Origin of the sequence: Actinoplanes oryzae, assembly GCF_030757795.1 — a bacterium.
Lineage (GTDB): Bacteria > Actinomycetota > Actinomycetes > Mycobacteriales > Micromonosporaceae > Actinoplanes.
This window is the reverse complement of record NZ_JAUQWH010000062.1, coordinates 1-44,972: the sequence shown is the minus strand read 5'-3', so window position 1 is coordinate 44,972 and position 44,972 is coordinate 1. Positions and strand designations below refer to the sequence as shown.

At 73.4% G+C, this 44,972-nt stretch carries 40 protein-coding genes; 20 read left to right on the top strand and 20 right to left on the bottom strand.

What is annotated here, in order from left to right; all coding sequences use genetic code 11:
- Positions 1–184, top strand: a 184-nt coding sequence (locus RBH18_RS21010) for a hypothetical protein (RefSeq protein ID WP_306210342.1), incomplete at its 5' end; no start/stop codon positions are given.
- Here the strand turns inward: RBH18_RS21010 and RBH18_RS21005 are convergent.
- Positions 162–1,088, bottom strand: coding sequence for a sigma-70 family RNA polymerase sigma factor (locus RBH18_RS21005; protein WP_306210340.1), 927 nt, complete (start codon positions 1,086–1,088; stop codon positions 162–164). The two genes, RBH18_RS21010 and RBH18_RS21005, sit on opposite strands and share 23 nt — an antisense overlap.
- Before the next feature lie 81 nt (positions 1,089–1,169).
- On the opposite strand from RBH18_RS21005, the gene RBH18_RS21000 reads away from it, so the two are divergent.
- On the top strand, positions 1,170–1,955 hold the full coding sequence (locus RBH18_RS21000; protein ID WP_306210338.1) for an alpha/beta fold hydrolase: 786 nt from the start codon (positions 1,170–1,172) through the stop codon (positions 1,953–1,955).
- Positions 1,956–2,009: 54 nt separating this feature from the next.
- The gene (locus RBH18_RS20995) at positions 2,010–3,653 is read left to right on the top strand and encodes a serine/threonine-protein kinase (RefSeq protein WP_306210336.1); all 1,644 of its coding nucleotides are present in this window, start codon (positions 2,010–2,012) and stop codon (positions 3,651–3,653) included.
- Between the two features lie 64 nt (positions 3,654–3,717).
- Here the strand turns inward: RBH18_RS20995 and RBH18_RS20990 are convergent, their stop codons facing one another.
- Positions 3,718–6,579 carry a glycoside hydrolase gene (locus RBH18_RS20990; protein ID WP_306210334.1) on the bottom strand — a complete coding sequence of 954 codons (2,862 nt, stop codon included), beginning with the start codon at positions 6,577–6,579 and terminating at the stop codon, positions 3,718–3,720.
- A gap of 159 nt (positions 6,580–6,738) precedes the next feature.
- On the bottom strand, positions 6,739–8,085 hold the full coding sequence (locus RBH18_RS20985; protein WP_306210332.1) for an APC family permease: 1,347 nt from the start codon (positions 8,083–8,085) through the stop codon (positions 6,739–6,741).
- 72 nt (positions 8,086–8,157) lie between these two features.
- Here RBH18_RS20985 and RBH18_RS20980 point away from each other — a divergent pair, with 72 nt between their 5' ends.
- Complete coding sequence (locus RBH18_RS20980) at positions 8,158–8,583, top strand: universal stress protein (RefSeq protein ID WP_306210330.1); 426 nt, start codon at positions 8,158–8,160, stop codon at positions 8,581–8,583.
- On the opposite strand, the gene RBH18_RS20975 is transcribed toward RBH18_RS20980, so the two are convergent.
- Positions 8,584–9,291 (bottom strand): carbonic anhydrase, encoded by a 708-nt coding sequence (locus RBH18_RS20975; RefSeq protein ID WP_306210327.1) that lies wholly within the window; start codon positions 9,289–9,291, stop codon positions 8,584–8,586.
- 109 nt (positions 9,292–9,400) lie between these two features.
- On the opposite strand from RBH18_RS20975, the gene RBH18_RS20970 reads away from it, so the two are divergent.
- A complete protein-coding gene (locus tag RBH18_RS20970) occupies positions 9,401–9,889 on the top strand; it encodes a SigE family RNA polymerase sigma factor (RefSeq protein ID WP_306210325.1) in 489 nt (162 codons plus the stop codon).
- An 8-nt stretch (positions 9,890–9,897) separates the two neighbouring features.
- Positions 9,898–10,731, top strand: coding sequence for a hypothetical protein (locus tag RBH18_RS20965; RefSeq protein ID WP_306210323.1), 834 nt, complete (start codon positions 9,898–9,900; stop codon positions 10,729–10,731).
- A gap of 21 nt (positions 10,732–10,752) precedes the next feature.
- Here the strand turns inward: RBH18_RS20965 and RBH18_RS20960 are convergent, their stop codons facing one another.
- Positions 10,753–12,291 carry a GGDEF domain-containing protein gene (locus RBH18_RS20960; RefSeq protein WP_306210322.1) on the bottom strand — a complete coding sequence of 513 codons (1,539 nt, stop codon included), beginning with the start codon at positions 12,289–12,291 and terminating at the stop codon, positions 10,753–10,755.
- Positions 12,292–12,375: 84 nt separating this feature from the next.
- Here RBH18_RS20960 and RBH18_RS20955 point away from each other — a divergent pair, with 84 nt between their 5' ends.
- Positions 12,376–12,747: a PRC-barrel domain-containing protein gene (locus tag RBH18_RS20955; protein ID WP_306210320.1), complete on the top strand. Its 372-nt coding sequence runs from the start codon at positions 12,376–12,378 to the stop codon at positions 12,745–12,747.
- Positions 12,748–12,920: 173 nt separating this feature from the next.
- On the opposite strand, the gene RBH18_RS20950 is transcribed toward RBH18_RS20955, so the two are convergent.
- Positions 12,921–14,447 (bottom strand): M6 family metalloprotease domain-containing protein, encoded by a 1,527-nt coding sequence (locus RBH18_RS20950; protein ID WP_306210318.1) that lies wholly within the window; start codon positions 14,445–14,447, stop codon positions 12,921–12,923.
- On the bottom strand, positions 14,417–14,884 hold the full coding sequence (locus RBH18_RS20945) for a hypothetical protein (RefSeq protein WP_306210316.1): 468 nt from the start codon (positions 14,882–14,884) through the stop codon (positions 14,417–14,419). Before RBH18_RS20945 ends, RBH18_RS20950 begins: the two co-directional genes overlap by 31 nt.
- A 92-nt stretch (positions 14,885–14,976) precedes the next feature.
- On the opposite strand from RBH18_RS20945, the gene RBH18_RS20940 reads away from it, so the two are divergent.
- From RBH18_RS20940 to RBH18_RS20930, 3 genes are all read left to right on the top strand, one after another.
- Positions 14,977–15,618: a DedA family protein gene (locus RBH18_RS20940; protein WP_306210314.1), complete on the top strand. Its 642-nt coding sequence runs from the start codon at positions 14,977–14,979 to the stop codon at positions 15,616–15,618.
- 69 nt (positions 15,619–15,687) lie between these two features.
- Positions 15,688–15,945 (top strand): hypothetical protein, encoded by a 258-nt coding sequence (locus tag RBH18_RS20935; RefSeq protein ID WP_306210312.1) that lies wholly within the window; start codon positions 15,688–15,690, stop codon positions 15,943–15,945.
- A gap of 26 nt (positions 15,946–15,971) precedes the next feature.
- Positions 15,972–17,699, top strand: coding sequence for a DEAD/DEAH box helicase (locus RBH18_RS20930; protein WP_306210310.1), 1,728 nt, complete (start codon positions 15,972–15,974; stop codon positions 17,697–17,699).
- Between the two features lie 177 nt (positions 17,700–17,876).
- Here the strand turns inward: RBH18_RS20930 and RBH18_RS20925 are convergent, their stop codons facing one another.
- Entirely contained in the window at positions 17,877–18,683 is an 807-nt protein-coding gene (locus RBH18_RS20925; protein ID WP_306210308.1) for a helix-turn-helix domain-containing protein, read from the bottom strand.
- Between the two features lie 101 nt (positions 18,684–18,784).
- On the opposite strand from RBH18_RS20925, the gene RBH18_RS20920 reads away from it, so the two are divergent.
- Positions 18,785–19,612: an oxidoreductase gene (locus RBH18_RS20920; RefSeq protein ID WP_306210307.1), complete on the top strand. Its 828-nt coding sequence runs from the start codon at positions 18,785–18,787 to the stop codon at positions 19,610–19,612.
- 131 nt (positions 19,613–19,743) lie between these two features.
- Here the strand turns inward: RBH18_RS20920 and RBH18_RS20915 are convergent, their stop codons facing one another.
- The gene (locus RBH18_RS20915) at positions 19,744–20,433 is read right to left on the bottom strand and encodes a lytic polysaccharide monooxygenase auxiliary activity family 9 protein (protein WP_306210306.1); all 690 of its coding nucleotides are present in this window, start codon (positions 20,431–20,433) and stop codon (positions 19,744–19,746) included.
- 168 nt (positions 20,434–20,601) lie between these two features.
- On the opposite strand from RBH18_RS20915, the gene RBH18_RS20910 reads away from it, so the two are divergent.
- The 3 genes from RBH18_RS20910 to RBH18_RS20900 all read left to right on the top strand — a co-directional run bounded on the left by RBH18_RS20910 (position 20,602) and on the right by RBH18_RS20900 (position 23,014).
- Positions 20,602–21,837 (top strand): alpha-hydroxy-acid oxidizing protein, encoded by a 1,236-nt coding sequence (locus RBH18_RS20910; protein WP_306210305.1) that lies wholly within the window; start codon positions 20,602–20,604, stop codon positions 21,835–21,837.
- Between the two features lie 10 nt (positions 21,838–21,847).
- Positions 21,848–22,150, top strand: coding sequence for a hypothetical protein (locus tag RBH18_RS20905; RefSeq protein WP_306210304.1), 303 nt, complete (start codon positions 21,848–21,850; stop codon positions 22,148–22,150).
- A 66-nt stretch (positions 22,151–22,216) separates the two neighbouring features.
- On the top strand, positions 22,217–23,014 hold the full coding sequence (locus RBH18_RS20900; protein ID WP_306210303.1) for a hypothetical protein: 798 nt from the start codon (positions 22,217–22,219) through the stop codon (positions 23,012–23,014).
- A 203-nt stretch (positions 23,015–23,217) separates the two neighbouring features.
- Here RBH18_RS20900 and RBH18_RS20895 read toward each other — a convergent pair whose 3' ends face one another.
- Together RBH18_RS20895 and RBH18_RS20890 are read right to left on the bottom strand one after the other, a co-directional pair.
- On the bottom strand, positions 23,218–23,613 hold the full coding sequence (locus RBH18_RS20895; RefSeq protein ID WP_306210301.1) for a hypothetical protein: 396 nt from the start codon (positions 23,611–23,613) through the stop codon (positions 23,218–23,220).
- Between the two features lie 313 nt (positions 23,614–23,926).
- Positions 23,927–25,486, bottom strand: a complete 1,560-nt coding sequence (locus RBH18_RS20890) for a dolichyl-phosphate-mannose--protein mannosyltransferase (protein ID WP_306210299.1) — start codon at positions 25,484–25,486, stop codon at positions 23,927–23,929.
- 273 nt (positions 25,487–25,759) lie between these two features.
- On the opposite strand from RBH18_RS20890, the gene RBH18_RS20885 reads away from it, so the two are divergent.
- Positions 25,760–26,776: a polysaccharide deacetylase family protein gene (locus RBH18_RS20885; RefSeq protein WP_306210297.1), complete on the top strand. Its 1,017-nt coding sequence runs from the start codon at positions 25,760–25,762 to the stop codon at positions 26,774–26,776.
- A 149-nt stretch (positions 26,777–26,925) separates the two neighbouring features.
- Here RBH18_RS20885 and RBH18_RS20880 read toward each other — a convergent pair whose 3' ends face one another.
- The 3 genes from RBH18_RS20880 to RBH18_RS20870 all read right to left on the bottom strand — a co-directional run bounded on the left by RBH18_RS20880 (position 26,926) and on the right by RBH18_RS20870 (position 28,993).
- Positions 26,926–27,465: a sigma-70 family RNA polymerase sigma factor gene (locus RBH18_RS20880; RefSeq protein ID WP_306210344.1), complete on the bottom strand. Its 540-nt coding sequence runs from the start codon at positions 27,463–27,465 to the stop codon at positions 26,926–26,928.
- A gap of 61 nt (positions 27,466–27,526) precedes the next feature.
- Complete coding sequence (locus tag RBH18_RS20875) at positions 27,527–28,561, bottom strand: aminoglycoside phosphotransferase (RefSeq protein ID WP_306210295.1); 1,035 nt, start codon at positions 28,559–28,561, stop codon at positions 27,527–27,529.
- 9 nt (positions 28,562–28,570) lie between these two features.
- Positions 28,571–28,993, bottom strand: coding sequence for a serine hydrolase family protein (locus tag RBH18_RS20870; protein WP_306210293.1), 423 nt, complete (start codon positions 28,991–28,993; stop codon positions 28,571–28,573).
- Positions 28,994–29,164: 171 nt separating this feature from the next.
- Between RBH18_RS20870 and RBH18_RS20865 the strand changes: the two genes are divergently transcribed.
- From RBH18_RS20865 to RBH18_RS20855, 3 genes are read left to right on the top strand one after another with little or no spacing between them, the layout of a single operon-like run.
- Positions 29,165–31,141, top strand: a complete 1,977-nt coding sequence (locus tag RBH18_RS20865; RefSeq protein ID WP_306210291.1) for a cytochrome c oxidase assembly protein — start codon at positions 29,165–29,167, stop codon at positions 31,139–31,141.
- A 43-nt stretch (positions 31,142–31,184) separates the two neighbouring features.
- Positions 31,185–31,721 carry a copper chaperone PCu(A)C gene (locus RBH18_RS20860; protein ID WP_306210289.1) on the top strand — a complete coding sequence of 179 codons (537 nt, stop codon included), beginning with the start codon at positions 31,185–31,187 and terminating at the stop codon, positions 31,719–31,721.
- Entirely contained in the window at positions 31,718–32,887 is a 1,170-nt protein-coding gene (locus RBH18_RS20855) for a Dyp-type peroxidase (protein WP_306210287.1), read from the top strand. The genes RBH18_RS20860 and RBH18_RS20855 overlap by 4 nt, the downstream gene beginning before the upstream one ends.
- A gap of 42 nt (positions 32,888–32,929) precedes the next feature.
- Here RBH18_RS20855 and RBH18_RS20850 read toward each other — a convergent pair whose 3' ends face one another.
- From RBH18_RS20850 to RBH18_RS20830, 5 genes are all read right to left on the bottom strand, one after another.
- The gene (locus tag RBH18_RS20850; RefSeq protein ID WP_306210285.1) at positions 32,930–34,378 is read right to left on the bottom strand and encodes a PepSY-associated TM helix domain-containing protein; all 1,449 of its coding nucleotides are present in this window, start codon (positions 34,376–34,378) and stop codon (positions 32,930–32,932) included.
- A 63-nt stretch (positions 34,379–34,441) separates the two neighbouring features.
- Positions 34,442–35,704 (bottom strand): Nramp family divalent metal transporter, encoded by a 1,263-nt coding sequence (locus RBH18_RS20845; RefSeq protein ID WP_306210283.1) that lies wholly within the window; start codon positions 35,702–35,704, stop codon positions 34,442–34,444.
- Positions 35,705–35,777: 73 nt separating this feature from the next.
- The gene (locus RBH18_RS20840) at positions 35,778–36,710 is read right to left on the bottom strand and encodes a ferritin-like domain-containing protein (protein WP_306210281.1); all 933 of its coding nucleotides are present in this window, start codon (positions 36,708–36,710) and stop codon (positions 35,778–35,780) included.
- 297 nt (positions 36,711–37,007) lie between these two features.
- Positions 37,008–38,021, bottom strand: a complete 1,014-nt coding sequence (locus RBH18_RS20835) for a S1 family peptidase (RefSeq protein WP_306210279.1) — start codon at positions 38,019–38,021, stop codon at positions 37,008–37,010.
- Positions 38,022–38,183: 162 nt separating this feature from the next.
- Positions 38,184–38,723 (bottom strand): DUF4232 domain-containing protein, encoded by a 540-nt coding sequence (locus RBH18_RS20830; RefSeq protein WP_306210277.1) that lies wholly within the window; start codon positions 38,721–38,723, stop codon positions 38,184–38,186.
- 264 nt (positions 38,724–38,987) lie between these two features.
- Here RBH18_RS20830 and RBH18_RS20825 point away from each other — a divergent pair, with 264 nt between their 5' ends.
- Both RBH18_RS20825 and RBH18_RS20820 read left to right on the top strand, forming a co-directional pair.
- Positions 38,988–41,225 carry a glycosyl hydrolase gene (locus RBH18_RS20825; RefSeq protein WP_306210274.1) on the top strand — a complete coding sequence of 746 codons (2,238 nt, stop codon included), beginning with the start codon at positions 38,988–38,990 and terminating at the stop codon, positions 41,223–41,225.
- A gap of 97 nt (positions 41,226–41,322) precedes the next feature.
- Complete coding sequence (locus tag RBH18_RS20820) at positions 41,323–41,898, top strand: GNAT family N-acetyltransferase (RefSeq protein ID WP_306210272.1); 576 nt, start codon at positions 41,323–41,325, stop codon at positions 41,896–41,898.
- Here the strand turns inward: RBH18_RS20820 and uca are convergent.
- A partial coding sequence (gene uca, locus RBH18_RS20815) for an urea carboxylase (protein ID WP_306210270.1) occupies positions 41,882–44,972 on the bottom strand: 3,091 nt, incomplete at its 5' end. The genes RBH18_RS20820 and uca overlap by 17 nt on opposite strands.

Here is a 44,972-nt window from a genome sequence, read left to right as displayed (position 1 = left end):
CAAGTCGGTCATCGTCATCGAGCACCACCAGGCCGTCATGGCCCACGCCGACTGGATCATCGACCTCGGCCCCGGCGCCGGCCACGACGGCGGCAAGGTCGTCTTCGAGGGCACCCCGGCCGCGCTCGTCAAGTCGGCGAAGACGCTGACCGGGCGGCACCTCAAGGCGTACGTGGCAGGCTGAACAGCGGGAACAGCCGCTCGGTGTCGAGGAAGTTGGTCACGCCGGTGATGCGGTTGCCGGTGAGTTCCAGGACGATGAGCGCCCACGGTTGCCCGCCCGGCCGGTACTGGCCGAAGGCGGGCAGCCCCGACGCGCTCGCCGGGATCAGGCGCGACCCCTCGCAGCCGCTGCCCGTGCCCGACATCCACGCGAGGATGTCGTCGTGGCCGCGCAGCCACAGGGGCAGCGGCGGCATGGACAGCGTCGCCTCCTCGTGCAGCAGGGCCACGAGCGCCTTGAGGTCGTACGCCTCGAAGGCCGTCACGTAGCGTCCCAGCAGCTCGCGCTGCGCGGCATCGGCTGGTCGCAGCACGTCGCCGGCCGGCGCGGTCGCCAGGGTCGCCCGGGAACGTTGCAGGGCGCTGTTGACGCTCGCCACCGACATGTCGAGCAGCTCGGCGACCTCGGCGGCGGACCAGGCGAGGACCTCGCGGAGGATGAGCACGGCCCGCTGCCGGGGTGGCAGCAGCTGCAGGGCGGCCACGAAGGCCAGCCGTACGGACTCCCGCACGGCCACCACCTCCGCCGGGTCGGCCCCGTCGCGGATCACCCGGCTGTCCGGGATCGGGCCCACCCACACCTCGTCGGGCCGCGGCTCGCCCGGGTCGGCGGCGGTGCCCGAGCCGGCGGGGCCGAGGTCCATCGGCCGCGCCCGGCGTTGCGCCCCGTCGAGCATCGTGAGGCAGACGTTGGTGGCGATCCGGTAGAGCCAGGTCCGCAGCGCGGATCGTCCCTCGAAGGTCTCCATGCCCCGCCACGCGCGCACCATGGTGTCCTGCACCGCGTCCTCGGCCTCGAACGCCGAGCCGAGCATGCGGTAGCAGTAGCCGGTCAGCTCCGGCCGGTACTCCTCGAGGACGGTCACGGAAAAATTCTGCCTCAGGACCGATGAGTTCCCGGCACCCGCCCGGTCTACCCCTCGTAAGCCACTGACGAAGGAGCGGGCATGTACGCCGAGATCAACGGACTCAACCTCTACTACGAGACGCACGGCACCGGCCGGCCGCTCGTCCTGCTGCACGGCGGCCTGGGCTCGGGGGAGATGTTCGCCCCGGTGCTGCCCGCCTTCGCCGCCGGTCACCAGGTGATCCTGCCCGACCTGCAGGGCCACGGCCGGACGGCGGACATCGACCGGCCCCTGGACATCGCCACGATGGCCGACGACATCGCCGCGCTGATCGACCACCTGGGCCTCGACCGTCCGGACGTCGTCGGCTACTCGCTCGGCGGCGGGGTGGGCTGGCAGCTCGGCTTCCGGCACCCCGGCAAGGTGCGGCGCCTGGTCGCCGCCTCGGCGGGCATCCGGCGCGACGCCACGTACCCGGAGATCCTCGACCAGCAGGCCCAGGTCGGCGCCGCGGCGGCGGAGTTCATGAAGGACACCCCGATGTACGAGTCGTACGCCCGCGTCGCCCCGCGCCCCGGGGACTTCCCCCGGCTGCTCGACAAGATCGGGCGAGCCATGGCGAAGGACTACGACTTCACCGAGCAGGTCCGCGGCATCCAGGTGCCCACGCTCGTGGCCGGTGCCGACGCCGACCTGACGCCGCCGAGCCACTTCGTCGAGGTCTTCGCCCTGCTCGACGGCGGGCTGCGCGACGGCGGCTGGGGCGGGGAGAACAGGCCCAAGGGCGGGCACGCGCTGGCGATCCTGCCGGGGCTGACGCACTACGACCTGTTCCTGTCCCCGGCGTTCGCCACGGTCGCACTGGACTTCGTGGACAAAGATTGACAGCGGTCCCCGCCGCCCGGAATCGTGGGGCCCGCTGTGTCGGGAGGGGAGTCCGTGGAGACCGAGACGAGGACGTCGCTGCGTCCGGGCGATCCGGCCCGCATCGGGGAGTACGAGGTGCTCGCCCGGCTGGGGTCCGGCGGCATGGGCGTGGTCTACCTGGCGCGTGACCCGGGCGGGCGGCGGGTGGCGGTCAAGGTGGTGCACGCCCACCTCGCGGACGGCGACGAGTTCCGCGGCCGGTTCCGCTCCGAGGTGCGGCGCGCCCGGCAGGTGCCGTCCTTCTGCACCGCCGCGGTGCTCGACGCGGACCCGGAGGCGCCGCAGCCGTGGCTGGTCGTGGAGTTCGTCGAGGGACCGTCGCTGGCCGAGGAGGTGCGGCGAGGCGGGCCGCTGCCGCCCTCCCAGCTGTACGCGGTCGCGGTCGGCGTCGCCACGGCCCTGGCGGCGATCCACGGGGCGGGCGTCGTCCACCGGGACCTCAAGCCGCAGAACGTGCTGCTGGCCCCGGGCAGCCCCAAGGTGATCGACTTCGGCATCGCCCGGGCGCTGGAGTCGGCCACGCAGCACACCCGCACCGGCGAGATCGTCGGCACGGTGAGCTACATGGCGCCCGAGCGCTTCGACGAGCCGTCGACCCCGCTGACCCCGGCCGCCGACGTGTTCGCCTGGGCGTGCGTGGTCACGTACGCCGCGACCGGCCGGGCGCCGTTCGACGCGGAGACGCCGATGGCGACCTTCGCCCGGATCCTCACCAAGCCGCCCGAGCTGGGCAGCCTCGACGGGCCGCTGCGCACGCTCGTGGAGCGGGCGCTGGCCGCCGACCCGGCCGCCCGGCCCACCGCCCGGGAGCTGCTCGACCAGCTGCTGGGCGCCGAGCCGGCCCCGCCGGTGGCCGCCGCGCTGGACCGGCAGCCCGAGCTGCGCACGGCGGCCCGCGAGGTCCAGGCGCCCCCGGCGGCGAAACCCCGGCGGGGCGGCCTGATCGCCCTGGTCGCCGCCCTCGGGCTCACGCTGACAGCCGGCATCGGCGTCGTCGCCGTCCGGACCGTCGACCCGCTCTTCTCCTTGCTGGACGCCGCGGCCGCCAGTGACGAGAGCGGCACCACGACCGACACCGTCGCGCTCGACGTGCCGCCGGGCGACCCGTTGATCTCCGACCCGCTCACCACCGCCGGATCCTGGTCCGCCGCGACCGCGAGCGCGGGGAGCTGCGTGAACACCGGCGTCGCCCTGGAGGTCACGCGCGCCACTCCGGGAACCGTCCTCTGCAGCGGCCCCAAGACGCCACTGACCAATCAATACACGCTGCAGGTCACGGGGACGATCCAGCTGCCCGGCACCTGCCTGGCCGTCTGGCTCTCGTGGACGCCGGCCGGCGGCCACCGGCTGCTGGCCTGCGAGGGCAGCTTCACGCTCAGCCGGGAGCGGGCCGGTCACGCCAGCGAGGTGCTGCGCGTCTTCCCGCTCGGCTGGGACGAGCTGCCCGCGGGCGAGCCCGTGCGCCTGCAGGCCGTCGTCCGCGGCAACGGCATCACTGTCGGCCACGATGACATCCAGATCGGCCAGAGCCCGCTGGCCGGGCTCGACGTCACCTCGGGGCGGCCCGCCGTCGGCCTCGTCACCGTGCAGGGAGGCGACACCCCGCAGGGCGCCGCCTCCTTCACCGATCTCACCGTCGAGGCCCTGCCCGGCTGACGCCGGCCGCTTGGCCGGGAGCCTGGGCGACCGCCGGCGGCTGTGCGTTCGGGTGCTGGGGAGATCAGCTTGCCGCGGTCAGGGCGTACACCTCGATTTCGCTCATCGTGATGTGCTGCTCGGGCCGGGCCGTCAGGACCACCCGGACCGCGTCGCTTGTCGCGCTCGCCGGCACGGTCACCACCGGAGCGGCGGACCCGCCGGAGGGTACGTCCACCGGGGCGCCCGCGTCGGCCCACCCGCCGGCCGCGTCACGTACCTGCAGCTGCACGCTTCGCGGGTAGCTGTCACCACCGTCGCGGTAGAAGTGGACGGCGACCTTGCTCAGCACCCGCTGCCGGGGCAGGGCCACGGTGAGCGTGTCCGACGGGTTCTTGGCGCCGGACTTCCAGTTGGACCAGGCCTTGTCCGTCCGATCGCCATTGGTGAGCCCGGCGGGGGAGTAGCCCGGCTCGGTGAACGTCGCCGTGACGCCCGCCGTGGCCGCCTGCTCCTCGACCGGCTCGGTCACGGTGACCCGGGCCGTCGCGGGCAGCGTGCGACCGTCCCCGGCGTCGGCGCGCCCGGCGACCGTGACGACGCCGGGCTCGTCGAACGCGCCCGGCGCCGGCGGTGCCCAGACGACGGCACGTTCGGTCCTGATCCCGCGCCGGCCGACCGCGGTGACCGTGGCGGGCAGGTCGGGCGGGGCGCCGGTGAAGGTGCGTGCCTGCGCCGGTTCGGTGCGTACCAGGGTGTCGATCTCGACGACGGCCCTGGCCTGGAACACGTGGCCGAGCGGGTCGGTCGCGCGCCCGGTGACGGTCACCGTGCGGGGACGACGCCACGTCGAGTCGGGCAGCCGCTGCCACGTGACCGGAAGGGTGCCGCGCACCCCGTCGGGCCGGACCGCGTCCACCGTGGCCGGCAGCTGCGGGACGATGCCCGGCGGGGTGAAGACGGCGGCCGGGCGGACGCCCAGCACGGTCTCGTCGATCAAGGTCCAGCGCTGGTTCGCCCCGGAGTTCGCGAGATAGGTCGAGACCGGGGAGCCGTCGGCCGTGGCCTGACCGCCGACTTCGAGCAGCCGCTTGGTGGTCACATCGATCAGCGTGTACGTGCCGTCGCCGGTCGTGGACAGGATCCAGCGCGACGGCGTCGATGACAGCGTCACCCCGGTGCCCGTGCCGGTCAGGTAGCCGCCGGCCGAGGACACCGTGTACTCCGCCCGGTTGCTCGCGCCGCCCGCGACCTTGGTGAGCGTCCAGAGCTGGGTCGCGGACGCCGGGTCGGTGGTGCGGATGACCGTGCCGTCGAGGGACTTGCCGCTCTGCACGCCTTCGAGGCGGAACACGTGGCCGCTCGGGGCGGCGGCCACGCCGGACACGCCGGTGACCAGCAGGGTGGTCACGGACCGGGCAGGCACCTGGACGGTCGCGGCCCGGTCGCGTACCCGGACGGGCTTGCCCCGGCGCAGCGCGCCGGAAGCGTCGGTGACCACCGGGGTGACCGTCGCACCGCGCGCGACGGACCCGAAGGCCGACAGGTCGAGCTGGACCGTGCGAGCCTCGTCACCGTCGTTGACGTGCACGACCGTGGCGCCACGCCCGTTCCCGGTGACCGCGGCGACGCTCGACGTGTCGTCCACCTCGATCAGCTTGTCGCCCGGCCGCACGTAGTGGGTGAAGTTGCGGACCGTGTCGAACTTGGTGTTCGTGTAGATCGGGCACGTCTCGAGCGTGTCCGCCGCCGTGCAGTCGAACGGGAGCTGGATGCTGCCCCAGTTGGCGCCGGCCGCGCTCTCCCCGCCGGGCTTCATGTTGTCGTAGTCCTCGACGGGCTGCCAGAACACCCACGCCGACGGCTCCAGCTCGCGCAGGTCGTCGACGATGTGCCGGGCCATGCCGAGGCCCGGTTCCATGCTCGTGAAGCTCTGCCCGGCGCCCCACGAGCCCTCGACCTCGCTCATCCACAGCGGCTTCCGCTCGCCCTTGGCGATGTCGCGGACCGTGGTGCGCTGCCCGGTCCCGTACGTGTGGACGTTGAGCTGCCGCACCAGGGCGCGCACCTCGGGCGAGTACGCGTTCCAGTTGGTGGCGAAGGTGCCCGGGTTCGTCTCGTCCATGGCCGAGATGACGGTGTCACTTCCCGCGGCGTCGAGCTCGGCGGCGAGGGCCGTGATGATCCGCTGCTGCAGGGCGGGGCCGGCGTGCGCGCCCTCCTGGCGGCCGCCGGTCGGATTGCCGTCGGGGCCGAGCTGCGTACCCCAGTAGGTGGTGTTGGGCTCGTTGAGCGGATCGATGGTGCCGACCTTGATCCCGTGCGCCCGCTCCAGCTCCTGGGTGACGCGCACCAGGTACGTCGCGAAGTCGTCCACGGTGTCGGCCCGGATCTGGTCCTGACCGGCGTCGAAGTTGCCGGAGACGTAGCCGCTGGTGGTCTGGAAGTACGGCGGCGAGTTGCTGAACGTCTCCCAGTGCGTGACGTCCTGCTTGATCCGGTCGACCCACCAGCGCTGCGTGGCGTCGGCGTCCAAATTCCAGTGCGCCGGGTCCGCCGGGTCCCACCAGTCCTTGTCGGCCCGGGTCGTGCCCTCGGGCGCCTGCCACCAGCCCTCGACCGCGCCGCCCTTGCGCAGGTAGTCGGGAACGTCGGGGGCGTTGCCGCCGCCGATGTTGTAGCGGGCGATGTTCAGGTTGAGGCCGTCCTCCCCGAAGACGAGGTCGGCCAGCTTCTCGCGGATCTCGTCGGGGTAGTCGCCGGTCGCGTTGGCGAACCAGACGAGGCTCGTGCCCCACCCCTCGAAGGCCTGCCCCTGGTACGCCGGATCGGGGCGCACGGTGACGTCGTTCGTCGCGTCCCCCGGGGCTTGCGGTTGCGCGTGGGCGGGGCTCACGCCGAAGCCCACGATCGCTGCGGCCAGCGCAGCCGTGACCTGTCTCAGCACCGGATGTCCCTTCGTAACATCATCGACACATGGCGATGATGTTAACGTAAACATCTATGCTTGTGGAGATCCACTTCGGCCTGCCGGGGCCGCCCGGTCGGATCGAGGACGATGGCGGCCGTGGCGAGCAGGATGACGCCGAACGCGGTTCGGGCGACCTCAGCCCTGGCGGGCCCGTCGCTGGGTGACGAAGGTGACGGCCCACAGGATCACGCCGATGACGAGGAGGATGCCGGCGACGCGGTAGTCCGCGGCGGCCCGGCCGGACAGCGGGCTCGCCAGGTAGGCGCAGGCGATCGCGCCGATGACCGGGATGGCGGTCGGTGCGCGGAAGTGCTTGTGCTCCACGGTGTCGCGGCGCAGGACCAGGACGGCGATGTTGACCACGGTGAAGACGCAGAGGAGGAGCAGCGAGGTGGTGCCGCCCAGGGCGGTCAGGTCCGCGAACCAGATCAGGCCGAAGGCGATCACCGTGGTGAAGACGATCCCGACCCACGGGGTACGCCGGCCGGGGTGCACGCGTCCGAGCACGCGCGGCAGGACGCGTTCGTTCGCCATGCCGTACAGGAGCCTGCTGGCCATCAGCATGTTGATCAGGGCGCTGTTGGCGACCGCGAACATGGTGATGAAGGCGAAGATCCACAGGGGGAAGCCCGCCGCGCCCGCCTCGACGACCTTGAGCAGCGGCGCGTCGCCCTCGCCCAGCTCGTCCGGCGCGACCAGCGCCACCGAGGACAGCGACACCAGGACGTAGATGACCCCGGTCAGGCAGATGCCCAGCAGCATGACGCGCGGGAAGATGCGGACCGGGTCCTTGGTCTCCTCGGCCATGTTGACCGAGTCCTCGAAGCCGACCATCGCGAAGAACGCCAGCGCCGTCGCCGCCGTGACCGCGAAGAACGGCGACTCGCCCTCGGCGGCGTTGAAGTCGTTGAGCCGCGACAGGTCGCCGTCGCCGCCGCCGATCGCCCACGCGCCGATGCAGATCACGATCAGCAGGCCGGTCAGCTCGACGCAGGTGAGCAGGACGTTGAGCTTCACGCTCTCGCCCACGCCGCGGAAGTTGATCAGCGCGATCAGGGTCATGAAGCCGAGCGCCACGGCCGTCAGGCCCACGCCCTCGCTCAGCGTCAGGTCGAACGCCTCGCCGAAGTTCTCCGCGAACGCCTTCGACGCGCTGGACGCCGAGGTCAGTCCGGAGCACATGACCGCGAAGGTGACCAGGAACGTGAGGAAGTGGATGCCGAACGCCTTGTGCGTGTAGAGCGCCGCGCCGGCCGCCCGGGGATACTTCGTCACCAGCTCCAGGTAGCTGAACGCGGTGAGCAGCGCCACCACGAACGCGCACAGGAACGGCAGCCACACCGCGCCGCCGACCTCGGACGCGACCCGGCCGGTGAGCGCGTACACGCCGGTGCCGAGGATGTCGCCCACCACGAAGAGCAGCAGCAGGCCCGGTCCCATGACCCGCTTGAGCGCGGGCTGCTCGTGCGTTGTCTCGACCATCTACTCACGTTAGGTGATCCTCCGCGTCCGCGCCTGTCGACATGCGACACTCGCGCGGGGAGGATGGACGGCATGCGCATCGTGCTGGCAGCAAAGCCCGGGGCCGACCAGCCGTGGGTCGCCGACGCCGTCATCGACCTCGCCCGCCAGACCGGCGCCTCGGTCGCGGTCGTCGCCGTCGACGCGGTCGAGCTGGAACGCCTCGCCGCCGCCCCGCGCAGCGTCTCCGCCGAGCGTGCGGAGGAGGCGGCCGCCGCCGCGGCGCAGCGCATCGCCGGTGCCGGCATCGAGGTCACGACGGCCGTCCTGCCCGGGCGCCCGCTCGACCGCATCCTCGGCTTCGCGGAGTCCGAGGCTGCCGACCTGATCGTGGTCGGCTCCAGCGGCCGTCCCGCCGTGGCGCAACGGCTGCTCGGCAGCGTGCCGCTCGAGCTCATCGAGAAGTCCGCCCGGCCGGTGCTGGTGATCACCCACCCGCACCGGCCGGACGGGCCCTGATCACTTCACGATCGTGACGCGCCCGGTGTCGAGGTCGTACCGGGCGCCGACGACGCGCAGGGCGCCCGCGGCGACCCGCTCCCGGATCAGCTCGCTGCGGTTGATCAGCGCCGCGGCCTGCGTACGCACATTGTCCTGCACGGCCTGCTCCACGACGTCGCCGGACCCGCCCGCCAGCGGCTCGACGACCGGCCGCAGGGCGTGCACGATCGCGCCGATGTGCCCGGGCGGGGTGCCGCCGTCCCGCACCACCCCGAGGGTCGCCTTGATCGCCCCGCAGCGCTCGTGACCCAGCACCATGATCAGCGGGGTGGCGAACTCCGCCACGGCGAACTCGACGCTGCCGAGCAGCAGATCGTCGACGATGTTCCCGGCCACCCGGTTGTCGAAGATGTCGCCCACCCCGCGGTCGAAGAGCACCTCCGGGGAGACCCGCGAGTCGGCGCACCCGAGCGTGATCGCGAACGGGTGCTGCGCGGTGGCCACCTTCCGGCGCTGCGCGGCGCTGTGGTTCGGGTGCGTGGGCTTCCCGGCCACCACCCGGCGGTTGCCCGCGAGCAGCAGCTCCAGCGCGGCGCCCGGCGTGGTGGCGGCCGCGGCGGCCTGGGGCGTGGCGGCGTTCGCGGCGACGGCCGGGAGGGCGGTGGTGACGAGGGCGGCGCCGCCGGTGGCGAGGAGCGCCCGGCGGGAGAGAACGGTACGAGCCATGCGCGGCACAACGGCACCCCGGCGGCGTACTTGAGGAAAGCCGGGCCGTCGTGCAACCCGGCGCCGGTCCGGTCTCGTGTTTGACCCGACCGACGAGACGGGAGAGGACATGAGCGACCGCGACGCGGCGTTCGCCGAGTACTTCGCGGCCCGGTCCGGGGCGATGCGGGCGACGGCGTACCTGCTGTGCGGCGACTGGCACCGGGCCGAGGACCTGGTGCAGACGGCGTTCACCAAGCTGTACGTGCACTGGCAGCGCGTGACCCGGCACGAGGCCCTCGACCCGTACGTGCGGCGGATGCTGCTGCGCACCTTCATCGACGACGGACGTCGCGGGTGGCGGCGGCGCGAGCAGCCGTACGGGCAGGACTTCGACCGGACCGGCGACGAGCCGGACCCGGACGACCGGCTGATGCTGGTCCGGGCCCTGGCCGCCGTGCCGCCCCGGCAGCGCGCCGTGCTGGTCCTGCGCTACTGGGAGGACCTGTCCGTCGAGGCCACCGCCGCCGCCCTGAACTGCTCCGAAGGCACCGTCAAGAGCCAGGCCGCCCGGGGCCTGGCCACCCTGCGCACCCTGCTGTCCGTGACCGCGAGTTAGGCAGACCCTTGGACGAGAACGAGCTCCGCCGCGCCCTGCACACGACGATGACCACCGCCCCGCCCCCGATGGACAGCGCCCCGGTCCTGGCCGCCGGCCGCCGGGCCGTCCGCCGCCGCGCCGCCGCGACGGGATTCGCCGCGGCCGCCGTCGTCGGCGTGACCACCGTCGCGGCCGCCGCGGCCCTGCAAGCGCCCGCGGCCCCGGTCGCGGGCCCGGCCCCGGCACCTCCCTCGGCCGTGCCCACCCCGACCGCCGTCGACACCAAGCCCAGCTGGCCGCTCGACGGCGACGGCCACCCGCAGCAGGACGCCACCGCCCGCTCCGGCCCCCGCTACGAGCAGGGCGCGACGTTGCTGGAGCAGCTCCTCGCCGTCGTCCCCGGCGGCTGGACCACCCCGGAGGGGACGACCGCGGAGGTGCCGGCGCAATATCACCAGGCCCAGGTCGGCGGCGACAACAGCGGCTCGACGTGGGAGTACATGGCCTACGCCGCCGTCAGCAAGGGCGGCCGCACCGGCGAGCTGCTCGCCGAGGTCCACACCACCGGCAACGGCCTGCCGGCCGACCTGTGCGCGACCGGCCGCGCGTTCTGGATGCTGGGCGGCACGTGCCGGCTCGTCACCGCCGGCGGCAGCAAGGTCGCCGTGGTCGACGGCCCGGCCGGCCGGCAACCGGACCAGTGGGCGGCCTACCGGCACCCCGACGGGACGGTCGTCTACGTCGCCCAGAGCCGCCGGCCCTCCAGCGGCACGAGCACCGCGCCGGCCCTGCAGCAGCTCCCGCTGTCCCCGCAGGCCCTCGCCGCCCTCGCCGTCCAGGAGCGCTTCCACCTGGAATAGATCCGTACGGCCACCCGGGCGTCAGATCGTGACGCTGGGCCGTCGCAGGTGGCTGCCCGGGGCCGGGGACCCGGGGCGGTCGCCGCCGGCCGCGGGGTGGTGGCGGCGGATCGAGCCCTTGCCGGCCGCTTTGGCGTCGTACAGGGCCGCGTCGGCCTGCTGCAGCAGCGAGTCCGGGCCGTGGCCGGCCCCCAGCACGATGCCGACGCCGATGCTGGCCCGCGCCCCGGTGCTGCACCCCGGGGCGACCGGGATCGGCCGGGCGAGCCGGTCGAGGATCCGGGCCGCGACGGCCTCCGCGCCGGCGTCGTCGTCGAGCTCCGGCAGCAGCACCACGAACTCGTCCCCGCCGAAGCGGGCGGCCAGGTCGCTGCCGCGCAGCGCCCCGGCGAGCCGGGCGCCCACCTCGACCAGCAGGGCGTCGCCCGCGGCGTGCCCGAACGTGTCGTTGACCGGCTTGAAGTCGTCCAGGTCGATCATGAGCGCCGCGGTGCGGGTCCCCGGTCCGGCCGCGGCCAGCACCTCGGTGAGCAGGGCGTAGAACGCCGCCCGGTTCGGCAGGCCGGTGAGGACGTCGTGATGGGCCTGATGCTGCAACTGGACCTGCTGCTCGTCCAGCTTCGCGAGCAGGCCGCGGACGAACATCAGACCCAGGAACTGCCGTACGGAGGCCAGCCCGACCGTGGTCAGCAACGTCCAGGTGAGGACGGGGCTGAGCGTGCCGTGCCGGGCGTACAGGTAGACGAAGCCGGTGAAGGCCAGCCCGGTCGGCACGTACGGCAGCAGCGCCCACGCCCCGGAGAACCAGCGGCGGCCCGTCGTGTCGGCCTGCGGCAGCTGCGCGTGCGACGCCAGTGCCACGAGCGCGCCGCCGAGCAGTGTGCAGGCGCCCGCGCCGTGGGCGTACCAGGCGTCCCGCAGGGCCAGGTTGTGCATGGTCGTGATCTGGGCGACGACGATGGCGCAGAGCGCGACGGCGAACAGCGTCAGGGCGTGCACGTGCTGCCGCTGTGCCGTGCGGGACACCAGCACGAGGGCCGCGGCCAGCAGGAAGAGGTCCGGCAGCATCAGGGCCACGAACGGGGCCCGGGTGGCCGCCGGCAGCGTCGCCGCCACCGGCCCGAGGACGAACTGCCAGGCGACGACGAAGAAGGCGCTCGCCACCGCCGTCACGTCGATCACCTGGATGAGCCGGGTGAACCTGTCGCCCGGCGGGTTGGCATGCAGCCAGAGCATGACCACGGCGGCCAGCGCGGCGGGCACCGCCACCACGCCGGCCAGGTCGACGAGCGCGGGGCGGCCCAGCACCGCGGCCGCGGCGACCAGCAGATAGGCGAGGGAGAGCAGCGCATCGGCGCCCACCGCGGCCCACCAGCCCGCCCGCACCCGGCCGTGGCCGGTCCGGGCCTGGGACCAGCAGCCGGCGAGGCCGTACAGGACAGCCGCCGCGGTCGGCAGGTAGACCAGCAGCTGCCCGCCGACGAACGGCAGCACCGGCAGCATCAGCTGAACCGTGCCGCTGACGGCCGCGCTCAGCAGCACGGCGGTTCTCCGCCTCACGTGTTCCTGTTCGGTCGCCGCGCCGGAGTCCTTAAGGCGAGTCCCCGCTGTTAGGGCGGCTCGCCGATGGGTACCTGAGAGCGCATGATGGTGAAGCTGAGCGAGGCGGGCCGCCCGGCCGCCGACCACCGCCGCGACATTCGCGGCCGGCGCGTCACGGACAGCGCCGGCCGTCCCCTCGGCAGCGTCGAGGACCTCGTGCTCGAGGAGACCGGGGGTGCCCGCTACCGCCTGCTGCGCGTCGAGCACGGCGGCGTCATGGGCTTCGGCGCCACGCCGTCGCTGATCCCCTTCGAGGCCGCGCGGGTCACGCCCGCCGAGGTGCGCATCGCGCGGCCGGCGGCGCAGGTCGCCGACGCGCCGCTCTACGACCCGGCGGACCCGGGCTTCTGGGACGAGCTCTACGCCTACTACGGCTGCGCGCCGCTCCAAGCCGCTCCGTTGCTCGCCGCCTGACCGGGCCCGCAGCGGCGCCCTCCCGCGCGCCATGGTGCATCCGGAGCCGCGCGGCGCGGTCCCGGTCGCGGTGCAGCCGTTGCCGCGCGGCGCGGCCCGGTCGGGCCCGGCGCCCCGGCGATCGACCGCCTGGTGGCCTGCGTCGGCCGCGATCCGGCCCGGACCGATGCGCCTCAGGCGCGGATCACCGTGCACCTGCGGGCGACCGTCTTCGCCGGGTCCGACTCGGACGTCGCGGTCAGGGTGACCGTGCCGGTGCGGGCGGCGCCGCGGGCGGCGGCCACTGCCACATCCACCTTCGTACGCCCCCCGGCCGCCGCCGTGGCGAGCGCGTTCGGCAGCTCGGCCCGCCAGCCCCGGCCGGCCATGGTGGCGGACAGGCGGTAGACGTCGGTGCCCGTACCCGTGTTGGTCAGCGGGAAGGTGCACGTCACACCCTTGCCCAGCGGGCGCCCGGGGGAGCTGACCACGCCGGCCCCCAGCCGCACGCCGCCGCCGGCCGCGCTGTCCAGGGACCGCACCGCGACTGTGTACGACAGCTCGCCCGCCCGGTTGCGGTGCTTGCTCAGGACGTAGAAGTGCAGCCGGTTGGCCTCGTCGACGTACTCGTACTCGCTGCCCGACCGCGTGCCGGCGTGGAAGAGGGCGTCGGACAGCTGCCGGTAGTCGCCCATGGTGATCTTCGCCGGGGTGCCGTCGGGGCGGGTGAAGTCCACCAGGTCGATGTCCTGCGGGTTGGCGTCGATCACCCACTGGAACGGCTGGCGGTCCTGGTTCTTCGTCTTGCTGATCAGCACGCCGGAGTCCGGGGTGAAGGAGTCGGAGCCCATCCGGTCGACCACCTCGACCGTGTAGTTGTCGTAGCCGCCGCCGTCGCACAGCACCTCGGTCGCGACGTCGCAGGCGGGCGACTTGTCCGTGCCCAGGGCGATGGTGATGCCCATCAGCCTCTCGCCGGGATCCACGGCCCGCGCGGTCAGGTCCGCCACCACGACGCCGTCGAGGTCGTCGACGCGCAGGATGTTCTCGTCGCCGACCAGGCCGATCTTCGCCTTGTCGCGCAGGGTGTGCAGGGAGCCCATCGAGCCGCCGTGCACGGCCGGGATCTGCCAGCGGGTGTGCGGCCCGCCGGGCCCGTTGAAGGAGCCGCGGGACATCATGGACCAGGGACCGGTGTACGCCCGGCGCAGCGGCGTCCCGTACGGATTGTTGTAGTTGTCGCCGATCGTCAGCAGATGGCTCAGCTCGTGCGCGTAGACGGCCAGCCCCGAGCTCTCCGCCTGGGTCGACGAGCCGCCGCCGGCGTTGGGCCAGATCGTGGCGGCCGACGCCCACGAGGTCCAGTCGACGTAACGCGTCTTGGCGTAGTTGGGCTGCGGCTCCACGGGCGGCCCGAAGGGATCCGGGACGTCCTCGCGGGATCCGAACCTCATCTCGCCGAACTCCTGCCAGGTCGACGACTCGTCCTGCCCGGCGGAGAGGATGAACACCAGCTCGTACGAGTCGGCCACCGCGTCGCCCACGTCGGCTCGCCAGGCGCCGAGGCCGTCGGTCCGGATGTTGCGGTTGCAGGTGGATCCGGCGGGGCACATGCCGGGATTCATGTCGTTGGTGATGCCGTACTCGAAGGACTCGTGCGGCATCCGGTACGCACCGTAGGCCGTCAGGTTCACGCCGAACCGCCCGCCCGAGTCCTCCATCCAGTACTCGTGCAGCGTGTGCCCTGGTTGAGCTCGTTCGGCGTGTTGAGCAGATCGCGGTAGTAGCCGGGCACCTCCGAGCGGTCCAGCCCGGACACGACCGGCTGGGGGTTGCCGAAGATCGTCGACCCGGCGGGCTGCGTGACGACGAAGGGCTGATCCGGGTAGTCGAGCGTGACGAGGGCGATGTCGAAGTCGCGTACCGAGCCGCGGCGGGCCGGGTCGTTCCAGCTGGTGCCGGGCGGGCGGACGTAGTCGGACCAGGTCATGTGGTCCGGGTTCTCCCACTCCTGGAGGTCCAGCACGGCGAAGGGGTCGGACGTGGGCGCCGCCGCGGTGCCGGGCGTGGGCGCCGCCGCGGCGGGCGTGGCGACGAGCAGGGCACCGGCGAGCAGCCCGGCCGCCATGGCATGGATCAATTTAAGTCTATGAATCACGAGAGGCAGTATGACCCGTAGGGGTCCGCTCAGGGGAGCACCCAGGGATCACCCGATGGTCCAGCGGGGCGCGGCCCGGCAGGCTCATGGTCATGCCCGTCGATCTGATGCACGCCGCGACCGCCTTCGTCGAGTGGCTCGGCACGCTCGGCACCGTGCCCGTCCTGCTGGTGCTCCTGCTGTCGAGCGCCGTCGAGATGACCTTCCTGCTCGGGCTGCTGATCCCCGGCGAGTCGGTGGTCATGATCGCGGCCGCGCTGCCGCGCACCCCGGCCGGCGTCGCGCTGGCGGTCACGGTGGGCACGGCCGGCGCGCTGGGCGGCCAGATCCTCGGGTACGCCGTCGGCCGCGCCCTCGGGCCCCGGCTGCGCACCACCCGGCTCGGCCGGCGCATCGGGGCCGCCCGCTTCGACGGCGCCGAGGCGTACCTGCGCAGCCGGGGCGGCCCGGCGCTCGCCCTGGTCCGCTTCGTCGCCGTGATCCACGCCGTGGTGCCGATCGTGGCGGGCAGCGTGCGGATGCCGTTCGGGCGGTTCGTCGCCTGGTCGGCGCTCGGCACGGTGCTCTGGGTCGGTGCCTTCGCCGCGGTGGGCGTGGCGACGGCCGGCGCGGGGGCCTCCGGCCCGGTCGCCCTGGTCCTCACCGCGATCGGCGCGACCTGCCTCGGCGCGGTCCCCGCGGCGGCCCGGCTGGTCCGTCGCCGGCGGCCGCGGAGTGTGATCTCGGTCGCGTAACGGGTGGTGAGGAGCACGGACAGGTGGTCCGGACGGGTGACATCGCCGCGGGGGCACTACCCTTGGCGGGTGACCGACGTAGCAGCAGCCCCCGAGACCACCGAGACCGAGCCGGTCCCGGACCTCATCGCCACCCATTACCTCACGAGCATCGACGACGTCGTCGAGCACCTGCGCGCCGCCAGCCAGCTGGGCCTGGGCGTCCGGGTGCAGACCTACCTCGAGACCGAGGAGGACGGCGAGACCCTGGGTGAGCGCTGGGAGCTGGAGCTGCTCACCTCGTCACCGGTCCACGAGGCCGCCGACGAGACGACGCCGGCCGAGTGACGATTTCCCCCACCGGAGAGTTGATGATGACCGCGGATGCCGCCGGCCCGGACGAGGCCGGCTTCGCCGGGCTCGGGCTGCGCCCGGAGCTGCTCGAGGCGCTGACCGGCCTCGGCTACGAGGAGCCCACCCCGATCCAGCGGGAGGCCATCCCGCCGCTGCTCGAGCGGCACGACGTGCTCGGGCAGGCCGCCACCGGCACCGGCAAGACGGCGGCCTTCGCGCTGCCGCTGCTGCACCAGTTCAGCCGGAGCGCCGACGGCTCGGGCAGCGGCCCGGCCGCCCTGGTGCTCGTGCCCACCCGCGAGCTGGCCGAGCAGGTCTCGCAGGCCGTCGACAGCTACGGCCGCGGCCTCGGCGTGCGGGTGCTCCCCGTCTACGGCGGCACCCCGATCGGCCGCCAGGTGCAGGTGCTGCGGCGCGGCGTCGACATCGTCGTCGGCACCCCCGGGCGGGTCCTCGATCACCTCGGCCGCGAGACCATCGACCTCTCCGCGGTGCGCACGGTCGTGCTCGACGAGGCCGACGAGATGCTCGACATGGGCTTCGCCGAGGACATCGAGGCGATCCTCGACGAGACCCCGGCCGAGCGCCAGACCGTGCTGTTCTCGGCCACGATGCCCCCGCGCATCGACGCGATCGCCCGCAAGCACCTGCGCGAGCCGGTGCGCATCCAGACCGGCCGGCCGCAGCTCGACCCGGGCGAGCTGCCCAAGGTCAAGCAGAGCGCCTACCTGGTCGCCCGCGCCCACAAGCCCGCCGCGCTCGGCCGCATCCTCGACATCGAGGCGCCCACCGCGGCGATCGTCTTCTGCCGCACCCGCGAGGAGGTCGACGAGCTCACCGAGGTGCTCAACGGCCGGGGCTACCGGGCCGAGGCGCTGCACGGCGGCCTCAGCCAGGACCAGCGCGACCGCGTCATGGGCCGGCTCCGCGCCGGCACGACCCAGCTGCTGGTCGCCACCGACGTCGCCGCCCGCGGCCTCGACATCGAGCAGCTGACGCACGTCGTCAACTACAACGTGCCGTCGGCCCCCGAGGCCTACGTGCACCGCATCGGCCGGGTCGGCCGGGCCGGCCGCCAGGGCGCCGCGATCACCCTGGCCGAGCCGCGCGAGCAGCGCATGCTCACCACGATCGAGCGGCTCACCCGCCAGCCGATCGCGATCGAGGACGTCCCGTCGGTGGCCGAGCTGCGCGCGCGCCGCCTCGCCCGCACCCGGGAGGCGATCGAGCACACCCTGGCCGGCGACGTCACCGACCTCGACCGCTTCCGCGGGGTGCTCGCCGAGCTGACCGCCGCCCGCGACATCGAGGAGGTCGCGCTCGCCGCGATCAAGATGCTGCACGAGGCCTCGGGCGGCGACGGCGACGACACCGAGATCCCGCCGGTCGCCCGCACCGCGCGCGACCGCACCCGGGAGCGTCCGGGCCGCGACTTCGGCGGCCGCGACTCCCGCGGCGGGCGCGACGACCGCGGCCGGCCCGCCCGTGGCCGGCCGGCGAACGCCGGATCGGCGCGGCTGTTCCTGGGCATCGGGCGCCGGGCCGGGCTGCGGCCGCAGGACATGGTCGGGGCCATCGCGGGGGAGTCCGGGCTCAACGCCCGCGACATCGGCGCGATCGAGATCCAGGACCGGTTCTCGCTGGTCGAGGTGCCCGAGCGGGACGCGGACATGGTGATCGCGGCCCTGCGCGGCGCCACCATCCGCGGCCGCAAGGCGACCGTGCGCCGGGAGCGCCCTTACAACTGAGTCGCCTCCGCCGGAGCCGCGCCCTCGCATCGCCGGGGGCGCGGCTTCTCGGTCTCCGGCTGCTTCACTCTCGCCGTGCCCGGGCCGCCGCTGTGCCCGGACCGCTGCCGTGCCCGGGCCGCTGCTTGTGTGCGGTTCGGCCGTGCGCCGTTCGCGGCGCTGCTGGGGGGTGCGGCGCTACAGGAGGGCGCCGGCGGCGAGGAGTTCGAGCTTGCTCCGGGCGTCCGTGCCGGGCCGGGGAGTGGAGACCACCAGGCGCAGGTCCGAGGGCTGGATGGTGAGCACGCTGGTGTCCAGGGCGATGTCCCCGGCGACCGGGTGCTCCGCGATCTTGTGCGCGCTCTGGTGGTCGGCGACCTCGCGCAGCGCCCACAGCTCGCGGAAGCGCTCGTAGGCCCGCAGCCGCGTGATCAGCTCCGCGAGCTCCGGGTCCGCCGGGTAGCGGCCCGTCGTGGTGCGCAGGTCCGCGACCAGGGACTCCTCGAAGGCGGCGCGCTCGGCCGCGGTCATCCGGGTCCGCGAGCCCGCCCCCGCGAAGTGCCCGAGCAGCAGGCTGGGACCGGTGTCGCCCGGCTCGCCGAACGTCGCCGCGAAGATCGGGTTCCAGTGCAGCAGGCGCCACATGGCGTCGTAGACGGCGACGGGCTGGGCCGCGAGCTGCTCCACGATCCGGTGCAGGCTGTCGGGGATCAGCCGGGGCACCCGGTCCGGCGTCGCCGCGTGCCCGGCGAGGCGCAGCAGATGGGCGTGCTCGTCGCCGGAGAGCCGCAGCGCCCGGGCCAGGGCCGAGCAGACCTGCGCCGACGGGGTGGCGGCCCGGCCCTGCTCCAGCTGCACGACGTAGTCGACCGAGATCCCGGCCAGCAGCGCGAGCTCGCTGCGCCGCAGCCCGGGCACCCGGCGCGGGGAGATGTCCGGCAGTCCGGTGGTCGCCGGGTCCACGCGGTCGCGCCAGGCCCGCAGTGCCGTGCCGAGATGCTCCATGGCTCCATCATCCCGCGCCCGGCCCCGGCCCGGGTGGTACAGGTTTTACCAGGAAGTTCCTCAGCTCCCGCCGGGCTCCGCGGCGGCCGAGCATGGGTGGCATGACAGACACGATCACGCTCGCCGGCGACCTGGTGCTCAGCCGCATGGGCTACGGCGCCATGCAGCTGGCCGGGCCGAACGCCTTCGGGCCGCCCCGGGACCGCGCCGAGGCCGTCCGGGTGCTGCGCACCGCCGTCGAGCTGGGCGTCACGCACATCGACACCAGCGACTTCTACGGGCCGGTGGTGACCAACGAGATCATCCGCGAGGCCCTGCACCCGTACGCCGAGGATCTCAGGATCGTCACCAAGGTCGGCTTCCGCCGGGGGCCGGAGGGCAGCTGGGACCCGTGGCCGCACGACCTGCGCGGGCAGGTCCGGGACAACCTGACCCACCTCGGGCTGGACGTGCTCGACGCGGTCAACCTGCGCGTGGCAGGGGACGGCACGATCGCCGAGTTGTTCGGCACGCTGGCGGAGCTGCGCGACGAGGGTCTCGTACGCCATCTGGGTCTGTCGAACGTGACCGCCGCGCAGGTCGCCGAGGCCCGGGCGATCGCGCCGATCGTGTTCGTGCAGAACATGTACAACGTCGTGCTGCGCACCGACGACGCCCTGATCGACGAGCTGTCCGGGGAGGGCATCGGGTACGTGCCGTTCTTCCCGCTGGGCGGCTGGAGCCCGCTGCAGTCGGGCGTGCTGGACGAGGTGGCGGCCGGGCTCGGAGCGTCGCCGCAGCAGGTGGCGCTGGCCTGGCTGCTGCGGCGTTCGCCGAACATTCTGGTCATTCCGGGTACGTCCACCGTGGCGCACCTGCGCGCGAACGTGGCCGCCGCGGATCTGCGGCTGCCCGCGGAGGCGATCGCCAAGCTGGACGCACTGGGCTGACGGAGTCGGGGGGACGAGGTGGGCGCCTCGTCCCCGGACGGACGGGGGATGAGCCGAAGTCACGCGATGTGATGTTGGGAGCGCTCCCATCGACGAATGTAACAGTCGTCACACCCGCGTAACAAGGGCTGTCAGCCGAACGCGATGTCGCTGCAGAAGTAGTACGACTGGTCGAGGTGGCTGGCCTGCCAGATCGTGTAGACCAGCGCCCGGCCGGTGCGCCCCGAGAGGCTCACCTGCAGCGTCTTCTCCCAGCCACCGGCGGCGGCGGGCGTCCACTGGCCCACGGGCGTGTTCCCGGCCTGGCTGACCAGCACGAGATCGGACCACTTCACCGCGGTCGTCACCGGGTTGAAGCCGGCCCGGGTCACGTACACCCGGATGTAGTCGGCGCCGTGGCCCGCCTGGTCCCACAGGCGCACCGGGAACGAGTTGCCGACGGTGGTGGCCTTCCAGTCGCCGACGGTGTCCATGGCCGCGTACCGGCCGCTCTGCGTACGCCCGGCGCTGCACAGCTGCGCGTCGGGGATCGCACCCTGGTGGTTGCCGGCGACGCCCTCGCGGTAGAGGCCGTTCCAGTTCCACATGGCGTTCGGGTCGGCCTGCCACGCCTGCCAGCACATCGGGTCCTGGGTGGCCATGGCCGGATTCTGGAAGTCGGACCCCCAGCGCTGCCAGCAGCCGTAGTTGCGCGACGCCGGACCGGTGATGCTGCCGTGCGCGGCAGCCGGGGCGGAGGGAAGGACGACGCTGATCAGCGCGGCGGCGAGGACGCCGGCGGCCGTGCTGATCGCGAGTCCGATGCGTGCTCTGCGGGGCATGGTTCCGCACTCCTGAGCTCGAAGGGTCGCAGGACCGGCGGCGACTGCCCGGGTCGCCGCCCACCGCGTGACCGGCGGTGGTGCTGGTCCCACCCTCCCCATGCAATCGACTTATGTCAATATTTTACCGGGGCGGACCCGGTCGCACGGGACGGTTAAGGTGCGAACATGGGGACGATCGGCGCCGGGCCGGCGCGGCAGGCGGCCATCTACCGGGCGGGGGCCCTCGGGCGCCGGCCCGCCGTGCCCGCCGGCTTCGCCCAGCTGGAGCACCGGGCGCGCCGGGTGAGCAGCCGCACCGCCTGGGCGTACGTCGCCGGGGGTGCGGGCGAGGGCCGGACCATGCGCCGCAACCGGGAGGCCTTCGACCGCTGGGCCGTCGTGCCGCGGATGGCCTCCGGGGCGGTCACGCGTGACCTGTCCGTCGAGCTGCTCGGCGTCCGGCACCCCACGCCCGTGCTGCTCGCCCCGGTCGGGGCGGCGGAGCTGATGGGGCGCGACAGTGACGTCACGATCGCGCGGGCCGCGGCGGCGACCGGCACGGCGTACGTGCTGTCCAACCAGGCCTGCAACCCGATGGAGCAGTGCGCGGACGCGCTGGGGGAGACCCCGCGGTTCTTCCAGCTCTACTGGAGCAAGGACGAGGGGCTGGTCGACAGCCTGATCGCGCGCGCCGAGGCGATCAAGGCCGGGGCGCTGGTGGTGACCCTGGACACGACGGTGCTGGGCTGGCGCCCGGCTGATCTGACGCTCGGTTCGCTGCCGTTCGCGCGGGGGATCGGCATCGCGCAGTACACGTCCGACCCGCGCTTCCGTGAACTCGTGGCGGCGCGCACCGGCGGGGTGGCGAGGGCCGGGCGCCCCGGGCCCGGCGCCCTGCGGACGGTGCTCGGCATGGCCCGCCACCGGGTGTCGCGCGCGGCGGTCGAGACGTTCCTCGACGTCTACTCCAACCCCGGGCTCAGCTGGGACCACCTGGCGACGCTGCGGGAGCGGACCCGGCTTCCGGTCATCCTCAAGGGAGTGCTGCACCCGGACGACGCCCGGCGCGCCTTCGGCCTCGGCGCCGCGGCGGTCGTCGTGTCCAACCACGGCGGCCGGCAGGTGGACAACGCGATCGCCTCGCTCGACGCGCTGGTGGACATCCGGGCGGCGGTGGGGCCCGGGCCGGCGCTGCTGTTCGACAGCGGCATCCGTACGGGCGCCGACGTCTTCACCGCCCTGGCCCTCGGCGCAAACGCCGTGCTGCTCGGCCGTCCCTACCTCTACGGGCTCGCGATCGCCGGGCAGCGCGGCGTCGAGGAGGTCATCCGCAACATCGTCGCCGAACTCGATCTGACGATGGCCCTCAGCGGCACGCCCGACATCCCTTCGATCACGCGTGAGCTGCTCCGGAACGGGTAAGGTGGCGCGCATGACGAGGGACGGCGTGCGCGGCTTCGTGCGGCGGTCCCTGCCTGTCCTGCTCGCCCTGTTCCTGACCGGGCCGTTCGCCGCCGCTTCGGCCGCGCCGGCCCCCGTCGTTCCCGCGGCGGCCGCGGCCGCCGCGGCTTCCACTGCTTCCGCGGCTTCCGCGCCTTTTGTTGCGCCGGCCGTGGCTGTCGTCGTGGGTGAGGTCCCCGCCGCGGTCGTCCCGGCCGGGGCCCCGCAGGTGCTGCACGCGCAGGCCGCCGCCGGAGCGCACGGCTCACGGGCGCCTCCGTCCACTCTCGTGTGACGGCTCCGCACCAGCACTGAGCTCTCCTCCGCGCGCCCGTTCCCCGGCGCGCGTCCATCGACTTTCATGGATCCCACGGACGGGAATGCCACGATGAACATCGTCGCCGAAATGATCTTCAACGACCCCCGGCCCGTCACCGTCTGGGGCGTGCTGATGCTGCTCGCCCTCCTCTCCCTGACCCTGCTGGCCAGCCCGCACGGCATCAGCGACCCCACCCGCGCCCTCCGCGAGACCGCGACCTCCGTGCGGGGCCTGCGCGAGCGGCGCCGCCGGCGCCTGCGCGACGCCGAGGAGACCATCCGGTACGCCGACGAGCTCCACGTCGCCGCCCAGCGCGCCGAACGAGGAGCCGAACGCTGGCTGGAGCACTGGCAGGACAGCGAGCAGCGGGTGACCGCCACGTGGCAGGCCTGGCTCGACGCGCAGGCCCGCCTCGACCGCGCCCGCACCGCAGCCGCCTTCCGCACCCCGTGGACCCTGCCGACCCCGTCCGAGTACGCCGCCCGCGAGCGCTGGCTCCACCAGACCGTCCAGGCCGCCGCCGACCGGGGCGACCTGCCCGCCTCCGCGGTCGCCGACGCCCTGGCCGGCCGGGGCTGGGACGCCCGCCTCCACCCCGTCGACCAGGAACTGGTCATCCTCCGCACCGCCGCGGCCCACCGCCTGGCCGAGCACCGCCGCGCCGTCGCCGCCGAGCAGAACGCCTGGCACGACGCCCAACTGGCCCGCCGCACCAGCGACGACCTCCGCGGCGAGGCCGCGGCCGCCACCGCCCGCGCCCTCCCGGCCCGCGACTACCTCGCCACCGCCCGCCCCCACCGCGCCACCACCCGCACCGCCGTCGCCGTCCGCACCGCCTGACGGCCTACGCCGGTCGCCCCATGGCCCCGGGCTCGGCCGACGCCGGCATCGGCGCAGCCCTACCGCGTGTCTGGTAGCCAGGCTGTCGGGTAACCGCGACACGACAGCGCCGACCGGGGTTCAGTGCAACCCATGCGGGCCCCGGCGTTTGCCGAGGCCTGCATGTCAGACGTGGTTACTCGAAACGGCCATCGCCCGGAAGCTCAGCAAAGGTCGCCCCCATGGGCCTCGATCCGGAAATTCCGGCCGTTTGCCGGAATGTATGTGCCGTCCTGGTAGTCCGCGACGAACACCTCGCCGTCAACGGCGCCACCTGTGTAGAAAACCCTGGCGCAGTAGCCCGGCCCGATCCATGCCGCGGCCGCAGTGCTCCAATACGCACTGGTTGTGCCTCCGGGGGAAAGGCGGATGTCGTACTTGTTGTCGATGGAGTAGTTGCCGTCCAAGAAGTGGACAACGCCGACCTTCAAGCCCCCGGACGAGTTGTTCCAGATCCAGTTGGAGGCGGCGTGGGCCGGTGATTGCAGCGTGAGGGCCGACAAGGTGACTACCGCGGCAACGATCGCGGCGAACCATGCTGAGACGCGGCGATGGGACATGACTTCAGCTCCCTTGAACGAGTGACGAATCGCATCCGGCGTGCGGCTTCCGGCTCAGATACTCGGGCCGGCCCATCGCCGGCGGCAACGTCGATCTGTCCCTGACCTGGAGCTATCTGTCCTTCCCGACAGATAGCTCCAGGTCCCCGGTGGCATTCGCCCCGGGCTCCATGGTCGCTGTGCAGATCGCAGTGGCGGCGTAGCCGGAGTCCTCGCGGGCCGATGGTGCGCGTCACCCGCTCGACGCGGTTGTGGTTGACCGGCGTCCCTCGGTCGCGTGGTCCGGCGGCAATCCGCGCGGCCGGGGTCTCCGTCAGATCCAGCGGCCGCCCAGCCACATGCGGGCGGACCAGTCCTCGTACGTCAGGAGCTGGCCGACGAAGATCGGATGGAAGTAGGCGAAGCAGAGCGCCACCAGCAGGATGTATGCCCCGGCCACCACCGTGCCGACCAGTTGGCGGTCGGTGCGGGCCGGGCCCGCCGCCGTGCCGGCCGGTGGGGTCATGATGGCGCCGAGGACGTAGACGACGGCGAGGATGAGGAAGGGCAGGGCGGGCAGGGCGTAGAAGGAGAACATGGTGCGCCCGTCCTTGATGGCGAAGTAGAACCACGGGAGCAGCCCGGCGACGACGCCCGTGCCGATGGCCAGGGCTCGCCAGTCGCGGCGGGCGATGCCGAACCAGACGAGCGCGGCGAGGGCGGGCAGGAACGACCACCAGAGCAGCGGCGTGCCGAGGAGCAGGATCTCGCTCACGCATTTCGGGGCGCCGCAGCCGGTGAGGTCCGGTGGGGCGTAGAACGAGACCGGGCGGCCGATCAGCAGCCATTGCCACGGCCACGACTGGTAGCGATGAGCCTCGGTCAGGCCACTGTGGAACGTGTACGCCACGTGATGATAGTGGGCCAGATTGAGCAAGGCGCCGATGATCGGGGGCTCGCTCATGCCGCTCTCCTCCCGGTAGTGCCGGAAGTAGCCCACGTCGGTCACCAGCCAGCCGGTCCAGGTGGCGACATAGGTCAGCGCGGTGAGCACCAGGCTGAGCATCAGCCAGCCCAGGTCGGCGACCAGTCCGGTGCGAGCCCAGCGGCGGACGCCCGCGGAGCGCCGGGCCTGCATGCGCCACCACACCACGAGGGCCGCGAGGAAGGGCGCGAAGAACAGGGCGCTCCATTTGATGCCGCAGGCCAGGCCGAAGGTGAACCCGGCAACGAGCAGCCACCACGGTATGATGCGCGGGCGTTTGTTCTCCGGGTTCCAGCCCTGATCGAGTGCGCGCAGCAGGCGGCGGCGGTAGTGGTCGCGATCGAGGAGCATCGCGGCGAAGGTCATCAGGATGAACAGGCCCAGGAAGATGTCGAGCAATGACGTGCGCGACAGCACGAGCTGGAAGCCGTCGAGGGTCATGAGCAGGCCCGCGGCGCCGGCCAGGACGATCGAGTGGAACATCCGGTAGGCCACCCGGATGAGGATCAGGATCATCAGGATGCCGGCGATGGCTGCCGGGAAGCGCCAGCCGAGCTCGTTGTTGCCGAAGGCCTTCTCGCCGAGGGCGATGAGCCATTTGCCGAGCGGGGGATGCACGACGTACGCCGGGCCGTTCGTCTTCTCCGGATCCCACTCGACGCCGTGCTGCAGCATGTCCCAGGCGTCGGTCGGATAGTAGACCTCGTCGAAGACGTACCCCTTGGCGCTGGTGAGGCCGGACAGCCGCAGGACGGCCGCGACCGCCACGATCAGCCCGGTCACGAGCCACGAGTACGGGTTCAGCCAGTTGTCCAGCGTGGCCAGCCGCCGCCGCACGATGTCGGGCACGCCGCTCGCGGGCTCCGGTCCGGTGGCCGGAGGTCGTTCCGTCTCGATCGCCAAGGTCACGCCGCGATCCTAGGGGCTGACGCAAACGCGCAGGAGACCGTCGTCCGAAACTTCCAGCGGCCAAGATCGCGTCGGCGGCCATCGAGGGAAACGGTAAGCCCAGGCAGCACGCGTTCGAAACTATCGGAAGATTCCCGGAAATAGGCATTGACGGTCGCCGCAATGGGGTCGCACCATGTGACAACGACGCTTGTCGATGGGATGCGATGTTTCGGGCGCCGCCACCGGCGCCCCGCGTCCCGCGCTCCCTCCGCGAGACGAAGGTGATCTTCCATGACCGTACGCAGAAAGGTGTTCGGCGCCGGGCTGGCCGGGCTGCTCGCCGCCGCCGGGCTGGCGCTGCTCGCCCCGTCGTCCGGGCCGGCCGGCGCGGCACCGATCGACGGAGGTGCCCGGATGGCCGACTCCTGCCCCAACGGCTACGTGGGGCTGACCTTCGACGACGGCCCGAACCCCTCGAACACGACCACCCTGCTGAACACGCTGCGCCAGAACAACGTACGGGCGACGCTCTTCAACACCGGCCAGAACGCCGCGGCCAACCCGTCGCTCGTCGCCGCGGAGGCGGCGGCCGGCATGTGGATCGCCAACCACAGTTACACGCATCCGCACATGCTCACTTTGAGCGCGGCGAACATGTCCTCCGAGCTGTCGCGCACCCAGTCCGCCATCCAGGCGGCCGGCGGCGGAACCCCGCGGATCTTCCGGCCCCCGTACGGCGAGACGAACGCCACCCTCGAAGCCGCCGCCTCCGCCCTGGGCCTGCGCACCGTCACCTGGCAGGTCGACTCCCAGGACTGGAACGGCGCCAGCACCGCCCAGATCGTCCAGGCGGCGAGCAGGCTGACCGACGGCCAGCTCATCCTCATGCACGACCAGTACGCGACCACGATCGCCGCCATCCCGCAGATCGTCGCCGGCCTCACCAGCCGCGGCCTGTGCGCCGGCATGATCTCCCCGACGACCGGCCGCGCCGTCGCGCCGACCGGCACCGGCACCCCGACCACGCCGCCGCCGTCGGGAGGCAGCTGCACCGCGACCTACAGCGAGGGCCAGAAGTGGACGGATCGCTTCAACGGCCAGGTCACGGTCGCCGGCTCGAACGCGTGGACGGTCACGGTCACCGTCACGTCCCCCCAGCGCATCATCAACACCTGGAACGCGGCCGTCAGCTGGGACAGCACGGGCAACGTGATGACCGCCCGGCCCAACGGCAGCGGCAACACGTTCGGCTTCACGATCCAGCACGGCGGCAACTGGAACTGGCCGGCCCTCACCTGCCGCGCCTGACCCGCAGCACCCGGCCATGGCGGCCTTCGGAGGCGGCGACCGTCGCGTTCCGGAGGCCCGCCGTGGCGGAGACGTCGTGTTGGCCGCCATGCTGCGCCACTGGAAAGCGCCGCAGGCGTGGCAGCGCAAGAGGGCCGGGAGGTGACCGCTCAGACCGCCGAGCGGGACGAGGCGAGCGCGGCGGCCAGGTCGTCGCGGGCGCGGGCGACCCGGCTGCGGATCGTGCCGACCGGGCAGCCGCAGATCTCCGCCGCCTCCGCGTACGACAGGCCGGCCACCTGCGTCAGCACGAACGCCTCCCGGCGCTCGGCGGTCAGCCCGCCCAGCAGGTCGCGCAGCGCGTGCTCCTCCTCGAAGCGGATCGTGCCACGCTCGGCCACCCCGTGCCAGTCGCCGAGCGTGACCAGGCGGGGCCGGCTGGACGCCTGGCGCACCGCGTCCGCGGCCACCCGTTTGGCGATGGCGAACAACCAGGTGCGTACCGTCGAGCGGCCGGCGAAACCCGGCAGCGCCCGGAACGCGCGCAGGAAGGTCTCCTGCGTCAGGTCCTCGACGTCGCGCCGGTGGGCGAGGCTGCCCAGGAAGCGCATGACGTCCCGCTGCGTGGCCCGCACGAGCGCCGTGAAGGCCGCTCTGTCTCCTCCCGCCGCAGCCGCCGCGAGCGCGTGCAGGTCGTCCTCCGGCGGCACAAGACTCCCCAGGGCTCGAGCGATCGACACCGTCGGAGCACAAGTCGCTCGCTCGCCCCCGTTAGTTCCCGGTGATCTCGGACGCCCAGGACGCGATCACCCGCAGGATCGGCTCGCGCCCCGCGAAGCGCGCCGCCACGTCGCGCTTGTCGTAGCCGGACCCGGCCGGTGTCGCGTCGGCCGTGGCGAGCATCCGCGGCGCCATCCAGAAGAACTTCGCCGCCCCCGCGACCCGGATCGCCCGGTGCGCGACATCGGGATCCACGACGCCGCGCAGCCCCCGTACGTAAGCCTCGCTCACCGTGGCGACCACCTCGGCGAGCAGCGTCACGTCGAGGAAGCCGTCGAAGAACGCGTCCAGCGCGAGGTTCGCCGCGTCCTCGCCGATCGCGCCGGGGCCCACGTGCGCCCAGTCCAGCAGCACCGGGCCGCGCGCGGCGCCGATCAGGTTCATCGGCCACACGTCGTGGTGGCACATCGTGCGGGGCAGGGCGCGCGCCGCCGCCAGCACCTCGAGGCGCCGCTCCCACAGGCTGCGCAGCCCGGCCCGCAGCCCCGGCGACCAGGCCGCGACCGCCGCCGGATGCTCCCAGTCCAGGCCGGCGGGCACGGGCAGCCCGAGCCCGCCGTCGGTGAGGAAGTCGCGGGCCAGCCACGGCGCGTCCCACGGCGGCCGGTTCGCCCACGCGGCCTGGCCCAGGCCCAGCCGGTACGCGACGTCGCCCAGCCCGGCCGGGCCGAACGACGTGCCCGCCGCGCCCGGCACGTCCTCCAGCCACATGGCCACCGACCCGTCCGCCCGCTCCTGCACGGACAGGCAGGCGGGCGCGGACAGGCCGCCCTCGGCGAAGACCGCGGCGGGCAGGCCGGCCTCGTACGCGCAGGGCTCGCGCCGCCAGTAGTTGAAGTGGCCGGGGTCCGTGCTCGCCGCCAGGTGGGGCAGGGCGCCCGCGCGCCGCGGCGTGGCCACCTTGAGCACCACGGGACCGTCGTCGCGGCGGACCCGCCACACCCCGCCGGTGACCTCGTTGGCGGACCCGTGCTCCAGGCCCTCGGTGGCCCAGCCAGCCTGGACCAGATCGGCGGGAAGCGTCATGATCCGACCCTACGGGCCGCAGAACACCCGGTCCAGGAACGTGTCGACGGCCGCCCCGACATCGCCGGTGAAGTCGGGTGTCACCGCGATCGTGGCCTGCCGGCGCCGGTCCTCCGTCGTGTAGGACCAGGTTTGGTAGGCCAGCGCGTCGCCGTCGTTGCCGTAGACCTCGACGCCGCAGGTGGTGTGCTGCCACCACGCGAGCCCGAGCCCGTACTCCCGGGTGCCGCCGGGGGTCTTCATCGCCCGGAGCAGGCCGGCGGGCAGGAGCCGGCCGCCGAGCAGGGCGCCGAAGAACCGGTCGAGGTCGGCCGTCGTGGAGATCATCTCGCCGCTCGCGCCCATCACCGACGGGTTCATCGCCGTGTAGTCGACCAGCCCGAGGCCCTCGATCGGCACGTAGCCGTGCGGGTGCGGGCCGGGGATGCGCATGGCCGTGCCGGGCAGCGAGGGTCGGAGGGCAGCTGATCGCGCGGGTGACGGGCCGGCCGTACGCCCCCGAGGTCGAGCGCCGGATCATCCGCCCGCTCGCGACCCGCCGCCGCGGCGGAACCGGGATGTCCCGTAGGGAACTTTCCGGCCGGGCGGAGCGACTGTTGCGGGGTGCGTAGTGCGGTGAAGACGCCGTTCCTGGTCGCTGCGGCGACGGGGACGGGCGTGGTGGTCCTGGTGGCGGCGTTGCTCTTCGGCGGGGCGGTGGACGGCGGCGTGCTGCCCGGCATCCCCAGCCCCGGCGGCCTGACGCTGTGGGGGCTGCCCGCGCTGACCATGATCGCGAACGTCCTCGGCGTCCTGACCGCCGGGCTCACCGCGACTGCGGCGTTCCTGCTGCCCGGGGACGGTCCGAGCGTGGCGGCCCACGGCTGGCGGCTGCTGCGCCGGTGCACGTGGCTGGCGCTGGGCTGGGCGGCGAGCTCGGTGGCGCTCGTCGTGTTCACCGTGTCCGACCTGCTCGGCGTACCCGTGGGGCGGTTGAGCGGGCAGTCGGTGACCAGCTTCGCCTTCTCCATCAACCAGGGGCAGGCTCTGGTCACGCAGGCGGGGCTCGCGCTGCTGCTGGCGGTCCTCACCCGGTGCGGCGTGTCGCGTGCGCTCGCCGCGGTCACCGCCGTCGTGGCGATGGTCGCGCTGCTGCCGCCGGCCTTCACCGGGCACTCGGCGGGCGCCGGGGACCACCAGATCGCGGTCACCAGCCTGGCCCTGCACGTCCTCGCGGCGTCGCTGTGGGTGGGTGGTCTCGCCGGACTGCTTCTCGTACGCCGCCACCGCCGCTTCGTGGACACCGCGGACCGCTACAGCCGGCTCGCCCTCGCGTGTTTCGTGGCGACGGCGGTCAGCGGCACGGCCAACGCGGCGGTCCGGCTGGGCAGCGTCTCCGAGCTCCTCGGCTCCCGGTACGGCGTCCTGGTCCTGCTGAAGGTGCTGGCGCTGCTGGCCGTGGGGCTGCTCGGGGCCGCCCACCGCAGCCGCACGCTCCCGGCGCTGCGGGCCGGCCGGCCGTACGCCTTCCTCCGCCTCGCCGCCGGTGAGCTGGTCGTGCTGAGCGCCGCGGTCGGGCTCGCCGTGGCCCTGTCGCGCAGCCCCACGCCGGTGCCCGAGACCGAGGCCGTCCCCGACCCCCTGGTGGAGCTGCTCGGCTTCGACCAGCCGGGGCCGATCACGGCGGCGCGGCTGCTGGGCAACCCGCTGCCGGACATGTTCTTCCTGACCGTCGTGGCGGTCGGCATCTTCTGGTACCTGGCGGGCGTGCGCCGCCTGCGCCGCGCCGGGCACGACTGGCCGCCGGCACGCACCGCATCCTGGGTGGCCGGGCTGCTGGTGCTCGGGGCGTTCACGTGCCTCGGCGTGGCCAAGTACGCGTACGTCCTCTTCAGCGTGCACATGGTCCAGCACATGGTCTTGTCGATGGTTGTGCCGATCCTGCTGGTCGGCGGCGCGCCGGTCACCCTGGCCCTGCGGGCGCTGCGCAGGCCGGCCGACCCGCAGGTGCGCGGTGCCCGGGAGTGGCTGCTGGTCGTGCTGCACAGCCGGCTGCTGCGGGTGCTCAGCCACCCGGTGGTCGCGCTGGCGATCTACGTGGCCGGCCTCTACGGGCTCTACCTGAGCGACCTGCTCGGCACGATCATGCGCTACCACCTCGGGCACCTCGCGATGCTCGTGCACTTCGTGCTGGCCGGCTACCTGCTCTTCTGGGTGCTGATCGGGATCGACCCGGGCCGGCGCCGGATCCACCCCGCGCTGCTGACCGTCGTGCACTTCCTGTCCATGGTGGCGCACGCGTTCTTCGGGTTCGTGCTGTTGCAGTCCACCGAGGTCATCGCCGCCGGCTGGTACACCTCCGTGCATCCGGCGTGGGCGTCCTCGCTGACGGCCGACCAGCACCTGGGCGCCGGGCTGGCGTGGGCGTTCGGCGAGGTGCCCGCCGCGGTGATCATGCTGCTGCTGGTCCGCCAGTGGATCCGCTCCGACGAGCGCGAGCAGGCCCGCCTCGACCGCGCCGCCGACCGCGCCGAGGCGTCGGGGGAGGAGGACGACCTCGCCCGCTACAACGCCTTCCTCGCCGCGCATCGGGAAGGTTGATCACGCCGGGAACTTCCGGCCGGGGCCGCCCGACGAAGACTGCATGCGAAAGAATCCGACCCTCGCGGCCGTGGCACTCGCGGGCGCCCTGCTCGGCCTCGCCGGCTGCGGCGACTCCACCGACAGCGCGGCGGCCCCCGCCCCGGCGCCCTCGGCGGCCACCACCCTCACGATCAAGGACCCGTGGGTCAAGGCGGCCACCGCCGGCACCATGACGGCCGCGTTCGGCGTGCTGACCAACGACACCGGCGCCGATGTCACCGTGGTCTCCGCGGAGTCCCCGGCGTCGCCGATGGAGCTGCACGAGATGACCATGAAGGACGGCCAGATGGTGATGCAGCCCAAGGAGGGCGGCTTCGTCGTCAAGGCGCACGGCACCCACGAGCTGGGCCCCGGCGGCGACCACCTGATGCTCATGAAGCCGGCCGCGGCGATCGAGGCGGGCGACGAGGTGTCGTTCACGCTCAAGCTCGCCGACGGCACCACGGTGCCGTTCACCGCGGTCGCGAAGCCGTTCGCCGGCGCGGGCGAGAGCTACGCGCCGTCCCCCGCGATGCCCATGGGGAGCATGGCCCCGTGACGTCGCGCCGCCGCATCCTCACCGGGGGCGCGGTGGCCGGGCTGGGTGCGGTCGCGGGGGCCACGGTGGTCGCCGCGACCCGCCCGGAGCCGCCGGTCCCGGTCGCTGCCACCACCACCCCGGACACGGGTACGGCCACCGTCGCGTTCCACGGTCCGAGGCAGGCCGGGGTCGCCGAGGACCCGCCCGCGCATGCCGCGTTCGTCGCGTTCACGCTCGCCGCGGGCACGGACAGGCGGGCCCTGGGCCGCATGATGCGCCTGCTGTCCGACGACGCCGCCCGCCTCACCCGGGGCGCCCCGGCGCTCGGCGACACGGACGCGACCCTGGCGGAGCTGCCCGCCCGGCTGACCGTCACGTTCGGCTTCGGCCCGGGGCTGCACACCCGGGCCGGCGCGAAGTCCCCGGTCGCCGACCTCCCCGCCTTCCCGATCGACCGGCTGGAACGGCGGTGGTCGGGCGGCGACCTGCTGCTGCAGATCTGCGCCGACGACCCGCTGACCGTGGCGCACACCCAGCGCATGCTCATCAAGGACGCGCGGCCGTTCGCGGCGGTGCGCTGGGTGCAGCAGGGCTTCCGGCGCAGCCCCGGCGTGCAGTCGGCCGAGCACACCCAACGCAACGTCATGGGTCAGCTCGACGGCACCGCCAACCCGCGCGGCGCCGAGATCGACCAGGCGGTGTGGAACCCGGACGGCTCGACCCAGCTCGTCGTGCGCCGCATCCGCGCCGAGATCGAGAAGTGGGACCTGCTCGCGGTCGCCGACAAGGAGAACGCGGTCGGCCGCCGCCTCGGCTCCGGGGCGCCGCTGAGCGGCACGGCCGAGCACGACCGGCCCGACTTCGCCGCCCTGGACGCCTCGGGGCTGCCGAAGATGCCGGACTTCTCGCACGTCACCCGCGCCCGCGTGGAGGATCCGGCCCGCAAGATCCTGCGCCGGCCGTACAACTACGACGGCGCCCCGGACGCGCTCGGGCAGCCGGACGCGGGGCTGATCTTCGCGGCGTACCAGCGGGACGTCGCCGCCCAGTTCGTGCCCATCCAGCAGCGGCTCGCCGACAAGGACCTGCTCAACGAGTGGATCACGCCGATCGGCTCCGCCGTCTTCGCGATCCCGCCGGGGTGCGCCGAGGGCGGCTGGATCGGCGAGCAGCTGCTGGGATGAGCGCCGGCCGGCCGGGAGCCCCGCGCTCCCGGCCGGCGCGGTTCAGCTGCCGGCCGGCGCCGGGGAGACCGGCACCGGCCGCCTGCGCCGGCGCAGCGCTCCTACGAGGACGTCGATCAGCAGGAAGCCGGCCAGCGGAACGCCGAACAGCGGCATGAACCAGCCGATCGCGAACACCACGGGCACGCCGAGCACGATGCCCCAGGACGGCAGCTGCTGCCAGGCGCCGCGCGCGGGCGGGGCACCGGCCAGGGCCCGCCGGTCGGCGCGGGTCGGCCGGCGCTGCCACCACATCCGGTAGCCCCAGACGATGACGGTGATCAGTCCGAGGGCGAGCGCGGCGAGCACGAGCTGGTTCGCCAGGCCGAAGAGATCGCCCATGTGCGCGTAGATGCCCCACTGCGTGAGCTTCGCCAGGACCGGCCAGTCGGCGAAGTCGATCCGGTCGCTGATCTCGCCGGTCGTCCCGTCGACGGCGATGCTGTCGCGCCCGACCGGCCACCGCGCGTCCTCCTCGGTGACCGTCCACGCGGCGCCGGCCTCGGCGGGCGGGGTGACCGTCAGCCGGCCGCCGATGCCGTTCGCCGTCGCCGTCTGCAGGACCTTGTCGATGACCGCCGGGTCGACCGCGGGCGAGACCGCGGGCGCGCCGCCGCCGTGCTCGGCGTGCTCCCCGGCCGCCGGGGCCGCGGCCGGGGCGGCGAGTGCGGTGGACACGGCGGGCCGGCTGCCGTGCAGGCCGTCGACGAGCTTGCCGAAGTTGGCGCCCGCGTACTCCGACCAGGTCAGCCCGGTGGCCGACAGGAACAGCAGCCCGACGGACAGCCACAGGCCCAGGGACGCGTGCCAGCTGCGGGTGCGCCGGACGCCCTTCTTCGCGGCGAGATCCGGGGCGAGCAGCGTGCGGGCGCTCCGCCGGCCCCGCTGGCGCCGCCACCACAGGGCCACCCCGCCCAGCGCGACGACCCACAGCCAGCTGGCGGCGAACTCGGAGTAGTACAGGCCGATCGGGCCGAGGTTGAGGTTCGTGTGCATGTCGTCGAACCAGGTACGCACGGGGGTGGCCGCCCACCACGTGGTCAGCTGACCGGTGACCGTGGCGGTGTACTGGTTCACGTACACCGTGTGCTTGTGTTCGTCGTCGAGCCCGGGCGCGGTGAAGTCGACCTGGGTGGTCGTGTCCCCGGAACCGGGCCGCACCGCGGCGAGCGAGCCCTCGGGATGCGCGGCGCGCGCCGCGGCGACCTGCTCGGAGAGCGCCCGCGGGGCGTCACCCGGCGCGACGACGAGCTGCTCGGCGTGGACGACGCGCTCGATCTGCGGCGTGAACGCGTACGCCAGCCCGGTCAGCGCCGCAAGCAGCACGAACGGGGCGACGACGAGGCCGGCGTAGAAATGCAGGCGGAGCAGCAGGGGCCCGAATCCGCGCCGGGGCGCGGCCCCCTGTCCCGGCGCCGGGGGAGCGGACGTGGCAGGCGAGGTCGCAGTCATGCTGCATAGGTCGTCCGGCGCGCCCGTCCGGTTCCCGCTGTCTCGTCCTGGGTGGAGGGTCGATCAGATCCCGAGCCAGGCGGCGAGCTGCTGGCCGAGCAGCATGATGTTCAGCCCGGCGAGCACGGCGACGACCAGCGCCATCCCGGCCGTCACCAGCGGGGTGTTGACGTGGCTGCCCATGATGTCGCGGCGGCTGGTGAGGCGCAGCAGGGCGCCGAGCGCGAAGGGGATGCCGAAGGAGAGCGCCACCTGGCTCCAGACCAGCGCCCGGGTCGGGTCGACGCCGGAGACGAGCAGGACGACCGCCGGCGCCATGGTGACCGCCCGGCGCAGCCAGACGGCGATCCGCAGGTCGAGGAAGCCGTCCATGATGATCTGGCCCGCCGCCGTGCCGACGCTGGACGACGACACGCCGGAGGCGAGCAGGGCGGCGGCGAAGGCCAGCGCGACGCTGCCGCCGACGGCCTCGCCGAGCCGGGAGTGCACGGCGTCCAGGCCGATCGCGGGCGTGCCCGGCCCGTCGTGGAAGAGCTTCGCGGCGACGGCGAGCATGCTGAGGTTGACGAGGCCGGCGATGCCCATGGCGATGACGATGTCGATGCGGGCGTACCGCAGCAGCCGGCCGGGCGGGCAGCTGCCGGCGCGGGCGACGCGGTGGCTCATCAGCCCGGAGTGCAGGTAGATGGCGTGCGGCATCACGGTCGCCCCGATGATGCCGACGGCGAGCAGCAGCGTGTCCGATCCGCCGAAGGAGGGCACCAGTCCGGTGAGGACGCCGGGGGCCGAGGGCGGCACGCGCAGGGTCAGGTAGAGGAAGCCGGCGCAGATGAGGGCGAGCAGGAAGCCGACGGCCAGCTCGAAGGGGCGGTGCCCGCGGCGCTGGAAGGCCAGCACGGCGAAGGCCAGCACGGCGGTGACGACGGCGGCCAGCGGCAGCGGCATGCCGAAGAGCAGGTTGAGGCCGATCGCCGCGCCGACGAACTCGGCCAGGTCGGTGGCCATGGCCACCAGCTCGGCCTGCGCCCACATCAGCCACCGGCCGCGGCGGGTCATCGTCTCGCGGCACAGCCGGGGCAGGCTGCGGCCGGTGACGACGCCCAGCTTCGCCGCGAGGTACTGGATCGGCATGGCCACGAGGTTCGCCAGGACCACGACCCAGACCAGCTGGTAGCCGGTGCTGGACCCGCCGGCGAAGTTGGTGGCGAAGTTGCCGGGGTCCAGATAGGCGATGGCCGCGACGAACGCCGGGCCGAGCGCGGTGGCGAGCCGCACCTTGGGCGCGACGGCCGTGGTGAGGCGCGGCTTCTCGGAGAGCTGGGTCACGTGCGGTCGTCCGTTCTCTGACGTGGGACACCCGCCCCGGCGAGGTCGCGGAGCGGGTGCCCGACGGAAGGGCTCAGCCGCTGACGCGGACCGTGCCGTTGACGCCCTTGGGGTAGAAGCCGCCCCGGCTGACCTTGCCCGGGTTGAGGTAGACGATGTTGAGGACCTTGCCGGGCGTACGGCTGTAGGCGACGCCGCTCTTGTCGAGCGGGTTGATGTTCGCCCGGTCGCCCACCATCAGGCCCTGGTCGTCGTCGCCCTTGCCGTCCAGCGAGTTGCGGGCGGCGGAGAGCTTCTCCACCTGGGCGCTCAGGCCCTTCTCGAACAGCGACGTACGGATCGTCGAGGCGTGGTAGGCCTCGGCGGCGAGGATGCCGGCCGCCGCCTCCAGATAGGTCTTGTTCGTGATCAGCGGCGCCGCGCCCTTGTACGCCGTCACGCCGACGTCCTCGAACAGGAAGGCGGCCAGCAGGAAGTTGTTCTCGTTGGCGTACGGGTCGAACGTGTCGTCGGCCCCGATGAGTCCCGCCGCCCGGGCCGCCGCGGTGAAGCTGTCGCGGATGTCGATGGCCGGCCGCGCCACCGCCGCCCCGCCGAGCGCGCCGCGCAGGAAGTTGACGTGGGCGCGCTCGTCGTTGGCGATCTCCTGGGCGTACTGGCGGACCGCGGCGGTCTCGAAGTTGACCTTGCGGCCGCCGGTGACGCCGCCGCGCGTCCCCTTGCCGGTGGTGAAGGTGTCGGCGAGGCCGGAGCCGTTGACCGCGTGCAGATAGAACTCCGCCTCGAGATATTCGAGGTTGAGCGCGAAGTTGAGCACCGCGCCGTCGCTGGGCGCCGCCGCGGCCGCCGACTCCCCGAGCGCCGCCTCCGCGGCGGAGCCGGCGAGCATGCCGCCGCCGACGACGCCGAGTCCGACGGCGCCGGCGCTCTGCAGGAACCGGCGCCGGTCGGTCGCGTTCTCCGCGCTGCGGCCGATCATCTGCCGGACGAGCTTCTTTCCGAACATGTGGTGCTCCCTGGCGTGTGGGCCCGCGCTTGACGGGCACGGTGCATCGGCCCGGGGCCCGAGTCAGCGCGGGTCATGCCGGGCGGGTGCGGAAGAATGAGTACGTCGCGCGGCGGGATCGGATCCGGACTGCCGCGGCTGCCGAGCCGGCCGTGGCGGGCCGGTCAGAGAAACCATAACGAGCGGCCGTCCCGCGGGAGGCCCAACGCGAAGATTGGTCGCGACCGGCGGGAGGCGCGGATCCCGGCGCGGTGGGCGCGGCCCCGCTGGACCCGAGGCGAGGGGCCGGCTCGCCGGTCAGCGGCGGTGGCGGAAGGCGTCCTCGCGGCGCCGGGAGCGGCGGGTGGCTGCGGCGACGGCAGCGCCGATCACGGCCACGCCGCCGACGGGTACGGCGACCCAGGCGGCCTTCGGCACGGTGAAGCCGGCGGTCGTGGGCGCCGGGGCGGCGACGGTGCTCGCCCGGGCGCTCGCGGAAGGGCTCGGCGACGGGCTAGGCGACGGCCGGTTGAGGTCCTTGCCGACGACCGACTTGATCCAGGGCAGGATGTTGTCGATGCGCCCGGCCGCGTCGGCGCCGGTGTGCGGGCACGACGGCCCGTGACTGACCACGCCGACCACGGTCACCGTGCCGTCCGCGGCCTCGGTGAAGTAGGGGCCGCCCGAGTCGTGCTCGCACGCGCTCGTGTTGGCGTGCGGCGCCTTGCCCTCCATGCCGATCTCGATGTCGCCGACCGACGTCACCTCGAACGTGCCGGTCTGCATGCGCTGCGGCAGCTTCTTCGCGTTGCGGCTGGTGAAGCCGTAGCCGGTGAGGCGGACGGTCGAGCCCACCTTGGGCGCCTTGCGGGTCAGCACCATCGGGGCGACGTCGAAGACCGGCTCCTCCAGCTTGGCGAGGGCGACATCGGCCTTCTTGTTCTGCTTGACCGCCACGATGTTCAGCTCGTGGCCCTCGTCGGTGGTGAGGTCCGCCCGGTTGATCACCGCGATCGTCTCCTCGGCGACCGTGCGGGAGACGTGCTTGCCGTTGACGTCGCGGAAGCAGTGACCGGCCGTGAGGATCCAGCTCGGGGAGATGAGCCCGCCGGAGCAGGCGCTGTCGCGGGTGCCGCCGTCCGCGGTCGGGATGCCGTTGTCGATGATCTTCACCGCGAACGGGTACTTCCCGACCGGCGCGTTCTGCCCGCGTGCGATCGCCGCCGCGGGCGCCGCGGGGGCCACGATCAGCGCCGCGATCACGGCCAGGCCGGCCGCCGCGGTTCCCTTGCGCCACGCGCGGTCACGGTCCCGATGCTGAGGGTCGCTCATTCACTCTTTCCCGACTGGTCCGGTGCCGCGCCAGGGTAGCCGCGGGGACTGCTCGATCTTCAGATCACTCGACGCTCAGTCACTACCTATCCGTTGCATGGGCCGGACGATAGTCAACCGTGTCACGCCTTCCCCTCTCTCCTGTCGTACGGGCGCCGGTCGTCACGCCCCCGCGGTCAGCGGGCCGACGCTGTTGGGCAGGCCGGTGCCCGGCAGGGGAGCCGTGAGCTGCGTGATGGCGAGCCCCTCCGGCCACGCCGCGACGAGCGACACCCCGGTGCCCGCCAGCCGCACCCGCATCCAGCCCGGCTCCCAGACGTCCTCGGCGCCGGGCAGCACCTGGACCCGCACGGTCGCGTGTGCCGACTTGCCCGCGCCCAGCACGACCCCGTCGTGGGCGCCGTCGCTCGCGGGCACGTCGAGCGCCGCGGCGAACGCCTGCGACTTCGGCCCGGTGAGCCGCACCCCGAGCGGCCCCTCGACCCGGCACGCCTCGGACGCCGTGTTGGTCAGCGTCAGCCGTACCTCCTCGAACCAGGCGTCCTCGTCGCCGGTGATGCCGCCGTCCTCCACGAGCACCGCCAGCGCACCCTCCGCGCACGGGCCGGCCGTGCCCGCCTCCGCCGTCGCGGCGTGCGCGATCGACCCGCTCGCCACGACAGCGATCCCCGCCACAACCATCGCCAGCACAGGCACCCGCATGACCCGAAGCTCCCTCGTCCCCGGCCGGACCGTCGTGGCCCGGCTCGCAGGAAGAACGCTAGAGAGATCGCGGCCGCGACTGCTCACGGATTCGTGCCACGTGCCCGTCGGGCGTGCTGGACCCGGAGGTTCTCCTCGACGTGGCGGTGCCGGAGCGTGGGGCGCAGCGGGGTGATCATGCGCATGCCGTCACCCTGGCGGCGCTGCCCCCACGGGCAAGATCGACGTTGGTAGGGTCTCGCCGTGACCAAACAGGGACGCAGAGTGTCCATCTTCGAGGGTGCCGGATCCCGGTCCGTGGCGGCGGCGGCCGTCGTGACCGTGGTGGCCGGTCTGTCACTGACCACGGTCGACGTGGCGCCCGCCCGGGCTGCCACGACGACGATCGCCGTGAATGCCGCCGCCGAGCCGGTGGGCACGCTGAACAATCCGGCCTGGTACCAGAACTTCTCCGAGCTGGGCGAGCGGGACCTGGCCCGGGTCGACGAGCTCGCGCCCCGGGTGGGCCGCGGCTGGGGGAACGTGACCTGGTACTACGACGAGACGAAGGACACGTACTCCTTCACCAACAAGACGTTCGACCAGGCGGCGGGCTACACCGACCGGATGCTCATCAACTTCGGCCAGTGCGACCAGGTCCTCATGACCCTGCAGTCGCCGGCGAAGTGCCGCGAGGTGCTCAAGACCGGGATCAAAAACCGGAAGCAGCGCTATCCCGGGCTGCAGTACATCGAGTTCTTCAACGAGCCGGACAAGACCTGGGACCCGGCGCCGCCGGAGACGGACACCTATCTCACGCCCGAGAACTACTACAAGTGGTACCAGATCGGCTACTCGATCATCAACGAGGTCAACGCCGAGCTGGACCCCTCGCTCAAGCTGCAGATCGGCGGCCCGGCGGCGTTCGAGTTCGACGCGGACTACCTGCAGAGGTTCATCGCGGCCTACAAGGCCGACACCAACCCGGCCAAGCGCCTGGACTTCGTGTCCTTCCACGACTACTCCCACGACGCGAACCCCAGCGGGGTCCAGGGCCAGAAGGCGCAGATCCAGTCCTGGCTGGGGAACACGACGACGCCCGTCTTCGTCACGGAGTACGGCGTCTTCGCCGGCGACCAGTCCCTCGGCACGGTCGAGCAGGATCAGGTGATCCACGCGGCGGCCATGGCGACGCTGGGCAACTACTACGTCCAGGGCGACATGGACATGCCCATGCACTGGGTCTACGAGCACAACAACGCGCGCAAGTCCATGTTCAACAATGCCGTGGACGGCGCGGTCTTCCCCTATTACAACGTCGTCAAGATGCAGACGATGCTGAAGAGGAACCGGCTCGCGACCCCGGGCACGCCCCCGCCCGGCGGCATCGGCGTCAACACGCTGGCCACCCGGGACGAGTCCGGCATCGCGCTGATGACGACCAACTACCAGTACACCGGCACGGCGAGCAGCACGGTGCAGCTCGACGTCACGCTGCCCCCGGCGACGTTCGACGGGCGCCAGGTACGCGTCCAGCGCTACCTCGTCGACGCGACGCACAGCAACTGGAACGTCACCAAGTCCGGCGGCGAGCTCGAGAAGGTCGAGGACTACGTGCTGCCCGCGGGTGCGAAGGCGCTCCCGGCGGCGTACACCCTGAGCCCCAACGCCGTATCGCTCGTCGTGCTGTCACCGGTCACGTCCGTCGAGGCCGAGGACGTCACGCCGGTCACGTCGGCCGGCGACCCCGCCTGGGACATCACCGACACGGCGGCGAGCAAGGGCCTGCTCAGCCTCTTCGAGCCGGACGCCGTGGGCGACCAGGCCACGTACACCCTGCGCGTCCCGGCGGCCGGACCGCACCGCGTCCGGCTGCGGCTCAAGCACGCGCCCGCCCGCGGCAGCACCCAGGTCGCGATCAACGGCGCCCCGATCGGCGCCCCGATCGACCTCTACTCCACCGGCTACTCGTTCATCGACCACGACCTCGGCATCCGTACGCTGCGCGCCGGCGACAACACCATCACGTTCACCGTGACCGGGGCGGGCGCCGAGGGCAGCCACAGCATCGGCGTCGACACCTTCGTGCTGGAGCCGCAGTACGGCTTCCGCGTCGAGGCCGAGGCCCGTGTCCCGGTGAGCCCGACGGGCAACCAGGTGCTCGTGCTGGCCGAGGACGCCGCCAGCAACAAGGGCTACGTCACGGGCACCTTCACCGCGCCGGGCAACGCGATCACCTACCGCTTCACCGTCCCGGCCACGGGCCGCTACAAGCTGACCACCGGCGTGAAGATGTTCCCCAACCGCGGCATCTGCCAGTGGTCGACCGGCGGCGCCGCGATCGGCACCCCGAAGGACCACTACGCGGTCAGCCCCGCGTACGGCCCGCAGGAGGTCGGCGTGGTCGACCTGCACGGGCCCGGCCCGGCCGAGCTGACCTGCACGGTCACCGGCAAGAACGCGGCCAGCAGCGGCTACAACCACGGCATGGACTACTTCGACTTCGCCCCCGCCGACAACTGACCCGTCCGGAAGCAGGGGGAGGAGCCTACCGGCCGGTGGGCGCCGCCCCCTGCCGTGAGCTGACGGAGATTGGTGCGAAGCGCTTAGGGTGCAGGGCATGGCGGGTTTTCCGGCTCCTGAGTTGGCGAGTGAGCGGCTGATCCTGCGGCAGGTCGGGGAGCGGGACGCCGGCGAGGTGCATGCCGTGTGGCAGGACGAGCGGTTCGTGCAGTGGGCGCCGGTCGGATACGCGCACGCGCACGGCGATCTGGCGGCGGCCGTCGAGTGGTGCACTGCGGGGGCCGAGACGCGGCGGGCGGACCCGGGGAAGGTGGAGTTCGCGCTGGAGCCGCGCGGTGCCGGGCGGATGGCCGGGCTCGTCGGGCTGACCGGTGCCGACTGGGACAACCGGGTCGCGGAGATCCATTACTGGACGGCGGCGTGGGCGCGCGGGCGTGGCTACGCCGCCGAGGGGACCCGGGTCCTGGCGGAGTGGGCGCTGCGCGACGCCGGGCTGGAGCGCATCGCCCTGGTGGCGGCGGCGGGCAACGCGGCGTCCCGGCACGTCGCCGTGGCCGCCGGCTTCCGGCTCGAGGGGGTGCTGCGCAGCGCCGCCGCCCTGCGGGACGGGGGCCGGACCGACTACGCCGTCTACGGCCTGGTCCGTGCCGATCTGGCTAGGCCGGGCCGATGACCACCAGGGCGTCGCCCGGGGCGACCTGGGCGCCGGGAGCGGCGAGGACGGCGGTGACCACGCCGGCGGCGGGCGCCTCGACGAAGGTCTCCATCTTCATGGCCTCCAGGACGACCAGCGTCTGACCGGCCGCGACCACGTCACCGACGGCCACCTCGACCTTCCAGACGTTGGCGACGAACGGGGCGTCGACGCGCGTGCCCCCGGGCGGGACGACGGCATCGGCCACCGGGACGACGGCATCGGCCACCGGCACGACGGCGTCGGCCCGGTCGAACTCTCCGGCGGCTTCCCAGGCGGCTCGTTCGGTGGCGAAGGCCGCAGCCTGCGTACGCCGGAAGGCCGCGATGGCATCCGCGTGCTCGGCCAGGAACGCCTCGTGCTCGGCCAGCGAGAACGTACCGTCGGTGATGTCCGGTGTGGTGCGCCCGGCGGCCAGGTCGGCGCGCAGGTCGAGCAGCTCCTCGGGGGAGACCGGGTACCAGCTGATCCGGTCGAAGAAGTCGAGCAGCCAGGGGCGTTCACCCCGGCGCGGGTACGGCCGCCAGACCTGCGTGGTCCGCCCGACGAACTGGTAGCCGCCGGGGCCCTCCATGCCGTAGATGCACAGGTAGGCGCCGCCGATGCCGACCGAGTTCTCCGCCGTCCAGGTGCGTGCCGGGTTGTACTTCGTGGTGACCAGCCGGTGCCGGGGGTCCAGCGGCGTGGCGACCGGCGCGCCGAGATAGACGTCACCGAGCCCGAGGACGAGGTACTCGGCGTCGAAGACCGTGCGGTACACGTCATCGACCGTCGCCAGGCCGTTGATCCGGCGGATGAACTCGATGTTCCACGGGGTCCAGGGCGCGTCGTCGCGGACCCCGGCCATGTAGCGCGCGATGGCCTCCCGGGTGGCCGGGTCGTCCCAGCTCAGCGGGAGCCGCACGTGGCGGCTGGGCACGACGAGCCCGGAGCCGGCCGGGAGGGTGTCCTCGACCTCGGTGAGCAGGCCGAGCAGCCGCGACACGGGCAGCCGCCGGGGGTCGACGTGCACCTGCAGGCTCCGGATGCCCGGGGTGAGGTCGACGATGCCGGGCTCGCCGAGCGCGTCCAGCGCCTGGTGCAGCGCGTGCACGCGGGCCCGCAGTCCCAGGTCCAGCACGATCTCGCCGTACTCGACGAGCACGTTGTCGTCCCCGCTGCGCCGGTAGGTCACCGAGGGCGTCCCGTCGCGGCGCAACAGGATCCCGTCGTCGCCGGACGGGACGAAATCCCGCAGGGGCGCCGGCTTCTCGTCGGGCAGGGGCACGAAGGACACGGTGTCGCCGGGCCGGAGCTGGCCGAGCTTCCACCGGTCGGCGGTGACCACGGTGACCGGGCAGACGAAGCCGCCCAGCGACGGCCCGTCCGGCCCGAGCAGGATGGGGGTGTCGCCGGTGAAGTCGAGGGCGCCGATCGCGTACGCGTTGTCGTGGATGTTCGACGGGTGCAGTCCCGCCTCCCCGCCGTCGCGGCGCGCCCACGCCGGTTTCGGGCCGATGAGCCGCACGCCCGTACGCGCGGAGTTGAAGTGCACCTCGAAGCGCGCCGACAGGATCTCTTTCATGTCGGCGGGCGTGAAGAACTCGGGGGCGCCGTGCGGCCCGATCGCCACGGTCAGCTCCCAGTGGGATCCGAACTCCGGCGCCGTGATCGGGGCACCGGGCGTCCCGGTGGCGGCTCCGGGCCGCAGCACGTCACCGGGCCGCAGCGCCCGCCCGCCGTGCCCGCCGAACTTGCCGAGCGTGAAGGTGGCGGCGGAACCCAGATAGAGCGGCACGTCGAGGCCGCCGGCGAAGCAGACGTACGTCCGGAGGCCCGTCGTGGCAGCGCCCACGTCCAGCGTCGCCCCCGCCGGCACGTCGACCGGCGTCCACATCGGAACGGCGACGCCGTCGACCGAGACGGGCGCCGGCGCACCGGTGACGCACACCGTGGTCGCGGCGGAGAAGGCGAGGGCGGGCCCGGTCGCCGTGCACTCCAGCCCGGCCGCGTTCGGGTCGTTGCCGAGGATCCGGTTGCCCGCCCGCAGCGAGCGGTCGTCCATCGCGCCCGACGGCGGGACCCCGACCTGCCAGTAGCCGAGGCGCCCGTCCGCGTCCTGCACGGTGGTCAGCAGGCCCGGCCGCCGCACGGTGATGCGCGGCGCCGGGTCGCCGACGGTGTCCAGCGTCGTCGTGTGGTGCGTGACGTCCCGGAAGGCGGGCAGCGCCGGGATCGCCCGCAGCAGCCCCAGGTTCACCTCGACGCCGTCGATGCGCGTGTCCGCCAGCGCCGCCCCGAGCCGGTCGATCGCGTCCGCCCGATCGTCGGCGTGGACGATGACCTTGGCGAGCAGCGGGTCGTACGCGGTGGACACCTCGGTGCCCGTCTCCACCCAGCCGTCCACCCGCACCGCCGGGCCCGACGGCAGGGCGACCCCGGTCAGCAGGCCGGCACTGGGCTGGAACCCGGCGGCGGGGTCCTCGGCGTACACCCGGGCCTCGATCGCGTGCCCGCGCACCGGGACCGACGTCCCCCAGCGGCGCAGCAGGCCGGTGTCCCCGCCGGCCAGGCGCAGCATCCACGCGACCAGGTCGATGCCGGTGACCGCCTCGGTGACGGGGTGCTCGACCTGCAGCCGGGCGTTGACCTCGAGGAAGGACGCCTCCTCGCGGACCGGGTCGTAGACGAACTCGACGGTTCCGGCCGAGCGGTAGCGGACGGACGCCGCGAGCGCCCGCGCGGACTCGTGCAGGCGCTCGCGCAGCGCGGACGGCAGGCCGGGGGCGGGCGCCTCCTCGACCACCTTCTGGTGCCGGCGTTGCAGCGTGCAGTCGCGGTCGCCCAGGGACACCACGCCGCCCAGCCCGTCGCCGAAGATCTGCACCTCGACGTGCCGGGCGTGCTCGACGTACCGCTCGGCGAAGACCCCGCCGGAGCCGAAGCTCTGCTCGGCGAGGCGGGTGACCCGGTCGTAGGCGGCGCGCAGTTCGGCGGGGGAGCGGCACACGGTCATGCCGATGCCGCCGCCCCCACCCGGGATCCTACTCCGGCCGGCCGACGTCTCCGCCGCG

Excerpts from the sequence above, each read along its gene's own strand:
- RBH18_RS20940 (WP_306210314.1), top strand. The coding sequence starts at position 14,977 with ATGCCCGTCGATCTGATGCACGCCGCGACCGCCTTCGTCGAGTGGCTC.
- RBH18_RS21000 (WP_306210338.1), top strand. The coding sequence starts at position 1,170 with ATGTACGCCGAGATCAACGGACTCAACCTCTACTACGAGACGCACGGC.
- RBH18_RS20950 (WP_306210318.1), bottom strand. The coding sequence starts at position 14,447 with ATGGAGGACTCGGGCGGGCGGTTCGGCGTGAACCTGACGGCCTACGGT.
- RBH18_RS20905 (WP_306210304.1), top strand. The coding sequence starts at position 21,848 with ATGACGAGGGACGGCGTGCGCGGCTTCGTGCGGCGGTCCCTGCCTGTC.
- RBH18_RS20895 (WP_306210301.1), bottom strand. The coding sequence starts at position 23,613 with ATGTCCCATCGCCGCGTCTCAGCATGGTTCGCCGCGATCGTTGCCGCG.
- RBH18_RS20840 (WP_306210281.1), bottom strand. The coding sequence starts at position 36,710 with ATGTTCGGAAAGAAGCTCGTCCGGCAGATGATCGGCCGCAGCGCGGAG.
- RBH18_RS20850 (WP_306210285.1), bottom strand. The coding sequence starts at position 34,378 with ATGACTGCGACCTCGCCTGCCACGTCCGCTCCCCCGGCGCCGGGACAG.
- RBH18_RS20930 (WP_306210310.1), top strand. The coding sequence starts at position 15,972 with ATGACCGCGGATGCCGCCGGCCCGGACGAGGCCGGCTTCGCCGGGCTC.
- RBH18_RS20835 (WP_306210279.1), bottom strand. The coding sequence starts at position 38,021 with ATGAGCGACCCTCAGCATCGGGACCGTGACCGCGCGTGGCGCAAGGGA.
- RBH18_RS20885 (WP_306210297.1), top strand. The coding sequence starts at position 25,760 with ATGACCGTACGCAGAAAGGTGTTCGGCGCCGGGCTGGCCGGGCTGCTC.
- RBH18_RS20920 (WP_306210307.1), top strand. The coding sequence starts at position 18,785 with ATGACAGACACGATCACGCTCGCCGGCGACCTGGTGCTCAGCCGCATG.
- RBH18_RS20955 (WP_306210320.1), top strand. The coding sequence starts at position 12,376 with ATGATGGTGAAGCTGAGCGAGGCGGGCCGCCCGGCCGCCGACCACCGC.
- RBH18_RS20900 (WP_306210303.1), top strand. The coding sequence starts at position 22,217 with ATGGATCCCACGGACGGGAATGCCACGATGAACATCGTCGCCGAAATG.
- RBH18_RS20875 (WP_306210295.1), bottom strand. The coding sequence starts at position 28,561 with ATGACGCTTCCCGCCGATCTGGTCCAGGCTGGCTGGGCCACCGAGGGC.
- RBH18_RS20915 (WP_306210306.1), bottom strand. The coding sequence starts at position 20,433 with ATGCCCCGCAGAGCACGCATCGGACTCGCGATCAGCACGGCCGCCGGC.
- RBH18_RS20970 (WP_306210325.1), top strand. The coding sequence starts at position 9,401 with ATGAGCGACCGCGACGCGGCGTTCGCCGAGTACTTCGCGGCCCGGTCC.
- RBH18_RS20870 (WP_306210293.1), bottom strand. The coding sequence starts at position 28,993 with ATGCGCATCCCCGGCCCGCACCCGCACGGCTACGTGCCGATCGAGGGC.
- RBH18_RS20910 (WP_306210305.1), top strand. The coding sequence starts at position 20,602 with ATGGGGACGATCGGCGCCGGGCCGGCGCGGCAGGCGGCCATCTACCGG.
- RBH18_RS20975 (WP_306210327.1), bottom strand. The coding sequence starts at position 9,291 with ATGGCTCGTACCGTTCTCTCCCGCCGGGCGCTCCTCGCCACCGGCGGC.
- RBH18_RS20860 (WP_306210289.1), top strand. The coding sequence starts at position 31,185 with ATGCGAAAGAATCCGACCCTCGCGGCCGTGGCACTCGCGGGCGCCCTG.
- RBH18_RS20820 (WP_306210272.1), top strand. The coding sequence starts at position 41,323 with ATGGCGGGTTTTCCGGCTCCTGAGTTGGCGAGTGAGCGGCTGATCCTG.
- RBH18_RS20830 (WP_306210277.1), bottom strand. The coding sequence starts at position 38,723 with ATGCGGGTGCCTGTGCTGGCGATGGTTGTGGCGGGGATCGCTGTCGTG.
- RBH18_RS20980 (WP_306210330.1), top strand. The coding sequence starts at position 8,158 with ATGCGCATCGTGCTGGCAGCAAAGCCCGGGGCCGACCAGCCGTGGGTC.
- RBH18_RS20925 (WP_306210308.1), bottom strand. The coding sequence starts at position 18,683 with ATGGAGCATCTCGGCACGGCACTGCGGGCCTGGCGCGACCGCGTGGAC.
- RBH18_RS20985 (WP_306210332.1), bottom strand. The coding sequence starts at position 8,085 with ATGGTCGAGACAACGCACGAGCAGCCCGCGCTCAAGCGGGTCATGGGA.